Raw genomic sequence first — 56614 nt, forward strand, 5'->3', positions numbered from 1 at the left:
GGAGAACATCAAGTCCGGTCAGCTGCCCGGCAACCAGAAATGGAAGCTGGAGAAGCGCCCGGACGGACTGACCCGCCCTCCACTCGTGCGCGGTCCTCGCTCGTACGGAACCGCTTCGGCTCCGCTAGCCGTTCCAGTCCGAGATCGTCCAGCCCATGGCCTTGCTGTTGTCGTCGCACTGCCAGGTGATGGCGCTCTTGTCGTTCTGCATGTCGACGAGGCACTCACCGGAACCGACGGCGACGATGCGGGTCAGTCCGTCCGGGCGCTTCTCCAGCTTCCATTTCTGGTTGCCGGGCAGCTGACCGGACTTGATGTTCTCCGGCGGCGCGTTGTAGATCTGCGCGATGTTCGTGTTGGCCTTCTGGTCCAGGACCTTGCCCGGGGCGTTGGCCGGCTCCAGGGAGTAGGTGTCGGACTCCGGGTAGTGGTGCAGGATCCAGTCCTGGTTCTTCCCGAACTTGTCCGTGAGGGCGGGGTTCTGCCCGACGTAGGTCTCGTCCCGCGTCTTGCCCTCCTTGACCTCCAGGTACCAGCCGCCGCCCTCGGCGCTGCGGATGGTGTGGGTCTTGGGGCCCTTGGGCTTGTCGTCCTGACCGCCGCCACCGCCACCACCGCCGCCCGGCTTGTCGTCCTGACCCGTCTCCGGCGGCGGTTCCTCCTTCTTCTCCTCCTTGGAGGCGCTCGGCGACGGGGTCGGCGCCTCCTTCATGCCGTCGCCCTGCGGGAGCTGCTGCTGCTTGCCCTGCTTCTCCCTGGCCGCCGTGGCCATGGTCGGCTTGTGCTGGAACCACACCACGGCGAACGCCACGAGCAGCGCGACGAGGATCGAGAGCACCGCCATCGCCCAGCGCGGGATCACCGACGGCTGGACGTAGGTGCCGCGCAGCTCCACCGGCTCGGGCACCCCGGCCCGGACCACGGAGACGGTGAAGGGGTGCTTGGTGGTGCCGCCGACCCAGCTGATCGCGCCGGGCTTGAGGTTCAGGTCCGCGAAGCCGGCGCGCCCGGGGGCGACCTGGACCGAGCCGGGCTCGGCCTCGACCTCCAGCTCCTCGCCGTTCTCCCGGCCCGAGAAGGAGGCCGTCAGCTGCTGGTTGCCGAGGTTGTCGACGGCCACCGACGCCTTGGCGCGCATGCGGCCGCGGACGATCAGCGGAAGCAGTTCGGTACGGAGCTCGGCGAACGGGCCCACGGTGACCTGGCCCTCGACGACGTCCGCCGCCTGCGGGGTCTCGCGGGGCCTGACCTGGACGCCGAAGGCGGTCGGGCCCGCCTGCGCGTCGGGCGTGCGCGGCGGCGCGAACTGCACCTCCGCGGTGCCCTCCGCGCCCGGGTACAGGCGCAGCACGTCGGGTTGTACGCGGGCCCAGCCCGCGGCCGCGCCGACGACCTGGAGGCGGTACTCCTCCACGGTGTCGCCGGTGTTGCGCACACGCAGCCGGACGCTCGCGCTGGAGCCCGGCTCGACGGTGGTCGCGGTCGGTTCGAGTGCGGTCCACATGTCGCTCATCGCCCCTTCACGCCGGGGTTGGTGACGCTTCCACCGACGAGTGCCTGCAGTGTCCTGCTGTCCGCGACGCCCGTGGCCGGCAGGCCGACGGACGCCTGATAGTCCTTGATGTGCGCAGCCGTGTTGCTGCTGTATCTCGCCGTGGTGGGCGGCGTGCGGCCGTTCTCGAAGTAGGAGACGCCGTGTTCGGCGTACGCGCGGTCGCGGGCCAGGTCGTCGTCGCTGATGCCGGCCTGCGAGGCCCACCAGAACGCCGCCTGGAGCTGCACGACCTCCCACGTGTCGGCGCCGGAGCGGACGTCGTCGGGGCGGATGCCCTGCGCCCACAGCGAGGTGAGCGTGGCGCGGCCGAGCTCTCCCTCGTCGTCCGTCGCGAAGATCTGCGCGGTGTTGTGGCCGGAGGTCTGGCCGGAGCGGATCACGGCCCTCTGGTAACAGATCAGCTTGTCCTCGGTCTTGGCGTCGATGACGCCGGGGGTGTAGTCGCCGGTGAGTGTGCACGGGTTCTTGGAGCCGAGGGCGGCGAGGCGGAGCTGGGCGTACTGGACGACGACGTCCGACGCGTAGCCGCGCTTCCACGGCGGTCCGGTGCGGGCGTCGTCACCGCCGCCCGGCTCGTCCTTCGTGGCGTCACCGCCGTCGTCGCCCCCGCCGTCGCGGGAGGTGCCGCCGCCTCCGGTGCCGCTTCTCTCCTCGCCGCCGCCGGCGCCCGTGCCGCCGTCGCCGCCGAGGTCGCCGCCGCCCGCCTTGTCCTTCGGGGGCGGCGGGGCGTCGGCGAGCTCGTCCTTGTCGCCGCCCTGCGGGGCCGGGTCGGGCGCGGCGGCCGCCATGTCCTCGCGCGCCGAGCCGTTGAGCTTGGGCGCGAAGGAGAACCAGAACACGACGAACGCGACGGCGAGGGCCGCGAGCACGCTGCCGAGGGTGAGCAGCCAGCGCGGCAGGACCGGGCGCTGGTCGAAGCTGCCCGGCAGTTCATGGGCGTTCTCGTCGCCGGAGCGGCGCACGGAGACGGTGAGCGGGTGCGGCTGCGCCTGCCCGGTCCACCGCACCTGCTGCGGGCGCACGGTGAGCCGTGCGAACACGGCGCGCCCCGGGGCCACCTGGATGCTGGTGGGGTCGGCGTCGAAGACCAGCCGGTCGGCGTCGTCGCGGGCGGTCAGCGTCGCGGTGAGCGGGGTGTTGCCGAGGTTGTCCACGGCGACCGAGGCCCGGCCGCGGAAGCGTCCGACGATGGTGGGCGGCAGCAGTTCGGCCCGGATCTGCGTGAAGGGCGTGACGGTGACCTGCCCCTCGACGACGTCGCGGGACTCGGGCTGTTCACGGGGCTCGACGCGGATGCCGAACGGCGTGGGGCCCGCCGGGACGTCCGGCGAGCGGGGCGGCGCGAAGGAGACCTCGGCGGTGCCCTCGCTGCCGGGGTAGAGCCGCAGGACGTCCGGCTCGACGCGGGACCAGCCCGCCGGGGCGCCGACCAGGGAAAGGCGGTACTCCTCGACCGTGTCGCCGGTGTTGCGCACACGGAGCCGCACGGTGGCACTGCCACCAGGATCAACGGTCACCGCGGCCGGGTCCAGGGAGTTCCACCACGTCATACGGGCACGGTAGGGGGTGCGCCCCCTGGTCTCCTTGTACGAAAGGGCGGCCTTGAGGGCAGCCCACGTTGCCCTCTCGGACCGCTCCCCAAACCTCCGCCGACGCTCAGCCGTGGGCCGGGAGCAGGGGTCTGGGCGCCCCGGGCCGCGCCTCCCACTGGGCGAGCAGCGCGGCGATGCCCGTGGCCTCCATGGCCCCGCGCCGGGCCATGACGCGGTGCGCGATCCGCAGGGCGCCTCTGGCCCGTTCCAGGTCGCCGAGGGCCAGCAGCGCCCGGCCGCGCGCGGCCATCGCGAGGGCGTGGCAGAACGCGTCGCCGAGCTCGCCCTCGACGGCCAGCGCGGCGTCCGCGCAGTCCAGGGCCTCGCCGGGCCGCTCCTGCGCCAGTTCGCAGTAGGCGAGCCTGGCCCAGCACAGCGCCTCCCAGCGGGGATTGCTGGAGCGCCCGTGCAGCCGTTGCGCCTCGCGCAGCAGATCCGCGGCCCCCGCCGCGCGGCCGTCCCTCAGGAGGGCGCAGCCCGCCTGGTAGAGGACGTGCGCGAGGGTGGACGTGCCCCCGGACCGGCGTGCCTGACGCACCGCGCGGGCCAGCGCGGCGTCCGCCTCCGTGCGCCGGCCGAGCGTGACGTACACGCGCGCCATGTGGGACAGGATGCGGATCCGGTCGCCGTGCCCGCCGAGCGCCCCGAACCGGTCGTAGGCCAGGCTCAATTGCTCCAGGGCCTCCTCGTGGCGGCCGGTGCCCATGAGGACGATGCCCAGTTCGTGGCTGCCCTCGGCGGCGATCAGCGGGTCACCGGCCGACTCGGCAAGGCGCAGGCTCTCGCGCAGCGCGCGCTCGGCCCTGCCGTAGGTCTCGGTGCCGAAGTGCGGGGTGCCGAGCAGGCGCAGCGCGCGGGCCGCGGCCTGGTCGTCGCCGTGCCGCCGGGCGGTCCGCAGGGCCAGTTCGGCCAGTGGCTCCAGGTCACGGTGGCGGGCGGTGCCGACCAGGAGGTGGGACCAGGCGGTGAGCAGGTCGACGACGGGGCGCAGCCCGGGCGGGCCGCCGCCGGGCGCGTCGGCCGCGTCCGTCGCGTCGGCGGTGTCCGGCAGGTGCTCCAGCGCCTTCTCCGCGGCCGCGTAGAGCCGGGAGTGCGCGACGACCAGCCAGTCGCGCGCGGCGGCCTCGTCCGGCAGGGCCTTGCCCGCGGAGGCGGGCCGGTGCAGCAGCTGGGGCAGCACGCTGTTCGGCTTCGTGCGGCGGATCGCGGTGATGACGGTGGCCAGCACGTAGTCGAGGAAGCGGAGGCGGGCGTCGGCGCGCTCGCGAGGGCTCTCCTCGCGCTCGCACTGGCGGCGCGCGAAGAGCCGCACCAGGTCGTGGAAGCGGTAGCGGTCCTCGCCGTGCGGCTCCATGAGACCCGCGTCGACCAGGCGCTCCACCGCGTACTCCGCCTCCTCCTCGCTCACGTCGAGGAGGGCGCCCGCGGCGCCCCGGCAGAACGAGGGCATGTAGCAGAGCGAGACCATCCGGAAGGCGTGGGCGAGGTCCGGTTCGAGGGCCTCGTAGCCGAGCCGGAAGGTCGCCTCGACGCCCAGGTCGTCCATCCGCAGCTCGTCCAGCCTGCGGTGCTCGTCGCGCAGCCGGGCCGCGAGGTCGGCGACGGAACGGCCGGGGCGCGCGGCCAGGCGGGCGGCGGCGATACGGACCGCGAGGGGCAGCCCGCCGCAGATGGCGACCAGTTCGCGGGCGGCGTCCGGTTCGGCGGCGACGCGCTCGGGTCCGGCCATGGCGGACAGCAGCCCCAGCGCCTGCGGCTCGTCCATCATCTCGACGTCGATCAGGCGCGCGCCGGGCAGCGCGATGGTCCGCGAGCGGCTGGTCACCAGGACCGCGCAGCCGGGCGCGCCGGGCAGCAGCGGCCGCACCTGGGCGGTGTCGCGCGCGTTGTCCAGGAGCACGAGCACGCGGCGCCCGGACAGGAGCGAGCGGTACAGGGCCGTCTGCTGGTCCAGGCCGTCGGGCACGGCGCTCTCGGGTACGCCGAGCGCGCGCAGGAACCCGGTGAGCGCGCTGCCGCTGTCCACGCCCGGCGCCGGGTCGGCGCCGCGCAGGTCCACGTACAGCTGTCCGTCGGGGAACTCTTCTCGTAAGGCGTGTGCGGCGTGCACGGCGAGCGCGGTCTTGCCGACGCCGCCGAGGCCGGTGAGCGTGGCGACGGCCATGGTGTCGCCGGACGAGGCGGCGTGCAGCGCCTCGGTCAGGAGCGCGACCTCCGCCTCGCGCCCGGCGAAGTCGGGCACGTCGGGCAGGAGTTGGGCGGGCGTGAGAAAGGGCGCGGGCCTGCGGGGTGCGGGCCCGGCGCGGCCCGGGGCCATGTCCATGGCGTACGGCGTCGGAGTCGCCCCGTCACCCGGCTCGCGCCGTACGGGGGTGTCCGGGCGTACGGGCATGAGCGGCCGTACGGATATCTCCGCGCCTACGGACGTCTCCGGACCCACGGGTGTCTCCGGGCGCGCCGGGGCGGCCTGCGGCGCCGCGAGGGTGCGGCGGCGCTGCTCGGCGACGCGCGGCTCGGGCGGGGCGGGGGCCGGGGTCCGCGCCGCCGCCGCGCCCGGCAGCGGAGCGCCCCTGAGCAACCCCTCGTACAGGACGGTGAGTTCCTTGCCGGGGTCGACGCCGAGTTCGGTGGCGAGGGTGCGGCGCGTGGCCTCGTACACGGCGAGGGCGTCCGCCTGGCGGCCGCCGCGGTGCAGGGCGAGCATCAGCAGGGCCTGGGCGCGTTCGCGCAGCGGGTGCTCGGCGGCGAAGACGCGCAGCGGCGCGGTGCTCTCGCCGTGGCAGCCCAGGTCGAGGGCGCAGGCGAAGAGTTCCTCCTGCGCGGTGACGGACAGCTCGGTGAGCCGGTCGCGCTGGCGTCCGGCGTACGGTCCGGGCAGACCGGCCAGCGGGGCGCCGTCGGACAGCGCGAGCGCCGCCGCCAACTCCGCGTGGGCGCGGGCGTGTTGACCGGTCTCACGCAGCCGTCGCGCCTCGGTGACGCGGTCCTCCAGCTCGCAGGCGTCCAGGGCGCCGCGCGGCGTCCGCAGGGCGTAGCCGTCGCCGGCCGACACCAGGAGGCGGGCGGGTTCGCGGGCGCGCCGGTCGGGTTCGAGGAGGGCGCGCAGCCGCGAGACGTACGTCCGCAGGGCGCCCACCGCGCGCGGCGGCGGCTCCTCGCCCCACAGCGCGTCCACCAGCTCCGACGCGGAGACCGGGTGGCCGCCGCGCAGCAGCAGTACGGCGAGGGTGGCGCGCTGCTGCGGGGGTCCGAGCGTGAGGGGCCGTCCGTCGCGCCAGGCGCGCATCGGCCCCAGGACCTGGAACCGCAGGGCACCGCCCGGCTCGCCCGGCCCGGCTCCCCTGCCGCCGTGCCGCTCCGGATCGCCGCCTGCGTCGCCCCGCATGGTCAGCCCGCGCCTCCTTGCCCCATCACTCACCCCGACCTGCCCGTTTGTACGGACCACGAAGGTCCGTACGCACCAAACGTTACGTCAGCACCAGCGGCACCGGCCGCACACGGGGAACATGCACCGGCATGTTGACCAGGTATTGACGACGTTCCACACCGATAGGCGACATATACGCCACCGAACGTTCACATTCAGCCGGATGGGACGGCGTGCTCCACTCCCGTGGCCGAAGGGGCAGTCGGCTCTGCCCTCCGTCAAGCCCGTACGCCTCTGGGGCACCGCCACCGCGGCGGTGAGGATGGTCCGGGGACCAACAGGTCAAGCGGCCCACCGGGGGGAGTTTCCGTCAAGCCTTCAACCGACCGGCACCTCGACGCCGGACGCGACCTCCCGGCGGCGGCGCGTCCGGAGCGGGCGACGGGCTCCCCCTCCCCGGGCCTCCTCCCCTGTGGCCCCGCCCCCTCCACCGCCCGTGCCGTCACGGACGTGGACCCCGCACAACGCACCTGACCTGCCTGGTCCGGACCCGCCCGCGCCACCGCCGGTGGCCGAACGGGCAGCTCCCTCTGCCCTCCACTGCGTCCGCCCGTCTCTACTCGCCGGTTCGTCCATGGGACATCGTCGGGTGGGTACGACGGCGCGCGGTCCCGCCGGCGCGCGGCCCCACGGCCTGTCCTCCCGAGGAGAACCAAGAAAATGCCTAACTACCTGTCCCCCGGCGTCTACATCGAGGAAGTCGCCAGCGGTTCACGCCCGATCGAGGGCGTCGGAACCTCCGTGGCGGCCTTCGTCGGTCTGGCGCCGCACGGACCGCTCAACGAGCCCACGCTGGTGACCAACTGGTCCCAGTACGTGGCCGCGTTCGGCGAGTTCACGGACGGGTACTACCTGGCGCACTCCGTGTACGGCTTCTTCAACAACGGCGGCTCCGCCGCCTACGTCGTCCGGGTCGGCGGCACCGACGGCAGCGAGCCGGCCGCGCCCGCCGCCGAGGCGCCCAAGCAGCTGACCGCCGGCGAGCCGGTGGCGCTCGGCGGCTACAAGGTCGCCGCCATCACCGCGGGCAGCACGAACGGCGGGGCGCTCACCGTCGAGGTGCAGGACGGCGAGGGCGAGGGCGCCGCCGACCGCTTCAAGCTGATCGTCAAGGACGGCGAGAAGGTCGTCGAGAGCTTCGACGTCAGCTCGAAGAAGACGGCCCGCAACTACGTCGTCACCCAGGTCAAGCAGCGCTCCAAGGCGATCGTCCTGGAGGAGGCCGCCGCCGGCGGCACGGTGGCCAAGCCCGACGCGCAGTCCGTGACGCTCGCGCCGCCCGCGCCCGCCGCCCCGGCCGTGCCCGCCTCGAACGGCGCCGTGGCCCACGTCGAGACCGCCCAGTTCATCGGCGACTCCGCCGACCGCACCGGCTTCGGCGGCCTGGAGGCCCTCGACGAGGTCAACATGGTCGCGGTGCCCGACCTGATGGGCGCCTACCAGCAGGGCCTCATCGACGCGGAGCAGGTCAAGGCGGTCCAGCTCGGCCTCATCTCGCACTGCGAGCTGATGGGCGACCGGATGGCGATCATCGACCCGCCGCCGTCGCTCAACGCCCGCCAGGTGCGCCAGTGGCGCCAGGAGCTCGCGGGCTACGACTCGCGCTACGCCGCGCTCTACTACCCCTGGATCAAGTCCTTCGACCCGGCCACCGGCCAGGCCGTGACCGTCCCGCCGTCCGGCCACATGGCCGGCATCTGGGCGCGCAACGACGCCGAGCGCGGTGTGCACAAGGCGCCCGCCAACGAGATCGTGCGCGGCGCCGTCGACCTGGACCTCCAGATCACGCGCGGCGAGCAGGACCTGCTCAACCCGATCGGCGTGAACTGCATCCGCGCCTTCCCCGGCCGGGGCATCCGGGTCTGGGGCGCGCGGACGATGGCGTCCGACCCGGCCTGGCGCTACCTGAACGTGCGCCGCTACTTCAACTACCTCGAAGAGTCGATCCTCATCGGCACCCAGTGGGTCGTCTTCGAGCCGAACGACCACGCCCTGTGGGCACGCATCCGGCGCAACGTCTCGGCGTTCCTGGTCAACGAGTGGCGCTCGGGCGCCCTGTTCGGCCAGCGCCCCGAGGACGCGTTCTACGTCAAGTGCGACGAGGAGACCAACCCGCCGGAGTCGGTCGACGTCGGCCGGGTCGTCTGCGAGATCGGCATCGCGCCGGTCAAGCCGGCCGAGTTCGTGGTGTTCCGTCTCGCGCAGTTCTCCGGCGGGGGCGGCGAGCTGGAGGAGTAGCCGAGAGGCGGGGGCCGGCCCCAGGGCCGGCCCCGACCGCCCGAACCCGCACGCAATCGCAGTAACAAGCAGCAGCAGTACAGGAGAGAACTCCCTTGTCCCTTCAGCCCGGTGATGCGCTCACTACACACAACTTCGGCCTCCAGATCGACGGCGTGATGGTCGAGTACCTGCAGGAGGTCAGCGGCCTGTCCATGGAGCAGGACGTCATCGAGTACCAGCAGGTCTCGGCGGACGGCAAGCCCGTCGTGAAGAAGATGCCCGGCGTGAAGAAGGCCGGCGAGTGCACGGTCACGCGCGGCATGACGCAGAGCCCCGTCTTCAGCGAGTGGATCAACAAGTCCATTCAGGGCGACATGGGTTCGGCGCGCAAGAACGCCACGATCATGATGATGGACTACCAGAACAACCCGGTGAAGCGGTACAACCTCCGCAACGCCTGGTGCAGCAAGGTGGAGACCAGCGGGGTCAAGGCGGGCGACGCCGCCGCGCTGACCGAGCAGGTCACCATCGTCTTCGAAGAGCTGGTCATCGAGTAATGCGGCGCGAAGGCCCGGCGGGGGCGAGTGCCGCGGGTACGCCCGGCACGGCGGCGGCGCGCGAACCGCTGCGCACGGAGTTCGAGTTCGAGCTGCCTCGTGGGTACGTCGACGAGTCCGGCACCGTGCACCGCAACGGCGCGATGCGGCTGGCGACGGCCCGCGACGAACTGGTGCCGCTGCGGGACGTGCGGGTCCGCGAGAACCCCGCCTATCTGTCGGTCGTGCTGCTGGGCCGGGTCATCACCCGGCTCGGCACGCTCGGCACCGTCCACGACGGCACGGTGGAGAACATGTTCGCCTCCGACCTGGCCTTCCTCCAGGACTTCTACCGGCAGATCAACGCCGAGGGGCACACGCGGGCGGCCGTCGCCTGCCCGCACTGCGAGGAGTCCTTCGAGGTGGAGCTGGCCGGGAGCCGCCTGGGGGAATCGTGACGTACGCCGCCGACCGCATCGAGGAGGAAGTCGCGTACCTCGCCTACCACTTCCACTGGGGCATGGACGACATCCTCGACCTCGAACACGCGGACCGGCGCGCGTACGTGTCCCGGACCGCCACGTTGGTGGAGCAGGCGGAGGCGGCGAGGCAGTGAGGCGCCGGGGCGTTGGGTCCGTGGATCCGGGGGTCGGCGGATCGGCAGGTCGGTGTGCAGCTGAGTCGAGGTAAGTGATGGGTCTGTTCAGGTGGCGGCGGGGGCCGCGGGAGGACGCTGCCGCGCCGAGCGCGGCGGAGTCGGCGCGGGCCGACGCGGGCGCCGGTGCCGGAAGCGGCACCGACGCCGGCGACGGGACCGCCGCCCCCGGGCGGGGCGGTGACGGCGGCTGGGCCGCCGCGCCGCCGGTCCAGCGCGTCCTCGCGGCACCGCGCACGGTCGCCGAACGCGGCTTCGGCTCGACGCTCGCCACGCACCAGAACCCGTCCTTCGGCGGTGAGCTGGGCCACGCGGTGCGTTCCTCGGCCCCCGGCGGCCTGCTGCGCGACGTCCTCACCCCGGTCGCCGGCCGCCCCGGCAGCCTCGACCTGCCCTCGCTGCGGCTGCCCGTGCGGGGCGTGGCGGAGACCACCGGCGCGGACGCGGAGGGCGACGCCGCCCTGCCGCGACCGCGGTTCGGGCAGTCCGCTCGGGGTGCGTCGGCTCCGGGCGCGGACGTCCAGCGGTCGGGCTCGCGCGCTCCTCGGAGCGGCGGGTCGCCTCGCGGTGCCTCGGGTGCGCGGACCACCTCCGGTCCGGTGGGCGGCGAGCCGGGCGCGTCGACCGCGGCGCCGGGGACGGGTGTCCAGCGGGCGCCCGCGTCCCAGGGGGGCGCCAAGGATTCCCCCGCGACGGAGGCGGCGCGGGACTCGGGCGTGCGACGCCCCGCGCCGGGTACGGCGGCGTCCGCGCCCAGTCCATCGAGTACGCCGAGTACACCCAGTTCATCGAGTACATCCAGTCCATCAAGTGCGCCGAGTGCACCTGGTGGGTCTCGTGCGTCGAAATCCGCTGACAGTGCGTCACCCTTGGTGCCCGCGACCGGTGTTCAGCGCTCGGCCGCTTCCAGCGGTGGTACGCGGCCCACGGTGGGCCGGGAGGTCGAGGCCCCCGGGCAGCCCGGCGACGGTGCGGACCGGCCCGCTCGTGGCACGTCGACTCCGCCTTCCGTGCCCGGTGTTCGGCGTGCGGCCGCTTCCCGTGGCGGTACGAGCCCTGCCGCACCGGGCCCGGAGGCGTCCCGCCCCGCGCAGGGCGCCGCTCTCCCTCCGACGGCCGGGGTGCAGCGCTCGACCGCGGCCAGTGGTGGCACGCGGCCCACCGCGGGCCGAGGCGGTGACGTCGGCACGACGCCGGACACCGGAGCGGACAGCCCCTCCCCCCGCACGTCGACTCCGCCCGATGCACCGGCCGTTCAGCGCTCCTCCGCCGCTCCGAGCAGCGGTACGCGCCCCGCGTCGAAGCCCGTGGGCGACGCGAGCGACACGGGCAGGACGCCGAGCCGCACGTCGGGCCCGGACGCGCCCCGCCCCTCGCGCGGTGCGTCGACTCCGCCTGCCCGGAGCGGTGTTCCGCGCTCCGCCGCGCCCAGCGGTACGACGCCCTCTCCGGCGGCCGCCACGGGCGCCGGGCCCGGCGCCCCCGCCGACCGGCCCGTCCAGCGTGCGACCAGGTCCGGCGGACAGCCGCCCCGTACGCGTACACAGCCGGACTCCTCCACGCAGTCGGCCGCGGAGCCCACCGCCCCCCTCACCGGCGCCCGCAAGGCCCCCACGACGCACCAGGGCACGCCCGCCGACACCGGCACCACGAGCCCCGGCGCCGACACCCCGTCCGCGCCCGGCCCTGCGGGAACCCCGGCCCGGCAACGGCCGACGGGCACGCCCGGCCGGCCGGCCGCGCCGAACGCCACCACGGGAAACCCCACGTCCGGCGCCACCGCGCCCGGCGCCACCGGCACCCCGCCCGTGCAGCGCAAGGCCACCGCCCCCGCCGAGAGCGCCGGTACGCCGCCGCCCGGTACCCGGACCGCCCCGGCTCCCGCCCCCGCCCCCGCCCCCGCACCCACGACGGCCGCCGCGCCCGCCAAGGCCCCCGTGCCCACCGGCACCCCCGACCGCACCGCGCCCCTGACCGGCTCTCGCGGCGCGGTGTCGTCCGACTGCGTCGTGCCCGTCGTGCAGCGGTCGCGGGCCGGGCGCTCCCCGCTCGTGTCCGCGAAGCCCGCCGTCGTGCCGGAGCGGCAGCTCTTCCCCGTGGGGACCAGGCGTCCGGCGCCGTCCCCCGCCGCGGCCGACGGCGCCGCGCCCGCCCCGGCCCCGACCTCAGGACCGGGCACGCCGAGCCCTCGTACCGGCTCGCTGCCCGCCCCGGACGCCCCCTCCGGCGTCCGGACCACCGACGTCCCTGGTCCGGTGCCCCCCACCGGACCAGGGGCTGCCGACCCCGCCGCTGTGCGGGCGGGCTCCCCCGTCCAGCCCGTACAGCGGCGGCCTCTCGTACGCCGGGTCCGGCGCGCGCCGGACGGCGCCGCCACGCCGACCGGCAGGCCCCGCACCGGACTCGGCGAGCCCCTCAGCCAGGCGCCCACGCCCCCGGCGGCCCCCGCGCCGCAGGGCACCCCGCGCTCGACGCCGATCGGCGCGCCGGTCACGCCCCTCCAGCGGGCCGTACCCGGCGAGCCCCAGGCACCCGCCACGGCGAAGGCGCCCACCGTGCCTCCGGCACCTCCGACGCCCGAGCTCGCCCTCCGGCCGGAGCCCGAGCCGCAGCCCGAGCCCGCCCGCGCGCAGGAAGCCCGGCCGCGGGCGAAGGCGGCCGCGCCCCAGGCGAAGGCGCAGGGACCGGCCCGGCCGCTGCCCGTCGTCCCGGTCAACCGCCGTCTCGCACCCGGCGGTTATCACCCCGAGCCCGCCTCCGGCACGGCCGCCGCGAGCCCCCGCCCCCTGACGCCGTCCCGAGGCCTCGCGGCCCGGACCCAGGCGGCCAACGACGCGGGAGCGCCCCGGACGACCGGCGCGGGCGCACCCGCCCGAGCGGCGGCAGCGGCAGCGGCGACGCCCGCTGCCCTGCCCGCACCGGCGCCCACACCCGTCCCGCTCCAGCGGTCCTCCGCCGCCGCCCGGCCCCCGCGCGGCGGCGGCCCGTCCGCGGGGTCCGCCGCCCCCGTCGTCGTACCTCTCTCCCCGCCCGGCCCCCGGGCGTCCCACCGCATGCCGACACCCGCGCCGATACCCGCGGCCGTGCCGCCCGCCGCTCCGCTGCGCACCGTGCGCCGCGCCCGGCCCCCGGCACCGGCGCAGACCGCCGCCCCGGCTCCGGCCGCGCCGCCGCCCGCCGTCCAGCGGCAGACGGCCGCCGCACCGCCCGCGGCGGCTCCGGCCGCACCCGCCCCGGCGGCCCCGGCCCGCACCACGGTCGCCAGGACCCCCGCACCGGCCGAGGCGCCCGCCCCGGCCGCCGACGCGCCGGCCGCCAGATCCGCCCCCGCCTCCGAGTCCAGCCCCTCCGAGCTCGACGAGCTCGCCCGCCGGCTGCTCGCCCCGCTCTCCCGGCTGCTGCGCGCGGAACTGCGCAGCGACCGCGAGCGCATCGGCAGGCTCCGCGACCACGGCCGCTGACCCCCGCCCACCGCCACCACTGGAACGAACCCGGAAGAGAACCCATGCCCTCGACCCTGGACCCAGGCTCGACCGTCTTCTTCAAGCTCACCATCGACGGCCAGGACCTCGGTCTGTTCAACGGCTGCGACGGGCTCTCCTCCGAGGTGGAGGTGGAGCAACGGCAGGAAGGCGGCAACAACGGATTCGTCTGGCAGCTGCCCACCCGCGTGACCTTCTCCACCATCCGTCTCACCCGGCCGCTGACCGCCGACACCTCCCGCGTGGCCGCGTGGATCTCGTCCATCGCGACCGGGATCCAGCGGCCCACCGCGCAGATCGCCGCGCTGCGCGCGGACGGGTCGATCGTCGCGCAGTGGGGGCTCGTCGAGGTGCTGCCCGTGCGCTGGCAGGGGCCGAGCCTGAGCCCGGACAGCCCCTCCGTGGCGACCGAGACGCTGGAGATCGCGCACCACGGCTTCACCGACGCCGGAGGTGCCTGAGATGGCCGCGCCGACCGGAGGCAAGGCGGGCGCCAGCCTGGTGCGCGCCGCGCTCGCCATCCACCAGCCGCCCACCGACCTCGGCGGCTCGATGGGCGGGCGGATCGGAGAGGTGGAGTTCCAGTTCAACCCGACGCAGCTGCAGATGGCGCGGTCGGCCGAGTGGCGCACCCAGCCGGCGGTCGCCTACACGCGCGGCGCCCCGCCGAAGTTCACCGGGTCCGTGCCCGCCACGCTCCAGCTGGAGGTCTTCCTCGACTCCTCCGGCACCCCCAACTCGGGCAAGGTGCAGAAGCAGGTGGAACTGCTCCTGTCCTGCTGCGAGGTGACACCGCAGAGCGTCACCACCAAGCGGCCCTCGCCGCCCTGGGTGCGGTTCTCCTGGGGGTCGTTCAACACCGTGCAGTTCGTGGCGTACGTGACGAGCGTCAGCGCCACGTACACGCTCTTCAATCCGACCGGCGAGCCGATCCGTGCCACCTGCGCGCTCTCGCTCACCGAGGTCGCGATGCCCACCAAGGGCCAGAACCCGACGTCCGGCGCGCTCTCGGCGCGCCGGGTGCACCGCACCGTCGCCGGTGACTCGCTGGCCTCGCTGGCGTGGCGCGAGTACGGCGACGCCACCCGCTGGCGGCTGATCGCCGAGGCCAACGACATCGACGACCCGATGCGGCTGAGACCCGGCACCGAACTGCTGCTGCCCGCCGCCGACGAGACCCGCCCCGCGCACGTGGAGTCCTGATGAGTGAGAAGACGTACACGAGCGTCCTGCACGCCGAGATCGGCGGTTCCCGCCTGCCCGACAAGCTGGCCGTGCTGCTCGTCGAGGGCTGGGTGGACTCCAGCGTGAACGTGCCGTCCGCGTTCCAGCTGACCTTCGTCGACAGCGGCGGCGACATCCTGGAGAAGTTCCCGCAGATCAAGGTGGGCGCCAAGGCGGTGCTCAGCCCGTTCACCGACGGCGTGCGCGGCAAGCCCATGCTGACGGGCGAGGTGACCGCCCTGGAGGTGGACGCGGACGGCGGCGGCAAGCAGCTGGTCGTGCGCGGTTACGACCCCGGGCACCGGCTGATGCGCAACCGCCGCGTGCAGGGCTACCCGAACATGACGGCCTCCGACATCGTGCGCCGCATCGCCGGTCTCAACAGCCTCAAACTCGGCAAGATCGACTCCACTCCCACGGTCTACGAGCTGGCCACGCAGCCGAACATCACCGACTGGGACTTCCTGTCCCGGCTCGCCCAGGAGAACGACACCCACCTGTCGTTCGACGAGAAGGGCAAGCTCTGCTTCGCCAAGCTCGCCCCGGCCGCCGGCGCGCCGTCCGACACGACGCCCGCCGCGCAGAGTCCCTACGTCCTGGAGTTCGGGCACAACGCGCTGCACAGCCGGGTCTCGGTGACCTCCGCCGGGCAGGTCGACTCGGCCGGGGCGCGCGGCTGGGACATGCGGGCCAAGCGGGCGCTGTCCGCGAAGTCGCCCGCCGTGACCAGCAAGGACATCGTCGCGGACATCACGCCCGCGCAGCTCTCGAAGCCGTTCGGCAAGGCCGAGCTGACCAGCACGCAGACGCCGTACACCACGCAGGCCCAGGTCACGCATGCCGCGCGGTCGCTGGCGGACGACGTGTCGGGCTCCTTCGCGGAGATCGAGGTCGCGGTCACCGGCAACCCGGACCTGCGGCCGGGGCAGCCGGTGGCGCTGAAGGGGGCGGGCTTCCCGTTCGAGGGCAAGTACACGGCGACCGGCGTGCGGCACCTCTTCGAGTCGGGGCGGCAGTTCACGACCTGGCTGACGGTCTCGGGGCGGCAGTTCCGCTCGCTGTACGGGCTCGCCTCGGGCGGCTCGGACGCCGCGCCGCCGATGCCGGGCGTCGCCATGGCGCTGGTGAGCAACGCCAAGGACCCGCTCAAGATGCACCGCGTCAAGCTGCGCTTCCCGTGGCTCTCGGACACCTACGAGAGCGACTGGTGCCGCATCGCGCAGCTCGGCGGGGTGCGCGGCGGCGGCCTGATGATGCCCGAGGTGGGCGACGAGGTGCTCGTCGCCTTCGACCGGGGGTCCCTGGAGCACCCGTACGTGCTGGCCGGGCTGTACAACGGCAGGGACAAGCCGACGCCCAACACGGACGGGCTGCAGCCGATCGACCCGACCAGCGGGCGCGTCAACTGGCGTTCGGTGTCCTCGCGCAGCGGCCACACCATGGAGCTCGTCGACGCCAAGTCCCGCATGAAGAGCGGCATCCGGCTGCAGACGGGCAACGGCCGGCTGACCGTCCACATGGACGAGACGAAGACCAGCGTGACCATCCGCAGCGACGGCACCGTGTCCATCTCCGGCAGCCGCAACGTCAGCATCAGGGCGGGCGGCAACCTGTCGCTGACCGCGGGCGGTTCGCTCACCATGAGCGCCGGCGGGATGGTCGACATCAAGGCGGGCGCGAAGTTCGGGGTGAACGCGGGCGGCATGGCGGACATCAACGCGACCGGCGCCGTCAGCGTCAAGGCGGCCGGTGCCGTCGGGCTGACCGCGGCGGGCGCGGTCACCCTCAACGCGGCCGGCGCGCTCACCGCCACGGCGGTCGGCCCGGCGGCCGTCAGCTCGGCGGCCACGGTCACGCTGACGGCACCGGCCGTGCTGCGCAACGGCCTGCCCTTCTAGGCGGCCTGAGGGAGTTGAGCGACATGCGTCTCAAGGGGAGCACCGGACATGAGTGAACAGTTCGTCGGCGCGGGCTGGACGTTTCCGCTGCGCATCGACGCGGGCGGCGGCATCGCGCTGGCGCGGCGCGAGCGCGAGATCGACGAGTCGATCCGGCTCGTGCTCGCCACCGCGCCGGGCGAGCGGCCGATGCGGCCCGAGTTCGGCTGCGCCGTCCACGACCTGGTGTTCGCGCCGGTCAACGAGGCGACGGCGGGCCGGATCCGGTACGAGGTGCGCTCCTCGCTGGACCGCTGGGAGCCGCGCATCGAGGTCCTGGACGTCGAGGTCACCCCGGCGCCCGACGACCCGTCCGTCCTGTTCATCGACGTGAGCTACACCGTGCGCGGCACCAACAACCCGCGCAGTCTCGTCTTTCCCTTCTACGTGATCCCGTCCACGGAATCAGAGAGCGGAGTCTGAAGTCCGATGGCCCTGCCCGCACCCCACCTCGACGACCGGCGCTTCCAGCAGTTCGTCGACGACGCCAAGCGCCACATCCAGCAGCGCTGCCCGGAGTGGACCGATCACAACGTCTCCGACCCGGGCGTCACCCTCGTCGAGGCGGTCGCGCACATGGCTGACCAGGTCGTCTACCGCCTCAACCGCGTGCCGGAGAAGAACCATCTGGCCTTCCTCGACCTGCTCGGCGTCACGCTCTTCCCGCCGTCATCGGCCCGCGCGGACGTCACGTTCTGGCTCTCCGCGCCGCAGCCCGAGCCGGTCGTCCTGCCCGCGGGCACGGAGGTGGCGACCAGCCGCACGGAGACCGAGGAGGCGGTGGCCTTCGCGACCGAGGCGGACCTGACGGTGGTGCCCTGCGAGCTGGCGGCCGTGCTGCGGCAGGAGTCCGGCGGCACTCCGCAGGACTGCGGGCAGGACATCTTCGGCGGCAACGACGTGTCGGTGTTCGGGGCGTCCCCGCGGCCCGGCGACACCCTCCTGTTCGGGCTGAGCGCCGCGGTGCCGCGGTGCGCCGCCGTCCTCCAGCTCGACAGCCGCGTCGACGGCGTGGGCGTCGACCCGCGTCAGCCGCCGCTGGTGTGGGAGGCGTGGACCGCGGACGGCTGGACCATGTGCGAGGTGGCGGAGGACACCACCGGTGGCCTCAACCGGCCCGGCGAGGTCATCCTGCACATCCCGGCCGGGCACCTCGTCTCGCGCATCGGGCGGCAGGACGCGGGCTGGGTGCGCTGCCGGGTGGTGGAGGCGGCGCCGGGCCAGCCGTTCTACAGTTCCTCGCCGACCGTGCGGTCCTCGTCCGCGTTCACCATCGGCGGCACGACGACCGTCTCGCACGCCGACGTCGTGCGCGACGAACTCCTCGGCGACTCCTCGGGCGTGCCCGGTCAGCGGGTCCGTCTGGCGCACGCGCCGGTGGTCGCGGACCGGCCGCCGCTGATCCTGGAGATCGCGGAGAACCCCGAGGGTCTCGACGACTCCGAGGGCTCCGGTGACGGCGAGGGCTCGGGTGACGGCCGGGGCGGGTCGGGCTGGGTGCGCTGGGAGGTCGTGGACAACTTCGCGTCCTCCGGACCGCACGACCGTCATGTGACGCTCGACGCGGCGACCGGCGAGCTCGCCTTCGGGCCCGCCGTGCGCGAACCGGACGGCTCCCTGCGGCAGTTCGGCGCGGTGCCCGCCAAGGGCGCGGCCATCCGCGCGACCCGCTACCGCACCGGCGGCGGCCGCACCGGCAATGTGGCCCGGGGCGCCATCCAGGTCCTGCGCAGCTCCATTCCCTACGTCGCCCGTGTGGAGAACCGCGAGGCGGCGCGCGGCGGGGTGGACGGCGAGACGGTGCAGGAGGCCAAGGTCCGCGCGCCGATCGCGCTGCGTGCGCAGGAGCGGGCGGTCACCGCGCGCGACTACGAGGAGCTGGCCAGGCGGGCGGCGCCGGAGACGGCCCGCATCCACTGCCTGGCCGCGGACGCCGCGGAGGCGGGCGAGAACGCGGTGCGGGTCCTGGTCGTGCCGCAGGCGGTGCCCGACCGGGGCGGCCGGCTGCGCTTCGAGCAGCTCGTCCCGGGCGAGGAACTGCTCTCCCGCGTCACCGACTTCCTCGACGAGCGCCGCCCGATCGGCACCCGGCTCGCGGTCGGCCCGCCCTTCTACCAGGGCGTCACGGTCGTCGCCACGCTCCACTCCTTCCGTGCCGCGCAGGCGGAGCGCGTACGGGCCGAGGCCCTGGACGCCCTCTACGCCTACCTGGACCCGCTGACCGGCGGGGCGCACGGCGAGGGCTGGCCGTTCGGGCGTCCGCTGCGGGCCGGCGAGATCTTCGCGGCGCTGCAACGGGTGCCGGGCGTGGAACTGGTCGACGAGGTGCTCCTGCACCCGGCCGACCCGCTGACGGCCCGGCGCGGCGACGCCACGGACCGCATCGAACTCGGCCCGTCCGCGCTGCTGTTCCCCTTCGACCACCGCGTCCGCGTCATCGAGGCACGATGACGGAGCCGACCGCACGGAGCGCCGTGCAGACGACGAAGACCCTCAAGTCACCGATGTCACCGATGTCCTTCTCGAAGGCCGCGTCGTCGGCGCCGATGCCCACGTCCCGGGGCTCGCTGCCGGCACTGGCGTCCGCCCATCCGCTCGGCGATTCGCTGCCCGGCGTCTTCGCGGACGACGACTTCGTGCAGCGCTTCGTCTCCGGCCTGGACGTCGTGCTCGCGCCCGTCTTCACCGTCCTGGACTGCCTGGAGGCGTACTTCACGCCCGCCCTCGCGCCCGAGGACTTCGTCGACTGGCTGACGGACTGGGTCGGCACGGAGCTCGACGGCACCGAGCCGGTGGTGGTGCGCCGCCACGCGGTGGGCTCCGCCGTCGCCCTGCACCGCGTCCGCGGCACCCTGCGCGGACTGTCCGCCGCCGTCGAACTCGCCTTCGGCGTACGCCCGGAGATCACCGAGAGCGGCGGCGCGGCCTGGTCCGCCCGTCCGCTCGGCGCCTTCCCCGGAAACCCGCGTCCCGCGCTGCACGTCGCGCTGCGCGTGCGCGACCCGGCGTCGGTGGACCAGCACCGTCTGCGGTCCGTCGTCGCCGCCGCCCGTCCCGCCCACCTCCCCTTCACGGCCGAGGTGACCACCACGCCTTCCCCTGAAGGAACCTAGAGATGCCTGAGCAGCCCGACACCCACGACAGCCGCGGCGCCCACGACCAGCCGCGCTCCTCGTCCGCCACTCCCCCGTGCCCCGAGTGCGGCACCCCGACCCGTCAGCACGGCCAGTCCTTCTGCGACTCGTGCGGCGCCTTCATGCGCTGGGACACCCCGGCGGGACCGACGCACGGGGCGGAGGGCGGGTCGAACTCCGCGCCCGGCACGGGTGGTCCGAGCCCTGCGGCTCCCGGCGCCGACGCCGCGCCCGAGCCCGGCGGGGCGGGGGCCGGAGCTGGTGCCCCGTACGGCGCGCCGGTCCCGCCGCGCCCCCAGGCCGCGGCCACCCCCGACCTGCCGGGCGCCGCCCAGCAGGGTCCGGTGCCCGGTGCCACGGACACCACCGTGCCGCTGCCCTCGGGTCCGCCCGCGCAGCCGGCCGGTGCCGACTCCCCGGCCCGGCCCGCCTCCTCGCCCTCGTCCTCCTCCGACACCGCGATCCGTTCGCTGCTGGTGCCGGTGCCGGACGCCGAGCCCGTCGCGCCGCCCGGGGCACCCGGCAGCGTCCTGCCGGGCAGGCCGGAGGCCGCGCGGCCCCGCGTCCGGCAGGCCGCCGCCCCCGCCGACCCCGAGTACGGCGTGCCGTGCCCGAGCTGCGGATCGCCCAACGCGCCCCGCCGCCACTTCTGCCGCAGCTGCGCGAACCCGCTCAAGGACGCCGTCGCCCAGAACGCCGAGGGCCCCTACGCCGGTCAGCGGCCCCGGCTGCACCGCGACCGCACCCGGTGGATCGCCCGCGCCGTGGGCATCGCGGTGGTCGCGGGCCTGATCGTCGGCGGGATCTTCGGCGGTCCCCCGGCCGCGCGGGCCGTGCAGGACCACTTCGCCAAGCGGGTGCCCGTGCACCCCACGAAGTTCAGCGCCTCGCACGCCGCGCCGAAGCAGCCCGCCAAGCTCGCCTTCGACGGCTACTCCAACACCTGGTGGGGGACGGGCTACGCGGGCGACTCGGCCGGGCAGTGGCTGCAGGCCGACTTCGGCCAGCCCACCGACCTGCTCAACCTGCTGATCACGCCCGGCACCTCGGGGCGCAGCGCGCAGGCCGCCGAGCAGGCCCGGCCCATGGAGTTCGACCTGGTGGTCAACGACTCCGCGGGCAAGGAGCACATCATGAAGCGCCGGATCAACGACGGCGGTGTGCAGAAGGTCGACGTGCGCGTGCGCGACGCGGTCAGCGCCCGGCTGATCGTGCGCTCGGCGTACGGCGCGGGCAAGGACCGCCAGGTGGCCATCGCAGAGCTGGAGTACTTCGGCCGGTCGACCCAGTAGGGCCGGACCGCCGCACCGGGGGAGGCAACGTCACGCACGCCGCGTGACGTTGCCTCCCCCGCTCCATGAGGGGAGTGGCCGCCGGGCACCGGAGGGGTGAGCCCGGCGGCCACGATCCGGGGCCGTCCGTCGAGCCGGGACGGCGCGGTCAGGAGAGCTGCGACTGCACCTGCGAGGAGATCAGCTCCAGGTGGTCGAGGTCGGTCAGGTCCAGGAACTGCAGGTAGACGCGGCTCGCGCCGATCTCCTCATACCTCCCGATCTTGTCGACGACCTCGGCCGGGGATCCGGCGAGGCCATTGGCCTTGAGCTCGTCCACGTCACGGCCGATCGCCGCCGCGCGCCGGGCGACCTCCGCGTCGTCCTTGCCGACGCAGATGACCAGCGCGCTGGAGTACACCAGGTCGCCGCCCTTGCGTCCGGCCTCCTCGGCGGCGGCACGGACCCGGCCGAACTGCCGCTCGCTGTCCTCGATCGAGGCGAACGGGATGTTGAACTCATCGGCGAACTGCGCGGCCAGGCGCGGGGTGCGCTTGGCGCCGTGGCCGCCGATGAGCACCGGGACCTTGGCCTGCGCGGGCTTGGGCAGGGCCGGCGAGTCGGTGAGCCGGTAGTGCGTGCCGTCGTGGCTGAAGGTCTTGCCGACCTCCGTCGACCACAGGCCCGTGACGATCTCCAGCTGCTCTTCCAGGCGGGCGAACTTCTCCTTGGGGAAGGGGATGCCGTATGCCTTGTGCTCGTCCTCGAACCAGCCCGCGCCCAGGCCCAGTTCGACCCGGCCGCCCGACATCTGGTCGACCTGCGCCACCTGGATGGCCAGCACGCCCGGCAGCCGGAAGGTGCCGGCGGTCATGAGCGTGCCCAGCCTGATCCGCTGGGTCTCGCGCGCCAGACCGGCCAGCGTGATCCACGCGTCCGTGGGACCGGGCAGTCCGTCGGCGGAACCCATCCGGAGGTAGTGGTCCGACCGGAAGAAGGCGTCGAAGCCGAGGTCCTCGGTGGCCTTGGCGACGGTGAGCAGGGTGTCGTAGGTGGCCCCTTGCTGGGGCTCCGTGAAGATTCGAAGATCCATGTCGCCATCCTGCACGCTCGAACGCCCGTCAACCCCACCGGTCCCGCCGATCCCCCGCCACCCCGGTCGGGTGAAAATCCGTCAACACGGCGACCGGCGCCGTCCCGGCCCAGTGACCCCGCACGTCGGGTGATCGTTGGCCGGGGCGGAGCCGGACCGCCCGGCACCCGCGCCGGCGGCCCATGCCGGTGCGCCGCCTGCATCAACTGCTCTCCCCCACGGGGAGGGCGAGGGCCGAGGAGGCCGTCATGTCCCAGGAAGCCGTGCCCGAGCAGGAGGCCGCGCACGATTCGCCCGTGCCTGCCCAGCAGGGTGCACCCAAGGGCCTGCTGCAGCAGATGGAGGAGTTGATGGCAGCGCTCAACGCGGATCTGACCCAACTGGACGCCGATCTTCAGCAGTCCGCGTCCCCCGGAGGCGCGCCCTCGTCGACCGGCGCGTCGACCGCCCCGTCCACCGGCGTCGCCTCGACCGGCGCCACATCCACGGGCACGCGTCCGCAGAGCGGCGACGAGACCGGCCGCCTCTGACGGCGGACGCGCTCCCCCAAGGCCTCCCCGACCCTGCCGTCCGGCGGGGTCGGCACGGCGCCGCCTCATGACGGCCCCGCCGCCGAGTCGGGCTCGGGCAGGCTCTGCTCCCGCACCGCGAGCCTGCGCAGCATCTCGATCACCCGGTCACGCGACTCGTCGGCGGCGTCGATCGCTTCCATGCACTGCCAGTAGACCCCCTCGTCCGCTGCCTCCATGGCGACGCCGACCAGCGCGATGGCGACCTCGCCGAGGAGTCTGCCGAGGCCCAGCAGGACCTCCTGGGCGTCGCCGGTCTCCGTCAGCCGCGCGGCCCTTATGCTCTCGGTCCCCAACCGCGGGGCGTCCAGCAGCCCGCAGGCTCTGCCGCCCACTTCGCTCAGGCCCAGCGCCTCGCCGCGTAACTCCGGAGGGCCGCTCACCGCGAGACGGCTGCCGATCGCCTGGGCGAGCGCCTGCGACTGCCATACCTCCGTGACGATGTCCGCCGGGTCCTGACTCCGCGCCAGCGCGCGGCGGTTCGCCTCGATGAGCCGCTTCGCGTTCATGCCCGGCCCTCTCCATCCCGCGCGCCCTCGCCGCACGCTCGCCCGAACTCCGTTGTCCACTACCCAGAGTGATACCCCTGCGGGCGAAAAGCCAGGGGAGGGCGGAAATCTGTGGACAAGCAATCGAGTTTGGACAAGCCATCCACTCCGGAGAGTGACGAAAGTACCGGAATGGGGGACTCCGTCGGCCGGAAAAGTAGGCATGGAGGCGTGGAGGAAGACCGAAAAGCTGCCGCCGAAGCGAGCACCGACGAGCGGGCCGCGGGCAGCACTCGGTGGATCCACCGGCTTCCCGCCGGGCCTCTCCAGACACGCAAGTCCCCTCCGACCACGTCCAGTGCGACCGGCCGCGTCGAGTCCGACCGGCCGTGTCAGGCGCTTACGGCCAGGTAAGCCCTACCCACGGCTTCGGGCCGCGCCGACCACGCCCATCGCACCCCACCGCCTCGAGCTGCGTCGACGACGTCAGTCTCACCCCGCGGCCTCGGGCCGCGCCGACCGGGCCGGTCCCGCCCCCTCGCTTCAGGCCACTCGGCCCATCGGCACCGGCCGACCGCCTCAGGCCCAACCGTCCCCTCGGCCCCAACCGCCGCCTCAGCCCCAGTCGCCCTCTCAGGCCCCTCCCGCCCGAGACCGCGCTTCCCCGTCCGGCCCGTTAGACCCATGAGGCCCATGAGGCCCATGAGCCCCCGCTTCCCCGTCCCGCCCGTCAGGCCCATCCGGCCCGTCAGATCCCCCCGGCACCGGAAACCGCTGCTCATTCCTGTCGATCTTCGCCGCGAGCGCGGCCAGCGCGTCGATGCCCAGGACCTCGCAGAACTGCAGCAGATACGCGAGGACGTCCGCCACCTCGTCCGCGACCCGAGGGGCCCTCGCGGGGTCCTTCATCACCCGCGCCGACTCCTCGGGGGTCAACCACTGGAAGATCTCGACCAGTTCGGACGCCTCCACGCTGAGCGCGGCGGCCAGGTTCTTCGGGGTGTGGTACTGCTCCCAGTCGCGGGCCGCCGCGAACTCGGCCAGCCTGCGCTGCAGTTTCGCCACGTCAAGTCGTTCCGTCACGGCTCCAGGTCTACCACCGAGACGCCCGCGGCGTCGGCCGCCCAGGACGCGTCCCGCACCGTCCCGACCAGGCGGATGTGCCCCCGCGCGCACATGCGTACCGCGAGCTCGCCGAGGGCCCGCGCCTGGCGGGCGTCGAGGCGGCGGTCGAGGTCGTCGGCGAGGACGGTGAGGGTCTGGTACGCCTCCGGCACCTCGGCGACCGGGTCGACGGCGAGCACGCCGGGTCCGGTGAGCAGGACGAGCGCAAGGGCCAGATACCTCAACTCGCCGTCCCCGAGCCGCCCCAGCGGGGTGCGCATGCCGCCGCCGCGGTCGACGCAGGCGTACAGCGTGCCGTCCCGCGCCTCCTGGGCGAGCACGTCGACGACCGGCCCCGCGCACCCTTCGCGCAGCGCGGAGACGAGCAGTGCGTGGCGTCCCGCGCACTCCGCCCGCGTACGCCACAGGACCTCGGCGAGGTTGTCGCAGCCGCCCAGGAGACGGCCGGGGCCGATCCGCCCGGCCGGGACCGGGGCGCGCATCCGGCCGGGCCGCGGGTCGCAGGCGAACGCCGAACGCAGCGCGACCACGACCTGTTCCGCCGCCGCGAGCACCAGGCGCTGCCCGTCGGTCTTGCCCGCCACGCGCAGCGGCACGAGCGCCGTGCCGAGCCGGTCGTCGGGCATCGGGGCCCGGGTGACCGGCGCCGTGCCCGCGGTGTGCCAGGCCGCCTGGACCACGCGCCGGCCGGGGTCGCGCAGCGCCGTCTCCAGGAGGACGAGCGGGCCGCAGGCGAGCCGTTCGCCGACGATGCGCAGTTCGGGCTCGGCCTGCACCGCGAGGTCGAGCCGGACGGGCCCGGCGGGTCCGTCGACCGTGCAGCCGATGCGGAAGCCGCGCCGCCGCTGATGGTCGGCGCGGGCGCGCTCGGGCACGCAGGCCGACGGGTCGGGGAAGACGTCGGGCAGTTCCGCTCCCGCGCTGAGCCGCGCCAGGGCCTCGTAGGCACGCAGCGCACTGGACTTGCCGCTGCCGCTGGGCCCCGTGACCAGGGTCAGCGGGCCGAGCGGGAGGACCGTGCCCCGGTGTCCCGCGAAGGCGGACAGGCTCAGTTCGGTGACCTGCGGGCGGTCCGGGACCGCCGGCGGCTCCGCGACCGTCACCGGGGATTGCACCGTCATGATCGGAAGGTATGCGGCCCCCGCACAGGGGAACCGTTCCGCCCAACGGACCTTCCTACGATCGGGGGATTCCCCCCGAAGCGGCCTCTTCGCGACCGCCGGGCGGCTAGAGCGACCCGGCCGCCGGAGCCGCGGTCGCCCCCTCTACGGCTGGGCGACCGCCTCGACCAGGCCCTGGACCTCCGTGCCGGGCGGCGCCAGCAGGAAGACGTTCTTGTCGACCCGGTGCATGCCGCAGCCCAGGCCGAGGACCACGCCGCTGCTGAAGTCCAGGACGCGCTTGGCGACTTCGGTCTCCGCACCGGTCAGGTCGAGCAGGACCGGGATCTGCGCCATGACGGTCTCGGCGACCTCACGGGCGTCCGCGAAGACGTTGACCCGCATCACCACGAAGCGGCGGCGCGTCTCGGTCTCCGCGTCGGGCAGCGCGCGGTGGCCGGGCCACGAGGGCCATTCGTTGCGGCTGCGCAGCGGTACGACCTGGGCGAGCCCCTCCCACTGTTCATCGGTGACGTCGTGGCGCTGACTGCTGCTCACTGGCCCACCCCGTCCTGGCTCGTCCTTGTTGTCTGCACCGGGCAATTCTTACGCCAAGTCACCCGTTCAGCCCAACAGCGACACGGGCGGCGCCCTCGTCACCGGCCCTCGGCGAGCGCTCGGCCGACGCCCCGGAGGACCGCGTGCGTGGGGTTCGCCACCTTCTTCACCACGCGGCGGGCGCGGGTCAGGGCGTGAGGAGTTTCACCAGGCCGTCGGCCAGACCGCCGCGCCAGCAGGCGTAGTCGTGGCCACCGTTGTACTCGGTGAGGGCGACCGTGTGGCCGTGCGCGGCCAGCGTCTCGCGCATGCGGCGGCTGTGGTCGACCATCGCGCCCTCGTGGAGTCCGACGTCGAGGTGGACCCGCAGACGGGGGTGGTCCGGGTGCTCGGCGAAGCGCTCGACGAGCCAGGGCGTCCCGTCGTCGGCCGTCAAGTCGGGCACGCCGGGCGGCAGTCCGGGCCGCCACCACAGCGAGGCGGACTGCGCGAGCACCGCGCCGAACCGCTCGGGCCTGCGCAGGGCCGCGTACAGCGCGGTGAGTCCGCCGAGGCTCTGCCCGGCGACGACGGTGCGGGCCGGGTCGGCGGTCAGGGGCCAGTGCCCGGCGGCCCAGGGCAGTACCTCGTCGGCGAGGAACCCGATGAACGCGTCGCGGGCGGTGAGGTCCTGCCAGCGGGTGCGCAGATCGACCGCGTCGGGGGCGAGGACGACGGGCGGGGGTACGGCCCCGTCGGCGACGAGGGCGTCCAAGGTGTCCTGGAAGGCGAGCGCACCGAACCACATGTCGCCGTCGCACAGGACGACCACCGGGCTGTCGGGCCGCGGGCCGCCCGGGGGCAGGTAGGCCCACAGTCCGCGCTCGGCGCCGAGCGCGCCCGCGGGCAGGCGGTGCCGCTCCGTCCGGCCGCGCGGAATGCCCGCGCGCCGCTCGGCCCAGGGCTGCGCGGGCGCGCCGGGAAGGGTGAGGAGGGAACCCTCCGGAAGACCCCAACGGGCCTCCAGGCGCGCCGGGTTGAGGGGATCGGGGGCCGCGTACGAGGACAGGGCGCGCAGCCGGAGCTGCTGGGCCTCGGGGGACGAAGGGACGTCGCCGGGCGAGAGGTCGGCGGCGATGCGGTACGAGCCGCGGTGGTCGGCGCGCAGCCGGTAGGTGCGGTGCCAGACGTCGGTGCCGGGCAGCGGCGCGAGGAGGGAGTCGGCGAGGCGGTCGCGGTCGGCGAGGCCGGGGGCCAGCAGCAGGACCTGCCGGGTCGCCCGGTCGCCGCGCCACAGGAAGGTGACGGCACGGAACCCGGGCTCGCCGTCGATCTCCTCGATCAGCGGGGTGCCGCCGCGCCGGTCGACGTCCTGCCAGAACGCGTCGAGGAGGGCGGGGAGTTCGGCCTCGGCCGCGGTGGACACACGGGCGGCGAGGGCCTGGAGCGCGGGGCTCGCGCCCGGCACGGGCAGGAAGTCGGCGCCCCGCCCGGCCTCGCGGGACGGGCCGGCCTCCGGCGAGCGCCCGCCACGTACGCCATGCCCATCCCATACGCCATGCCCCTCGCGTACGCCATGTTCGTCGCGTACGTCACGACCGTCCCGCGCGCCGCGTCCGTCCAGTGCGCCACGCCTCCCGGCGGTCCGCGCATCCCGCGCATCCCGTGCGCGCCGCACGGCCGCGCCTCCTCCGGCTCCCGGTCCGGTGCGCATGCGTCACCACCCCTTCCGTTCAGGATCCCCGAGGCACCAACGTCAACTTAGCTTAGCCTAAGCTAAGTAAGAATCGCGGACGGGTGAGCGGGGCCCAGGAAGAGCGTCAGATCCCGGTCCTCCAGGGCGGGCAGCGCGATCTGGTGCCAGCCCGCACGGTGGTAGAGGCGCACGGCGTCGGTGGCGCGCGGTGACGTCAGGAGCCAGCAGCGGCCATCCGCCGCGTCCCGGGTCGCGGCGGCGAGCAGCGCCCGGCCGAGTCCCAGGCCGTGCGAGCCGGGGCGCACGGCGAGTTCGTCGACCTGGAGGGCCCCGCAGAGCCATTCCTCGGCGCGCCGGGCGCCGAGGGCCTCGGTGACGGCGGGGTAGGAACGGACGTCGGGCAGCGGGGTGTCCGCGGGCCAGGCGGTGGCGAAGCCGAGGACGCGCGGTTCCGCCTGTGACGGGCCGCCGAGCGCGACCGCTCCCGTGAACCCGGGCCGCGCGGCGTCGTCCGCGAGCCGCGTCAGGTAGCGGTCGGCCGCGGCCGGGTCCTCGTGCCAGGGCGGCAGCGCGAACGCCTCCGCGTAGACGGTCCGTACGCCCTGCGCATGGGCGCGAAGTCCGTCTCCGGTCACCCGGCGGACCACCGGCACTCCGCTCACGCGGCGACCGGCCGGCCGAAGGAGCCGACCGGGTGCAGCGCCGCGTACTCCAGGGGCGCGGACGGGTCGATGGAGACGTTCAGGGGTGCGGGCTCGGCGCCCGCGCGCACCAGCAGGTCGCCGACCGCCGCGATCATCGCGCCGTTGTCGGTGCACAGCCGCAGCGGCGGGACGCGCAGCGCGATGCCCGCCGCCCGGCAGCGCTCCTCGGCGAGGCTGCGCACGCGGGAGTTGGCCGCGACGCCGCCGACCACGACCAGCGTGCCGACGCCGTGCTCGCGGCAGGCGGCGACCGCCTTGCGGGTGAGCACGTCGGCGACGGCCTCCTGGAGCGAGGCGGCCCCGTCGGCGACCGGGAGCGCCCGCCCCCGGTGCCCCTCGGCCCAGCGCGCGGCGGCCGTCTTCAGGCCGGAGAAGGAGAAGTCGTACGCGGCGTCGCGGGCTCCGGTGAGCGGGCGCGGGAAGGCGACGGCGGCCGGGTCGCCGTCGCGCGCGGCCCGGTCGATCGCGGGTCCGCCCGGGTAGGGCAGCCCGAAGACGCGCGCGACCTTGTCGAAGCACTCCCCCGCCGCGTCGTCGAGGGTGTCGCCGAGGTGGACGATCGGGTCGCGCGCGAGATCGCGCACGAGGAGCAGCGAGGTGTGGCCGCCGGAGACGATCAGGACCATGCACGGGTCGGGCAGCGGGCCGTGCTCCAGGGTGTCGGCGGCGACGTGCCCGGCGAGGTGGTGGACGCCGTGCAGGGGCACGTCCAGCGCGTACGCGAGGCTCTTCGCCCCGGCGAGGCCGACCTGGAGCGCGCCGGAGAGGCCGGGTCCCGTCGTCACGGCGACCGCGCCGATGTCGGACATGCGCAGGCCCGCCTCGTCCAGGGCGCGGCGGACGACCGGGGTGAGCGCGTGGACGTGGGCGCGGGCGGCGATCTCCGGGACGACGCCGCCGTAGCGGGCGTGCTCGTCCATGCTGGAGGCGACCGCGTGGCCGAGCAGGCGCCCGTCCCTGACCAGGCCCGCGCCCGTCTCGTCACAGGACGACTCGATGCCGAGCACCACCACAGAGCCCATCGCGCGTTGGCCTTTCCGTACCGGGGAGCGTGCGGGACACCCCGCACGGCTTATTGCAAGTAATGCGCAATAAGGGTACGCCGCCCGGTCACCAGTAGAGTGCGGCTGCGCAGCCCTTCCCGAACCCCGAGGTCAGGTACCAGAAGTGACCCCCGCATCCCCCGCAGGCATACCGGCCGTCTCCGTCGTCGGGATCGGGGCCGACGGCTGGGACGGGCTCCCGGCCCCCTCGCGCGCGGCGCTCGCCGACGCCGAGGTGCTCATCGGCGGCCCCCGTCAGCTGGACCTGCTGCCGCTCGGCGACTGTCCGGGCGAGCGCGTGGCCTGGCCCAAGCCGCTGCGGCCCGCCGTGCCCGGCCTGCTCGCCGCCCACGCGGGGCGCCGTATCGCCGTCCTCGCCAGCGGCGACCCCATGTTCCACGGCATCGGGCGCGCCCTGAGCGAGGAGCTCGGCGCCGCCGCGCTGCACGTGCTGCCGCACCCGTCGTCCGTCTCCCTCGCGTGCGCGCGCCTGGGCTGGCCCGTCGAGGACACCGAGGTCGTCACCGCCGTCGGCCGCCCCGTCGCCCGGCTCGCCGCCGCCCTGCACGACGGCCGCCGCGTCCTCGTGCTCAGCGCGAACGCGGCCACGCCGGGCGAGATCGCCGCCCTGCTGCGCGAGCGCGGCTTCGGACCGAGCCGGATGCGTGTCCTCGAACAGCTCGGCGGCAAGGGCGAGTCGGCGCACGAGGGCGTCGCCGACACCTGGTCGCACCTGCCCGGCGACCCGCTGAACGTCGTCGCCGTCGAGTGCCGCCGGGCCCCCGGCGCGCCGCGCCTCGGCACCGTGCCGGGGCTGCCGGACACGGCGTACGAGAGCGACGGGCAGCTCACCAAGCGCTACGTCCGCGCCGCCACGCTCGCCGCGCTCGCCCCCGGACCCGGCGAACTGCTCTGGGACGTGGGCGGCGGCTCCGGGTCGATCGCCGTGGAGTGGCTGCGGGCGCACCCGGCGTGCCGGGCCGTCACCGTCGAGAAGAACCCCGTACGGGCCGAGCGGATCACCCGCAACGCCGAGCGCCTCGGCGTGCCCGCGCTGCGCGTGGTCACCGGCGCGGCCCCGGCCGCGCTCGCCGGACTGCCCACGCCCGACGCCGTGTTCATCGGCGGCGGCCTCACCGCACCCGGCCTCCTGGAGGCCTGCTGGGCCGCGCTGCCGGACGGCGGGCGCCTGGTCGCCAACACCGTGACGCTGGAGTCCGAGGCGCTGCTCACCGACTGGTACCGGCGCCACGGCGGCGAGCTGGTGCGGCTCGCCGTCGCGCAGGCCGTCCCCGTCGGGGGCTTCACCGGCTGGCGCCAGGCCATGCCGGTCACCCAGTGGTCCGTCACCAAGTCTGGAGATCAAGAACGATGACCGTGTACTTCATCGGTGCGGGGCCCGGCGCGGCCGACCTGATCACGGTGCGCGGCGCGCGGACGCTCGCCGCCTGCCAGGTCTGCCTGTACGCGGGCAGCCTGGTGCCGCGCGAGCTGCTCGCCGAATGCCCGGACGGGGCACGGCTCGTGGACACCGCGCAGCTCAACCTGGACGAGATCACCGCCGAGCTGGTCCGCGCGCACGAGCAGGGGCTCGACGTGGCGCGGCTGCACTCGGGCGACCCGTCCGTGTTCAGCGCGGTGGCCGAGCAGATGCGGCGGCTCGACGCGGCGGGCATTCCGTACGAAGTGGTGCCGGGCGTACCGGCGTTCGCGGCGGCGGCCGCCGCGCTCAAGCGGGAACTCACCGTTCCGACCGTCGGGCAGACCGTGATCCTCACGCGGGTCGCGCAGCGGGCCACGGCGATGCCGGAGGGCGAGGATCTCGCCACGCTGGGGCGCAGTGGGGCGTTGCTCGTGCTGCACCTCGCCGCGGGGTATGTCGACCGCGTGGTCGAGGAGCTGCTGCCGCACTACGGCGCGGACTGCCCGGCCGCCGTCGTCGCACTCGCCAGCCGGCCCGACGAGGTGATCCTGCGGGGCACGCTGGAGGACATCGCCGGGCAGGTGAAGGCGGCGGGGATCGTGCGGACCGCCGTGATCATGGTGGGGCGGACGCTGGGCGCGGAGCAGTTCCGGGACAGTCATCTGTACTCGGCGGAGCGGGATCGGCACGTCTGCTGAGTTCTTCGGGTGCGGGTCGTCCCGGGCTGGTCGCGCAGTTCCCCGTGCCCCTTCGGGGCGCTCCTCAGGCGGGGAAATCGCTCCGGCCCACCACCGTTCCCGCTCTGTCGATGCAGATGACGTCCACCGCGACCGGGGCACCCCGCAGCACCGCCAGTGCCTCGTCCCTCGCCCTCTTCGCCACCAGATCGCCCAGCGGGACGCCCGCCGCCTCGCAGAGCCTCAGGGCCTCCAGGCCCGTGTTGGCGGCGGCGATCCGGGCGGCCAGGTCGTCGGACGCCCCGCCCGTGCGGGCCAGTTCGGCGAGGAAGCCCTTGTCGACCTGGGAGCGCGCCGAGTGCAGGTCCAGGTGGCCCGCCGCGAGCTTCGACAGCTTGGCGAAGCCGCCGCAGACGGTGAGGCGGTCCACGGGGTGGCGGCGCACGTACTTGAGGACCGCGCCCGCGAAGTCGCCCATGTCGAGCAGGGCGTCCTCGGGCAGTCCGTACGCGGCGACGACCGTCTTCTCCGACGTCGATCCCGTGCACCCGGCGAGGTGCGTGCGCCCGGCCGCCCGCGCCACGTCCACGCCGCGCCGGATCGAGTCGATCCACGCCGAGCAGGAGTAGGGCACGACGATCCCGGTCGTGCCGAGGATCGACAGGCCGCCGAGGATGCCGAGGCGCGGGTTCCAGGTGGAGCGGGCGATCTCCTCGCCGTGGTCGACGGAGACGGTGATCTCGACGTCCGGCGCGGTCCCTGCCCGCCCGGCCACCAGCGTCACGTGGTCGCGCATCAGCTGCCGCGGCACGGGGTTGATCGCGGGCTCGCCGACGTCCAGGGGCAGGCCGGGACGGGTGACGGTGCCCACGCCGGGGCCCGCCCTGAAGACGATGCCCGAGCCGGGCGGCAGCCGCCGCACCGTGGACCGCACCAGCGCCCCGTGCGTGACGTCCGGGTCGTCGCCCGCGTCCTTCACGACGCCCGCCGTCGCGTGGCCCTCGCCCAGTTCCTCCACGGCCAGCGCGAACGCCGGCGTCTGCCCCTTGGGCAGCGTGATGGTCACCGGGTCGGGGAAGTCGCCGGTGAGCAGCGCCGTGTAAGCGGCCGTGGTGGCGGCGGTCGCACAGGCGCCGGTCGTCCAGCCGGGCCGCAGACCGGTGTGCTTGAGTTGGGCGCTGCGCCCGCCCTTGGCCTTAGCTGCCTCACTCATGAAGGAAACCGAACTCCGTGCACGTACTGATTCTGGGGGGAACGACCGAGGGCCGCCGTCTGGCGGAGCTCCTCGTGGCCGAGGCGGGGCCGCGGGTGACCAGTTCCCTTGCGGGGCGGGTCGCGGCGCCCCGGCTGCCGCCGGGCGAGGTCCGCGTCGGCGGCTTCGGCGGGGCCGAGGGGCTGGCGGCGTGGCTGCGGGAGCACCGCGTGGACGCGCTCATCGACGCCACCCACCCTTTCGCCGGGACGATCTCGTTCAACGCGGCGAAGGCCGCCGCGCTCGCCCATGTTCCCCTGCTCGCCCTGCGCCGGCCCGGCTGGGTCGCGGAAGAGGGTGACCACTGGCACCCGGTCGGCTCCCTGGAGGAGGCGGCGCGGGCCCTTCCCGCGCTCGGCGGGCGGGTCTTCCTGACCACCGGGCGGATGGGGCTCGCCGCTTTCGCCGGGCCCGACCTGGCTGATCTCTGGTTTCTCGTACGCTCCGTCGACGCGCCCGAGCCGCCGTGCCCCGCGCGCATGGAGGTGCTCCTCGACCGGGGGCCGTTCACGCTCGACGGGGAGCGGGAACTGCTGCGCCGCCACCGCGTCGACGTCGTGGTCACGAAGGACAGCGGGGGTTCGGCCACCGCGCCGAAGTTGGCCGCTGCGCGTGAGGCGGGCATTCCGGTCGTCGTCGTGGAACGCCCGCCGGTTCCGGAGGGGGTGCCGGTGGCATCTGCTCCGGAGGACGCCGTGGCTTGGCTGAGGCGGGCCCCGTAAGGGGCGTGGGGAACTGCGCGACAAGCCACGACGAACCCGCGGAAGACACTCGCCCGCAGAGCCCCTACTCCGCCTCCGGATAACGCCGCGGCGTCCAGACCACCCGCTCCTCGCCCCCGCGCCGCCGCGACACCCTCGTCTGCGACGACCCGACGATCAGCAGCGTCCGCATGTCGACCTCCGCCGGGTCGAGGTCGCCGAGGCGCACCACCCGCACGCTCTCCGCGGGGCCGCCGACGTCGCGGCCGAGTACCACCGGCGTATCCGGCGCCCGGTGCTCCAGGAGGAGTTCCCGCGCCTTGCCCACCTGCCAGGTGCGGCTGCGCGAGCCGGGGTTGTAGATGGCGATGACCAGGTCCGCCGCGGCCGCCGCGGCCAGCCGCTCGGCGATGACCTCCCACGGCTTGAGGCGGTCCGAGAGCGAGAGGGTCACGTAGTCGTGGCCGAGCGGCGCGCCGACGCGGGCGGCGGCCGCGTTGGCGGCGGTCACCCCGGGCAGCACCCGCACCGGGACGTCCGCGTACGCGTCCTGCGATGCGGCCTCCAGGACGGCCGTGGCCATCGCGAAGACTCCCGGGTCACCTCCGGAGACGACGGCGACGCGCCGGCCCCGCTGCGCCAGCTCCAGGGCGAACTCGGCGCGTTCGGACTCGACGCGGTTGTCGGAGCCGTGCCGCCGCTGTCCGGGGCGGTGCGGCACGCGGTCGACGTAGGTGGTGTAGCCGACCAGGTCGTCGGCGGCGGCGAGGGCGCCGCGCGTCTCGGGGGTCAGCCACAGCGGGCCCGCGGGACCGGTGCCGACCACGACGACCTCGCCGACCTCGCCGGGTGCTTCCGCGGCGGGCTCCGGCGCGGGGCCGCCCGTCAGCGGCGCCACCCGGCTCGGCAGCACGGCCACGGAGAAGTACGGCACCGACTCCGGGTCCACGTCGGCCAGCCGTCCGGTGCGCTCGCCCTTCATCGTGGCGCGCTCGACGTAACGGGCCTCCTCCAGACGGCCCGCGCGGTCCAGGGCGCCGCGCACCTTCCCGAACGTACGGCCGAGCTTCATGACGACCGCGGAGTCCGTGGCCGCGAGGCGCGCGGCCAGCTCCTCCTCGGGGAGCGTGCCCGGCAGGATCGTGAGGACCTCCTCGGCCTCCACCAGCGGCTCGCCGAGACGGGCCGCCGCCGCGCTCACCGACGTCACGCCGGGCACGACCTCGGTCGGGTAGCGGTGCGCGAGCCGCTTGTGCATGTGCTGGTAGGAGCCGTAGAAGAGCGGGTCGCCCTCGGCGAGGACGGCGACCGTGCGGCCCGCGTCGAGGTGGACGGCCAGGCGCGCCGCGGCCTCCTCGTAGAAGTCGTCGAGGGCGCCCCGGTAGCCGCCGGGGTGGTCGGTGGTCTCCGTGGTGACGGGGTAGACCAGCGCCTCCTCGATGTGGTCGGCGCGGATGTGCGCGGCCGCGATCGAGCGGGCGATGGAGCGGCCGTGCCGCGCCGAGTGGTAGGCGACGACGTCGGCGGCGGCGATCGCCTCGACGGCGCGCACGGTCATCAGCGACGGGTCGCCGGGCCCGAGCCCCACGCCGTAGAGCCGCCCCTGCTCCTGCCCCTGCTGCGCGGTGTCCACGTCGCGTCCCTGCTGCTGCTCGGTGTTCACTCCGCCTCGCTCGCGATCGCGTTGATCGCCGCCGCGGCCATCGCGCTGCCGCCGCGACGTCCTCGTACGACGAGGTACTCCAGACCCGAGGAGTGCTCGGCGAGCGCGTCCTTGGACTCGGCGGCGCCGACGAAGCCGACCGGGATGCCGAGCACGGCGGCCGGGCGGGGCGCGCCCTCCTCGATCATCTCCAGGAGGCGGAAGAGCGCGGTGGGCGCGTTGCCGATGGCGACGACCGAGCCTTCGAGGCGGTCGCGCCACAGCTCCAGGGCGGCGGCGCTGCGCGTGGTGCCCATGCGTGCCGCGAGGTCGGGCACGGACGGGTCGGCCAGCGTGCAGATCACGTCGTTGTCGGCGGGCAGCCGCTTGCGCGTGACGCCGCTCGCGACCATGTTCGCGTCGCACAGGATGGGCGCGCCGTCGCGCAGCGCCCTGCGGGCGTCGGCGATCACGCGCGGGCTGTGGGCGAGGTCGCGCACGAGGTCGACCATCCCGCAGGCGTGGATCATCCGGACCGCGACCTGGCTGACGTCGGCGGGCAGACCGCCGAGGTCCGCCTCCGCGCGGATGGTGGCAAAGGACTCGCGGTAGATCGCCGCGCCGTCCTTCTCGTAGTCGAACACTGTGCTCTCGCTCATCTCGTGGCCGTGGGTTTCGTGGTGGTACGTGCCGTGGTGACCGTCTCGGTCAAGGTCCTGCCCGTCACGGGCGTCCACTCCTCGCCGGGGACGCGCACCGTGACCTCGTAGGTGCCGTCCCCGGTGGCGAGGACGTCGACCCAGTCGCCGCGCGGGTGCCCGCAGCGCCGTTCGCAGCCGGACCAGTGGACGGGCAGCCCGCCGCGGCCGGGCACGGCGTCGGCGCGGACGTCGGCGAGGGACTTGGCGCAGCCGGGGCGCCCGGTGCAGGCGCCGACGCCCAGCCAGGGCGAGTCGGCGGTGGTGATGTGCCCGGCGTCGGCCAGTGCGGTGAGGCGCTCGCGGGCCGCCGCCTCGTCCGCGAAGCCGGGGAGCACGAAGCCGCGCCACGGGGTGACGCGCAGTTCGTCGGCGGGCAGCGGCAGGAGGGCGCGCCACTGGGCGGCGGTGACGCGGCCGAGGGGGGCGTTGACGGCGACCGCGCGGCCGATGACGCCGGGGGCCGGCGGGGCGCTGCGGGACACGGCCCACGGATCGGCAGGATCGGCGTCGAAGCCCGCCCGCTCCAGCGCTCCGGACAGGTCCACGTGCTGGTCGCGGGGCAGTTCCCCCACCCGCCAGGCGCCGTTGCCCGCGGCGCGCGCGGCGGCCAGGAAGGCCCCGGCGACGGCGAGGGCGGCGCGCGGCGCGGCCTCGGCGGGCACCCGGAAGGCGCGGCCCCCGAGGCGGACGACCGCCGTCCCGCCCGATTGTGCGATCAAGGTCACATCGCCGCCGAGCCCGACGAGGTCCCCGCGCCCGTCGTCCAGGGCGAACAGGAAGCGGCCGGAGAGCTCGGTCGTCCACTCCTCGGCGCAGAGGAGTCCGTCCAGCTCACGGGCCCACAACTGCACGTCGGCGTGGCCGAGTCCGTCGATCGAGGCGAGCGGCGACGCCACCACGTTCCGCACGCGCTCGTGCCGTTCGGAGGGCAGCAGGCCCGCGTCCGCGAGCAGCGCGGAGAGCGCGCCGCCGCAGCTCTCGCCGAGGCCGCGCAGCTCGATGTTGCCGCGCGAGGTGACGCTGAGGTTCCCGTCGGCGAGGCGCTCCGCCGCGGTGGCCAGCGTCTCGGCCTGACGGGACGTCAAAAGGCCGCCGGGCAGGCGGAGTCGGGCCAGCAGGCCGTCGTCGGCGCGGTGCAGGCGCAGGGCCCCGGGGCAGGCGTCGCCTCGGTCACGTATGGGAGGTTCGCCCTGTTTTGGGGATGTTGCTCGGGTGGGCGGCATGGCGGCGAGCATACCCACGCGGATCCGGCCGGTCGCCTCCCGAGACCGGCCGTTGTGGCAGGTGGCCGCCCGGTCGACCGTGGGCAGGACTTACTATGCAGGCGGCGGGCCGCCAGGTCCGTCGAACGCCAGCGACGGCGTGGGTCCACCAGGACCCGAGGGAGGAAGCCCGGTGAGAATCCGGCGCGGTCCCGCCACTGTGAACCCCACCCGTGTGGGGTGAGCCAGGAACTCCTGCCGTCCACTCGACCACCCGGGGCGCGGACACCCCGAGGAAGGCCTGCGCACGCATGCTTCTGCTGCTGTCGACCTCCGACACCGACCTGCTCAGCGCCCGCGCGGCGGGAGGCCCGGTCGACTACCGGTTCGCCAACCCGTCCCGCCTCGACCTCGCCGAGCTGCCCGCGCTCCTCGACGGCGTCGAGCTCGTGGTCGTACGCCTCCTCGGCGGCGTCCGCGCCTGGCAGGAGGGCCTCGACCAGCTCATCGCCAGCAGGCTGCCCGTCGTCGTGCTCACCGGCGAACAGGCGCCCGACGCCCAGCTGATGGCGTCCTCGACCGTGCCCGTCGGCATCGCCGCCGAGGCGCACGCCTACCTCGCGCACGGCGGCCCCGCGAACCTGGAGCAGCTGGCGCGCTTCCTCTCCGACACCGTGCTGCTCACCGGCCACGGCTTCGAACCGCCGGCCGCCGCGCCGTCCTGGGGCCCGCTGGAGCGCACCGCCCGCACCGTCGAGGGCACGCTCGTGCCGACCGTCGCGGTGCTCTACTACCGCGCCCACCACATGAGCGGCAACACCGCCTTCGTGGACGCGCTGTGCGGCGCGATAGAGGACGCGGGCGCCCGCCCGCTCCCGCTGTACGTGGCCTCGCTGCGCGCCCCCGAGCCCGAGCTGATCGAGGAGCTGCGCGCCGCCGACACCATCGTGACCACCGTCCTCGCGGCCGGCGGCACCAAGCCCGCCGAGGCCTCCGCGGGCGGCGACGACGAGTCCTGGGACGCGGGCGCGCTGACCGGCCTGGACGTGCCGATCCTCCAGGCGCTGTGCCTGACCGGTTCGCGCGCGGCCTGGGAGGAGAACGACGAGGGCGTCTCGCCGCTGGACGCCGCGAGCCAGATCGCCGTGCCGGAGTTCGACGGCCGCCTCATCACCGTCCCCTTCTCCTTCAAGGAGATCGACGAGGACGGGCTTCCCGCGTACGTCGCCGACGCCGAGCGCGCCGCCCGCGTCGCCGGGATCGCCGTGCGCCACGCGCGCCTCAAGCACGTCCCGGCCGCCGACAAGCGCCTGGCGCTGGTGCTCTCCGCCTACCCGACCAAGCACTCCCGCATCGGCAACGCGGTGGGCCTCGACACCCCCGCCTCCGCCGTCGCGCTGCTGCGCCGGCTCATCGAGGAGGGCTACGACTTCGGGCCCGCCGAGGAGATCCCCGGTCTCGTCTCCGGCGACGGCGACGAGCTGATCCGCGCGCTGATCGACGCGGGCGGCCACGACCAGGACTGGCTCACCGAGGAGCAGCTCGCCGCCAACCCGGTCCGCATCCCGGCCGCCGACTACAAGCGCTGGTACGCGACGCTGCCCGCGGAGCTGCGCGAGTCCGTCGAGGAGCACTGGGGCCCGGCGCCCGGCGAGATGTTCCTCGACCGCTCCCGCGTGGGCCAGGGCGGCGACCCGGAGGGCGACATCGTCCTCGCGGCGCTGCGCCGCGGCAACCTCCTCGTCGTCATCCAGCCGCCGCGCGGCTTCGGCGAGAACCCCATCGCGATCTACCACGACCCCGATCTGCCGCCCTCGCACCACTACCTGGCGGCGTACCGCTGGATCGCGGCGGCCGCGTCCGACGGCGGCTTCGGCGCCGACGCGATGGTCCACCTCGGCAAGCACGGCAACCTGGAGTGGCTGCCCGGCAAGAACGCCGGCCTGTCCGCCGCCTGCGGCCCGGACGCCGCGCTCGGCGACCTGCCGCTGATCTACCCCTTCCTGGTCAACGACCCGGGCGAGGGCACCCAGGCCAAGCGCCGCGTGCACGCCACGCTCATCGACCACCTGGTGCCGCCGATGGCGCGCGCCGACTCCTACGGCGACATCGCGCGCCTGGAGCAGCTCCTCGACGAGTACGCCCAGATCAGCTCGATGGACCCGGCGAAGCTCCCGGCGATCCGCGCGCAGATCTGGACACTGATCCAGGCCGCGAAGCTCGACCACGACCTCGGGCTGGAGGAGCGCCCCGAGGACGACGGCTTCGACGACTTCCTGCTGCACGTCGACGGCTGGCTCTGCGAGATCAAGGACGCGCAGATCCGCGACGGCCTGCACGTCCTGGGCCAGGCGCCCACGGACACCGACCGCGTCAACCTCGTCCTGGCGATCCTGCGGGCCCGCCAGATCTGGGGCGGCACGACGGCCCTGCCGGGTCTGCGGGAGGCGCTGGGCCTGGACGAGTCGGCGGCGACGCGCACGAGCGCGGACGAGGCCGAGGAGAAGGCCCGCGCACTGGTGCAGGCGATGGACGACGCGGGCTGGGACCCGGCCGCCGTCGCCTCCGTGACGGGTGACCTGGGTGAACAGGTCGCCGCCGTCCTGGAGTTCGCGGCCCACGAGGTCGTGCCGCGCCTCGCGGCCACCACCGCCGAGCTCGACCACGCGCTGCACGCCCTGCGCGGCGGCTTCGTCCCCGCCGGGCCCAGCGGCTCGCCGCTGCGCGGTCTGGTCAACGTCCTGCCGACCGGCCGGAACTTCTACTCCGTCGACCCGAAGGCCGTCCCCTCCCGCCTCGCGTGGGAGACGGGCCAGGCGCTCGCCGACTCCCTCGTCGAGCGCTACCAGCAGGACAACGAGGGCGCTTACCCCACCTCCGTGGGCCTCTCGCTGTGGGGCACCAGCGCGATGCGCACCGCGGGCGACGACGTCGCCGAGGCCCTCGCCCTGCTCGGCGTCCGCCCCGTCTGGGACGACGCGTCGCGCCGCGTCACCGGCCTGGAGGCCGTGCCGCTCGACGAGCTCGGCCGTCCCCGCATCGACGTGACGCTGCGCATCTCGGGCTTCTTCCGCGACGCGTTCCCGCACACGATCGGCCTGCTCGACGACGCGGTGCGGCTCGCCGCCTCGCTGGACGAGCCGGCCGAGCAGAACCTCGTGCGCGCCCACACCCAGGCCGACCTGGCCGAGCACGGCGACGAGCGCCGGGCCACCACCCGCATCTTCGGCTCGCGCCCCGGCACGTACGGCGCGGGCCTGCTCCAGCTCATCGACTCGCGCGACTGGCGCACCGACGCGGACCTCGCCGAGGTCTACACGGTGTGGGGCGGCTACGCCTACGGCCGCGGTCTGGAGGGCCGCCCGGCGCGCGCCGAGATGGAGACGGCGTACAAGCGCATCGCCGTGGCCGCGAAGAACACGGACACCCGCGAGCACGACATCGCGGACTCGGACGACTACTTCCAGTACCACGGCGGCATGGTGGCGACCGTGCGCGCGCTGCGGGGCACGGCCCCCGAGGCGTACATCGGCGACTCGACCCGCCCCGAGACGGTCCGCACGCGCACGCTGGTGGAGGAGACGAGCCGGGTCTTCCGCGCCCGCGTCGTGAACCCCAAGTGGATCGAGGCGATGCGCCGCCACGGTTACAAGGGCGCCTTCGAACTCGCCGCGACCGTGGACTACTTGTTCGGGTACGACGCCACGACGGGTGTCATCGCCGACTGGATGTACGACAAGCTCACGGAGACGTACGTCCTGGACCCGACCAACCGTCAGTTCCTCCAGGAGAACAACCCCTGGGCGCTGCACGGCATCGCGGAGCGCCTCCTGGAGGCGGAGTCGCGCGGCATGTGGGCCAAGCCGGACCCGGCGGTGCTCGAAGCGCTGCGCCAGGCGTACCTGGAGACCGAGGGCAACCTGGAGGACGAGGGCTGAGCCACCGGCGGAACCGGCCCGACCGGGCGGGCGTCCCTCCAGGCTGTACGTGGGATCAGCAGCTCGGAGCAGACGGAGAAGGACGCCCGCCATGATCACAGGAACCGCCACGCGGCACCTCTATCTCGCCCGGCACGGGGAGGCCACGGCCGACGAGAGCGGCCTGACGGAAGCGGGCCGCCGCCAGGCCGTCCTGCTCGGCGAGCGGCTGCGCGGGGCGCCCCTGTCGGCGGTCCACCACGGTCCGCTGCCCCGGGCCGCGGAGACCGCCCGCCTCATCGGCGAGCGGCTCGACGGCGTCCCCGTGCGGCCCTCGGCGATCGTCGGCGACTACCTCCCCTACCTGCCGCAGGCCGACGAACTCCCGCCGGAGAGCGCCGAGTCGACGCTGCGGCACCTGGCGGGGTTCCCGGCGGCGGAGCGCGAGGGCGGTCCCGCGCTGGCCCAGCAGGCCCTCGCCCGGTTCACCGGACCGGTGTCCGGCGACGAGCCGTGCCACGAACTGGTCGTCACCCACAACTTCCTGATCGGCTGGCTGGTCCGGGACGCGCTCGACGCCCCGCCCTGGCGCTGGCTCGGCCTCAACCACTGCAACGCCGCGCTGACCGTCATCCGCTACGCCCCGGGCCGCCCCGCCTCGATCGTCTTCTACAACGACATGGGGCATCTGCCCCGGGAGCTGCGCTGGACGGGTTTCCCGCCGGAGTTCCGCGCGTGCGAGCCGGACGCGGCGGCGCGGCAGGGGGCGTGAGTCACGCGAGCCGCGGCAGCACGACGTTGTTGATCAAGGGCCCCTCGACGGTGATTCCCTCGCTGATCAGGGAGTCGGTGACGGGGAGCGGCGAGGGGTTGGCCGGGGCGGTCACGGCGGCGGCGAGGGCGAGGGCGCCGAGGACGGCGGTGGCGAGGGCGGGACGGGGACGGAGGCGGCGAGGGCGCATGCGGCGTTCTTCTTTCTCGACGGGGAGGGGCGGATCTCGGAGCTGTCCGGCCGACGGGCCCGCGACAACCCGTTCGTATGATCGTCGGTGACTTCCTGGCCTCACCGGGGTTACACCCCGTGAGCGGGCCGCGACCGGCGGCCCGGACGCACATCGTCCAAGGAGGCCGCAGTGAACGGCAGTCGGGTACAGGCAATGTCCCGTTGGGCGCTGGTCGCGGCGATGGCGGCCGCGCCCGCCGTCCTGTGCTCCGGCACGGCACACGCCGACGAGACCCACACGAACGCGCACAACGCCCCCAGGGTCGGCCTGATCAACACCGGCCAGATCGACGACCCGTTGGAGGACGTGCTGGAGCACACCCTCAACTTCGGCGACGGGTACCGGTGGGACTGACGTCCCCGGCCCCCTCTCCTCGACCCACCTGCGCGCGGACCCCGGCACCGGGGTCCGCGCACGTGCGTCAGGGCGACGCGCCGGTCAGCCCACGGGGCACCGCACCGGTCGGCTCAGGGCGCGAGGCACGCCGCGCCCGGGACCTCCGACGGCACGCCGGGGCTCGCGGGGTCGACGAGCGACGTGACGTCACCGGCCGACTGGGTCAGGCAGTCGACCGTGCCGACGGGATCGGGCACGGCGCTCGCGGGCACGGCGAGCACCCCGAGCAGTGAGACGGTCCCGAGGATGAGGGCGGCGGAGCGGCGCATGTGAACTCTCCTTTGCGTCAACGGATTTCGTTTGCGACTCGACACACAACGCGAGCCGATCCGTGGCTCCCCAGCCCCGCCCCTCGACAATCACCACATCACCCGTACGTGAACGCCGTAACGATCCGCCTGGCCACTTCACGGACGGATTTCCCGGAGCGAATGATCACGAGTGTGAACACCTGACGACGATCAGGCGGCCCGGCGGTCCCGCGGTCAGGTGGCCCTCTCATGGTGATCCAGCAGACGGGTGAGCAACCCCATGAACTGTTCGCGCTCGGCAGGGTCCAGCGGGGCGAGCAGCTCGTCGTGGAGTTCGTCCAGGACCAGGTCGAGGCGGCTCAGCCGACGGCGGCCCCGGGTGTTGATCGTGATGATGTTGCGGCGCTGGTCGGCGGGGTCGGGGGCGCGCTCGACGAGCTGACGCCCGGCGAGTTCGTTGAGCACGCCGACCATGTCGCTGCGGTAGATGCCGGTGCGCCGGCTCAGCTCCGCCTGGCTGCCGGGGCCGTGGTCCTGGAGCGAGGCGAGCACGGCGTAGTGCCACTTGCGGGCGTCGACCCGGGCCAGCCCTTCGTTGATCAGCCGGTCCGACCGCGTGGTCAGCTGCGACAGCTGCCGGCTCGCGCGGCGGCGCAGCCGGTCGGGCACCTGAGGTACGCCGTCGTCGGGCAGGCCGGCGGCTTCGGCTCTGGTCATGGCTCCGATCCCCTCCATTGCGTTAGCGGGACGAACGATATACGTTCCTTCCGCCGACACCGTTAGTGGCACTAACGCTGATCGGCGAACTCCAGGAAGGAAGACCCGCCATTCCCACCACGACACTGCGCGTTCCCACCCCCGACGGTCACGCCGACGCCTACGCCGCCTTCCCCGACGGCGGCGGGCGCCACCCCGCCGTGCTGCTGTACAGCGACGCCTTCGGCGTGCGGCCCGAGCTGGAGTCCCGGGCCCGCGAACTGGCCGGGCACGGCTACTACGTCCTCGTCCCGCACCTCTACTACCGCCACGGCACGGCACCGCTGATCGAGCTCCCCGAGCACATCGGGGCGGAGATCCGCCCCGCGGTCGTCGAGCGGCTGATGCCGTTCCTCGGGGAGCTCACCACGGCACGGTTCCTGAGCGACGCCGGGGCGTACCTCGCGTTCCTGGCGTCCCGGCCCGAGGTGAGCGAAGGGCCGGTCGGCGTGCTGGGCTACTGCATCGGCGGCGCCCTGGCGATGCGCACCGCGGCGGCCCATCCCGACCGGGTGGCCGCGGTCGCCGGTTTCCACCCCGGCTTCCTGGTCACCGAGGAACCCGACAGCCCGCACCTCGCCTTCCCCGCGCTGACCGCCGAGGTCCACCTGGGCCTCTCCACGAACGACATGACGCCCGAGGCCCTCGCCGAGGTGACCCGGTCCCTGGAGGCAGCGGGCGTCACCCACACGTGCGAGATCTACCCGGACACCGTCCACGGCTTCACGATGTCCGACACCGACGCGTTCAGCCCCTCGGGAACGCAGCGCCACTGGGACCGTCTGCTCGCCCTCTTGACCCGCAGACTGAGCACCGCCTGAGGGTTCGTCAACTCAGCCCAGAGGGGCGGCTACTCCCCGACCCGGACTCGCTCGCTCTCCCCCTCCGAGAGGAACGCGGCGAGCGCCCGGCCCTCCTCCGCGACCTCGGCGCGCTCGGCACGGGAGAGGCGGCGCAGCGGGGCCACCGTCACGGTGCCCTCCTGCACGGTCCACTTCGCCGCGACCCGGCCGTCGACCAGGACGGCCCGCTCCCCGGCGACGGAGAGCCCCTTGTGGGCGTCGTCGATGATCCGGCTCCGGTCGTGATAGCCGAGGATCGCGTTGTCGAAGGCCGGCAGGAAGCGGACCGGCGCGGGGGTGTCGGGGTCCGGGCGCGGCGCGTCGGGCAGGTCGAGCAGTTCGCGGCCCCGCTCGTCGCGGAAGGCGACCAGTTCCCCGCGGACGGCGGCGACGGCGGCGGGGAGCCCGGCGAGTCCGCTCCAGGCCCGCAGGTCGGCGGTGGCGGCGGGGCCGTAGGCGGCCAGGTAGCGGCGGACCAGCGCCCGGCCGACCGGGTCGGCGCCGTCCTCGGCCGGCGGGTCGCTCTCGCGCCCCAGCCAGGCGGCGAGCGGCAGATTGCGTACGCCGGCCTTGGTTCGCCACAGGCCGCGCGGCGGCAGCTGCACCATCGGCACGAGCCCGGCGACGAGCATCTCCCCCAGGGCGCGCGGCGCCGCGTCGGGCCAGCGGTGGGCGACGGCCCGCGCGAGTTCGGGCATGGAGCGCGGCTCGCCGTCGGCCAGCACCTCCCGCCCCGCCGCGGCGAGTTCGTCGAGGTCCACGCCGTCGAAGTCGCGGCGGTAGACCCCGAGCACGCGCTGCCGCAGCATCGGATCGTGCCGGGCCCGCCACGCGAGTACGTCGTCGGCGGTGACGAGGTGGACCGTCCGGCGCATGAGGTGCGTGCGGACGACCCGCCGCTCGACGAGCAGTGCGTCGAGCGCCCCCGGCTCGAACCCGCGCAGCCGGGTCCACAGCCCGACGAAGGGCTCCTGCGGCTCCTGCGCCTGGAGCCCGCAGAGGTGCGACACGGCGTCGAGGACCGGCAGACCGGCGCGGTCGAGCAGCAGCTGCCGGGCGAGCGCGGCCCGTCCCAGCGCGCGAACGGTGAGCACGGTCATCGGACCACCGCCGGGCACCGACCAGCCGACTGAAGCCCCGAACCGGGCGAAACGACCAACACCATGGAGGACTGCTCCCGCTCTCTCACCGACACCGACGGAGGGCCACGGTCCCAGGCGATGCGGTCAGCTTCTGTCCGCCACTCCCGTCGGGGTCGGCACGTCCTCGGCCGGATCCGCCGCCCGCACCGCCCGAACCGGCCGCGCCGGCAACCCGTCGATGCTCGACGTGTTCTTCTCGCGCATGTAGTCCTCCAGCGCCTGGTCCGACTTGCGCATGCCCCACTGGTCCTGGAGGTCGCGTTCGCGGACCAGGGTCATTTCCGGGACCGTGAATCCGCAGGAGTCGGTGATGCGGGTGAGGGAGACGACCACGATGGAGCGGGGGATCGGGTGCTTGCCGAAGTGGCCGATCAGGGCGTCCCATTCGGGGGCGTCGGGGAAGACGCAGCGGGCGGTGCCGTAGAGGCGGAGGGTCTTGGGGCGGCGGGTGAACGAACAGAACATCAAGGTGATCCGGCCGCTCTCGCGCACGTGCGCGATCGTCTCGGCCCCGGAGCCGATGAGGTCCAGGTAGGCCACCGTCGTGTCGTCGAGGACGGCGAACGTGTCCATGCCGCCCTTGGGGGAGACGTTGACGTGTCCGTCCGCGGACAGCGGCGCCGTGGCCGCGAAGTACATCGGGGCCTGCGCGATGAATTCGCGCAGCGCGGGGGTCAGCCCTTCGTAGAGCTTGCCCATGGGGTCACCTCTCTCGACTGTCTCAAGCCTGTGGGTCTTCCGGTCTCCGGGGGCCCGCCGGGGCCGCGTGCAACGCCCCGTGCAGGTGGACCAGGCCGTCGCCCGGGGTTCCGATCCGTACGTGCTCCACCGCGCAGACCATCAGCTCGTGGTCGCCGAGCGTCAGGCGGTGGTGGCGCGAACCGACGAGCCAGGCGGCGCAGCCGTCGAGCAGCGGCACCCCGTGCGGGCCCTCGTGCCAGCGCGTGGGCGGCGCGAAACGGTCGACGCCCGGCGCCGCGAACCGCTCGGCCACGTCCCGCTGGCCGGCGCCGAGCAGCTGGATCCCGAACCTCTCGCAGTCCTTGATCCTGGCCCACGTCGAGGACGACTCGGCGAGCGCGAAGGAGACCAGCGCCGGTTCCGCGCTCACCGAGGTGAACGACGTGATCGTCACCCCGGCGGGTCCGGCCGGCGTGGCCGCGGTGAGCACCGCGACGCCGGAGGCGTGCCCCCGCAGCGCGGTGCGCAGCTCACGGGCGCCGACGGTGGGCGCCGCGGTGGTCACGAAGCCGTCCCCGGGGGCGTGGTGCCGAGCAGCCGTTCGGGGCGGGGGGCCACGGCCGTGATGGAGCGGGGGGCGTCCGGCGTCGTCGCGGGCCGGGTCTTGATGGTGATCCGGTCGGCCAGTTCGTGGGCCAGCGCCCGCGCGTCGTCGGCCGACTCGCCACGGACCATGAGCAGCCCCGACCTGTCGTACGACCAGGCGATCGGGTCCACCGTGTCGCCGGGGGCGACGGAGAGCTGGAGGGCCACCACGCGCGGATCGGCGCGTACGTCGTCGGCACCGGTGACGGACTCGACGACACCCGGTTCGGCGGTCAGGAAGCGGATGGCGCCGCCTCCCCTGGCCGGTCCCGGCACGACGGGGTCGGTGCGGCCCGCGTACCAGAGGAAGGCGAGCGCGTCGATGTCGGTCCCGTACACCTCGGTGGCCAGGTCGGCGATCCGGTCGCCGCCGCGCCGGTTGTGGGACTCGACCAGACGGGGGCCGTCGGCGGTGACGATCACCTCGCTGTGGGAGGGGCCGTCCGTGACCCCGACGGCGTCCAGCATCCGGCCGACCAGCGAGGCGATCGCGGCCGTGGTGTCCGCGTCGAGGGCCGCGGGCTGGATGTGCCCGACCTCGACGAACGAGTCCAGCTTCTCCTTGGCGGTGTACGCGACGACCGCGTGCTCGCCCGCGAAGCTGAAGGCCTCCACGCTGAACTCGGGGCCGCGCAGATACTGCTCCATCACGAACGTGTGCAGCCCGAACTCCGCTGCCCAGGCGGCGACTTCGGCGACCGCCTCGGGGCCGTGCACGAGCCGTACGCCGAGGCTGCCGGAGCCGTACCGGGGCTTGATCACCGCGGGCCCGAACTCGGCGACGAAGGCGCGGATGTCGGCCTCGTCGTGCCCGAGGCGCGATGCGACCCCTTCGATGCCCCGCTCGGCGAGCAGTTCGCGGAAGGCGAGCTTGTCCTGGAGCACGCGGACGGTGTCGAGACCGGTGCCGGGCAGGCCGAGCGCCGTCGTCGCGGCCGCCGCCGACTCCAGGCCGTCCTCGATCATCGAGATGACCCGGTCCAGCGGCCGGTGCCGGTGCACGGCGGCCAGCAGATCGGCGACCGCCCGCGGGTCGCGGTAGTCCGTGAGGTGGGCCTCGGCCACCAACTCCAGGCCCGCCGTGTCGAGTTCGTGCGGGCCGTACACCCAGACGATGTCGAAGCCTGCCTGCCGTGCCTTCTTCAGGGTGGCGACCTGGCCACCGATGACCGCGATCCGCGGTGTGTTCCCGTGCGTCATGCGCGCAGCTCCCGTCCCGATGCGTTCTCCAGCCAGCGCACGACCTCGACGTTGTCGGCGCCCTCGGGCAGCTCGTCGTGCGCCTTCTCCCAAAGATCTTGGCAGGCGTGCCCGAAGGCGGCGGGGCCGCCCGCCGAGTCGAGCAGCGAGGTGCCGATGCGGATGTCCTTGAGCATCAGCCGCAGCGCGAAGCCCGAGTCGAAGGTGCCGGGCAGCACGTGGTCGGGCAGCTTGGTCTGCGAGGCGTGGTTGCGGCCCGTGGAGGCGTTGATGACCTCCAGCATCGCCGCGGGCTCCAGGCCGAACGCCCGCCCGGCGAGCATGACTTCGGCGACCGCGGCGAGATTGACCGCGGAGAGCAGGTTGTTGAGCGCCTTCAGCGCGTGACCGGCGCCCGCCGGGCCCACCCGGTACACCCTGCCGAGGGCCGCGAGCACCTCCTCCGCCCGCGCCACGTCGTCGGGTTCACCGGCGGCCATCAGCGTCAGCTCGCCCGCGCGCGCGGCGGCCGGGGAGCCGGAGACCGGCGCGTCCACCACGGCCACCCGGTGCGCGGCGGCCGCGCGGCCGAGGGCGAGGGTGTCCTCGGGCGCCGAGGAACCCGTGTCGACGATGAGGGAGCCGGCGGCGAGGTGCGGGAGCAGCGCGTCGGCCACCTGCCGCACGGCCGCGCCGTCGGGGAGCATGGTGACCACGACCGGCGCGGCCAGGTCCGCGACCGACGCCGCCGCGCGCACGCCCGGGTGCTCGCCGGCCGCCGCGGCGACGCCCGCGTCGGTGTCGTACGCGACCACGTCGAAGCCGCGCTCCGCGAGGCGGCGGCACATGCCCCCGCCCATGGACCCCAGTCCCGCAAACCCCACCCGCATGTTCCGTTCCTTTCTCCGTACTTGTGCTCAGATCTCGGTGCTTGTGCTCAGCTCTCGGTGCGTGTCCCGCGGTGCCCGTGGCGTACGCCTCTCATCCCGCGCTCAGGGCGACCAGCCCCCGCACGATGAGGACGAGCGCCGCGACGACCGCGAGGACGAGCACCGCGCCGCGCATCCGGCCGCTGCCGTCCACGCGGCGCCGCACCGGGCCCGACAGCGCGAAGCCGACCACCACGGCGGGCAGCAGCAGCGCCCCGAAGGCCAGTTGCTCGCGCGGCAGGCGGCCGACGACGGTGAGGGAGACGAGCGAGAGCAGCGTCCCTGCGGTGTAGAAGACGCTGAGGGTGCCGCGGACCGTGGGTCCGGGCTCCCGGTGGTAGACGAGCGCGATGAACGGCCCGCCGATGGACGACGTCGTCCCGGTCAGGCCCGCCACCGCGCCGGAGGCGATCAGCGTGCCCCGGTTCCTGGGCAGTCGGGCCGGGTCGAAGGCCAGGAGCGAGACGACGCCCAGCGTGATGCCCGCCGAGAGCAGGTCGAGCGTCGGCACCGACACGACGAGGATCACGTACGAGGCGGCTGCCGTGCCCGCGATCCGCCCGGCCATCGCCCAGGAGACGCCGTACCAGTCGGTGTGGGAGATCTCCCGGACCGCCCCGAGCGCGGCCAGCACCGCGGCGACCACGAGGAGCGAGCCCGGCATGAGGCTCGGCGCGGCGATCTGCACCACCGGCGCCGACACCAGGGCGAGGCCCACGCCCAGGCTGCCCTGGACGAGCGCGCCGACGAACACGGCGACGGACGCGCAGGCGAGCACGGACAGTTCAGGCATCGACGGGCACCGCCGTGCGCATGCGCTCCCCGGCCGCGCGGGCGACCCGCTCGGCCGCGACGCCCGCCACCACGAGGACTCCCGCGGCCACCACCCAGCCGAGCGATCCCGAACCGAGCAGCAGCCCGGTGACCATTACGGGGCCGAGCACCCGCTGGCCGGCCACGCTCAGGTTGAAGACGGACAGATAGCGTCCGCGCTGCTCCTCGGGGGCCAGGGCGATGGACAGGTCCCACACCGCGGAGTTGGCGATCACCTCGGCCAGGGACAGCGTCACCACGGCGGCGGCCAGCCACGCCACCGCGGGCCCTCCCCCGACGGAGCCGGACGCGGCGAAGCACAGGCTGCTCACCGCGAGGACGGCGCCCGTCCACGTCAGCATCCGGGTGGTGCGCCGCTGGCCGGTCGCCAGTTTGCTGACCGGGATCTGCAGCACCACGACGAGCACGGTGTTCAGCGCGAACAGCACCGACACGGTGGCCCGTGGCGCGTCCGTGTGCTCCAGGATCCACACGGGCATCGCGACGAGCAGCATCGTGTCGAAGAAGAACAGCAGGAAGTTGAGCCCGGTCAGCGTCAGATAGCGCGCGTCGGGCAGCACCCGGCTCCTGGCCGGGCGTTCCTCGGCCGCCGCCGGTTCGATTCCCTCCGCCGGTCTTCCACCTGCCGTGGGGGCGGCCGGCTCGGGCACCCGCAGCACGAGCACCGCGCCGCCCAGGAAGGCGAGCCCGATGGCGATCAGCGTGACCCGGTAGGCGGTCTGGGTGTCGCTGGCGAGCGCGACGCCCGCCGCCATCGCGCCGACCCCCAGTCCGCAGTTGCGTACGACGTTGACCACCGCGAGCAGCCGGGTGCGCTCCTGGCGTTCCGGCACGGCCACGGCCACCAGCGCCTGGAGCACCGGCGGCCCCGCCCTGTCGCACGCCACCGCGCACAGCGTCACCACCATGAACTGCCAGAAGTCGGTGACGAGGACGTACGCCGCGCAGCACAGCCCGCGCCCCAGGTACACGGCGGCGAGCACCCGCCGCGCCCCGTACCGGTCGGCGAGGACCCCGCCGAGCAGCGAGATCCCCAGCGCCACGATCCCGGCGAGGGCGAGCCCGGAGGCCACCTGGTTGGCCGAGAGGTCGACCTGCCGGGTGAAGTACGCCATGGAGCTCGCCATGAACAGGCCGATGCCGAGCGACTGGACGAGGGCTGCGGCGGCGAGTCGGCGGCCGCCCGCGGTGAGCTTCATGTCACTCGGTCCCGAAGTCGAAGTCGACCTGGTCCTCTAGCTCCATCTCGCGCACGATGCGCCGCACCCCGGAGAAGTCGCGCACCAGCAGTCCCGCGCCGGCCTGGCGCCGGCAGTCCTCGACGATCTCGTCGGCCTTCTCGAAGCCCGCCGCCTTGAGGATGCCGGGCCACACCGCGAAGTCCTGCTCCACGAAGGCGTGCAGCGCCTTGGGCAGCGAGTCGACGAAGGCGCGGCGCTGTTCGGTGTTCATGTGCACGTACAGGGCCTTGGCGACCTCGACCATGACGGAGGAGTGCGCGGACTCGTCGCGGGCGTGCAGCCGGGGCACCAGGGCGTGCAGCGGCTGGACGGTCTTGTCGCGCGAGAGCAGCTCAAGATAGGCGTTGACGCTGATCTCCGAGACGGTCGTCCACACCAGCTTGAGCAGGTCGCGCTCCCAGCGCTCCGACACCTTCGCGTCGGCCTCCAGGAGGCGGCGATAGGTGACGGTGTGCGGGTAGGAGGGCTCTCCGGTGACCTGGCGGACGTCCCGCGTGCGCTGCATCGCGATCATGTGCATGTACGTGTGCCAGACCTCGTCCACGTGCGTCTGCTGGACGGCGCGCTTGAGCTGGACGCTGTCGGCGCCGGGGAAGGCGCCGTGCATGATCATGGCGAAGGTCGGGTTGGCGACGTGCTCCTCGGCCGCGATGACCCGCTCGTTGTAGACCAGCCAGGCCATGGTGAGGACCTTCTGGCGCTGCTCGGGCGTGGCCGCGAGGTACAGCGGGTGCTCGGCGAACGGCAGCAGGCGCTCCGGGTAGTCCGGCAGCAGCTCGTCGTACTCCTCCGGCTCCGATATCTGGTCCAGGTCGGTGCGGATCGTGGCGCGCCGGGGCCAGGAGTCGGCGATCCGGCGCAGCACGGTCTCGTCGATGCCGTGCTCGTGGCCGTCCTCGTAGCCTTCTGCGAGGCCGCCTTCGATGGTGTGCTCGTGCTCGGCGATGCTCAACGCTGGTCCCCTTCGGATACGTGGTCTGCCGCGGCCGCCTCGACGGCTTCGGCGAGGAGGGCGAGGCCGGGGGCCAGTTCCTCGGCGTCCGCCACGATCGGCGGCATGATCTTGAGGACCTGGCCGCGGGCACCGGACGTCTCGACCAGGAGCCCGCGCGTGAAGGCGGCGTGCGACACCTTGTCCGCGAGCGCGGGGTCGGTGAAGGCGAGGCCGCGGATCAGGCCGCGGCCCACGACGGTGCAGCCGAGGTGGGCGAACGTGGCGGCCAGTTCGGTCAGCCGCTCCTCCAACGCGGCGGCGTTGCGCAGCACGCGCGCGCCGAACTCCGGGTCCGCCCAGCGCTCCAGGCAGGCCGTGGCGGTGACGAAGGCGAGGTTGTTGCCGCGGAAGGTGCCGCTGTGCTCACCGGGGCCCAGCTGGTCGAGCTCGGGGCGGACCAGGACGAGGGCCATCGGCAGGCCGAAGCCGCTGATGGACTTGGACAGGCAGATCAGGTCGGGGACGATGCCCGCCTCTTCGAAGCTGAAGAAGGTGCCGGTGCGCCCGCAGCCCGCCTGGATGTCGTCGACGATCAGCAGGATGCCCCGCTCGCGCGCGACCTCGGCGAGCCTGCGCAGCCACGGCGCGCTCGCCGCCGCGAGGCCGCCCTCGCCCTGCACGGTCTCCACCACGAAGGCGGCGGGCAGGTCGATGCCGCTGCCCGGGTCGTCGAGCATCCGGGTCAGATAGTCGATGGTGTCGACGCCCTCGCCCGCGTACCCCTCGTAGGGCATGCGCGTGACGTGGCCGAGCGGTACACCGGCCGCGCCGCGCTTGAACGAGGTGGCGGACGCGGCGAGCGCGCCGAGCGAGAGGCCGTGGAAGCCGCCGGTGAAGGCGATGATGTCGGTGCGTCCGGTGACCCGGCGGGCCGTCTTGAAGGCCGCCTCGACGGCGTTGGTGCCGGTGGGCCCGGTGAACTGGACCCGGTGGTCGAGCCCGCGCGGCGCGAGCACCACCTCGCGGAAGCGGTGCAGGAACGCGGCCTTGGCGCCGGTGTGCAGGTCGAGGCCGTGGACCGGTCCGTCGGCCTGGAGGTAGTCGATGAGGGCGGCGCGCACCTCGGGCGGGTTGTGCCCGTAGTTCAGCGCGCCCGCGCCCGACAGGAAGTCGACGTACTCGCGGCCGTCCGCGTCCCACATCCGGTGCCCCGAGGCGCGGGTGAAGACGGCGGGGAAGCGGCGGCAGTAGGTGCGTACGGCCGATTCGAGCTCGTCGAAGACGGCCGTGTCCGTTCCGGGGGTCGTCGCGCGCGCGGCGACCGGTTCGGCGGTGGTCATGAGGCACTCCAGGGGTCGATGCCGGTGATCTCGGCCGTCTCACGGGGGGTCAGGGCGGTGCGCGGGGAGAGCGGGAACCAGCCGGCGAGGCTGAGCCGCAGCAGTGCGCGCATGCGGTCGGCTATCAGCTCCGGGGTGTAGCGGTCCGCCACCTCGGCGGCGTCGATCACCGGGGTCGGCGGGAAGTAGCGGCCGCCGGGCACGGGGCGTACGACGGCGTCCCACAGGTTGAGGCTCTGGCCGCCCCAGCGGGCGCGTCCGCTGAACACCGAGTACAGCGGCAGCCCTTCGGGGTGCGGGCGGCTGAGCGCCTGGTTCACGGCCTCGCTGACCATTTCGACGATCAGTCCGCAGCCGCCCGCCGAGCGGGCCCTGCGGGCCTGCGCGAAGAGCGCGAGCGCGCCGTCGAGGGCGTCGCCGTGCCGGGTCAGGCCGCCGCTCTGCGGGGTGTAGCCGAGGTGCGCCAGGGTGGGGGTGCCGGTCGCGGCCACCGCCTCGATGCAGGCGAACTCGCCCTCGCCCGCCACCTCGATCTTGACCGCGTCCGCGCCGGCCGCGACGAACCGGTCGGCGGCGGCGCGCGCCGTGGCGGGGCCGAGCGTCGTCCCGTCCGGCAGGTCGGCGAGCAGGAACGGCCGCCGCTCCGCGGGGAATTCGGCGTCGAGCGCCTTGCGCACCTCGGCCACCAGGCCGGTGAGGGTGGCAAGGCCCCACTCCTGCTCGTCGGCGCCGGTCAGCGTGGTGCCGGCGCGGCCCAGGTGGGTCATGAAGTACGAGTCACCGACCATCACGCACTCGACGGGGGCGCCCTGCAGGTCCGGTGCGCGCAGGGCCTCGGCGAGGCCCTCGACCTCGTAGCCCCGATACGCGTTGATCTTGAGTCCGAGCTGTGCCGGGCTGTCGTACCGGTGCAGGTACGGAGCCAGCGCGGATGCCGCGGCCGGCCTGGCCACGGTGGTGTCAACGGTCACGGCCGCCCTCCCAGTAGATCTTGTTGATACGGCCGATGGCGTCCGCGACGACCTCTTCGGGTGCCGCGGTGAAGCAGAGCCGGGCCCAGCCGTCGCAGTGCGCGCCGAACACCCGGCCCGGCGCGAGCCCCACCCCGGCCTCGGCGCAGCGCCGCACGAACTCCTCGCCGTCGCCGTAGCGGGCCAGGTCGAGGAAGGTGTAGAGGCCGCCCGCGATGCGGGTGTGCGGGATCTCCAGGGCGGCGTCGGCGAGGTGCCAGGCGCGCTCGGCCGCCGCGCGGCGCCGGGCGAGTTCGTCGGCGGGGGTGGCGAGGGCGCGGAACGCGGTGTACTGCGCGGCCGTGGCGACCGAGTACAGCGTGTGCAGCGACCACTTGGTGAGGATCTCCTCCGCGCCGGGCGGCGAGATCAGATGGCCGACGCGGGCGCCGGGCATCGCGTACGTCTTGCTGCAGCTGTGCACCGAGAAGGTGCGCTCGGCGGCGCCGGGGACGGTCGCGGTGTCGAGGAAGCCGTCGTCGCTGAAGTCGTAGTTCTCGTACGCGTTGTCGGCGATGAGCCACAGGTCGTGCCGCTCGGCCAGCGCGGTGAGCGCGCCCAGGGCCCGCTCGTCGAGGCGGAAGCCGGTCGGGTTGTTGGGGTTGTTGAAGTAGATCGCCCGGGTGCGCGGCCCGACGGCCCGCTCGATGCGTGCGACGAAGTCGAAGTCCGGGTCCTCGCTGAGCTCCAGGAAGACCGGCACCTCGCGGGGCGTCCCGCCGGCCGCCCACACCAGGCCGGTCGCGAAGAGCCACTGCGGGGAGAGGATCAGGACCTCGTCCCCCGGGGCCAGGATCGCGTGCAGGGTCACGGCGATGGCGTGCGTGGCGCCGCTGGTCACCAGGATCTGGCCGGGGTCGACGGGGGTGCCCCGGCGCCGGCTCGCCGCGTCGGCGAAGGCCTCGCGCAGGGCGGGCACTCCGGCGGGCGGCGCGTGCTCGTGGGCCGCGATCCCGAACTCGGCGCGCTCCCAGGCGGCAGGGCGCACGCACGGCTCGAAGACGGTCTTGCCCTGCTGGAGCGGCACCGGTTCGGCGTGCGCGCCGGAGCGCAGCAGCCGGTCGACGGCCACCAGCGGGGAGGGCGGTATCTCGCTGAGGGTTCTACCGAAGGACGGCATGAGGTGTGCTCACTCCTGGACTTGGAAGGGGCCCGTGCCGAGCGGGAGTTCGGCGGCGGCGCCGCGGGCGGGCCGGTCGATGCCGAGGTTTCCGCGCAGGGTGGTGCTCTCGTACTCGGTGCGGAACAGGCCCCGGCGCTGCAGCTCGGGCACCACGAGGTCGACGAAGTCGTCCAGGCCCTCGGGCAGGACGGGCGGCATGACGTTGAAGCCGTCGGCGGCCTCCCCGGTGAACCACTCCTCCATGAGGTCGGCGACGTCGTCCGGGGTGCCGATGACGATGCGGTGGCCGCGGCCCCCGGTCAGCGACTGGTACAGCTCCCTGATCGTGAGGCCCTCGCGGCGGGCCTTGTCGTAGACGAGCTGCTGGCGGCTCGTGCTGCCCTGGGTGGGCGGCAGTTCGGGCAGCGGCTCGTCCAGCGGGAAGCCGGAGATGTCGATGTCGCCGAGGAGCTGGGTGAGCAGCCCGAGTCCGACGACGGGGTCGACCAGGTCCTGGAGGACGGCGTACTTGTCCTCGGCCTCGGCGCGGGTGCGGCCGATCACGGGGAAGAGGCCGGGCATGACCTTCATCTGGTCGGCGTCGCGCCCGTAGGCGGCGGCCTGCTGCTTGATGCCGCGGTAGAACCGCTGTCCCTCGTCCAGGGTCTGGGCGGCGGTGAAGACCACCTCGGCCCAGCGGGCGGCGAAGTCCTGGCCGTCGGCGGAGGCGCCCGCCTGGATGAGGACCGGGTAACCCTGCGGCGAGCGGGCCACGTTGAGCGGTCCGCGCACCGAGAAGTGCTCGCCCTTGTGGTCGAGGACGTGCAGCTTGTCGGGGTCGAAGTAGCGCCCGGACTCCTTGTCGTAGCCGAACGCGTCGTCGTCCCAGCTGTCCCACAGCCCGGTGACGACCTCCATGAACTCCCTGGCCCGGTGGTAGCGCGAGGCGTGGTCGGGCTGGGAGTCGCGGTTGAAGTTCCGCGCCTCGGCGTCCGTCACCGAGGTGACGATGTTCCAGGCGGCCCGGCCCGCGCTGAGGTGGTCGATCGAGGCGAACTTCCGCGCGATGTGGAACGGCTCGTTGTACGTCGTCGACGCGGTCGCCGCGAGACCGATGTGCGTGGTGTGCACGGCGAGGGCGGACAGGAGCGTCAGCGGGTCGAACTGGAGGAAGCGGCCCCAGCGGCTCAGGTCGTCGGCGTTGCGGTACGGGGTGCGGATGCCCACCCCGTCGGCGACGAAGAACATGTCGAACTTGCCGCGCTCGGCGGTGTGCAGAAGCTGACGGTAGTGGGCGAAGTCATGGCCGCCGTCCGCGGGGGCCGTGGGGTGCCGCCAGGAGGCCACGTGGTAGCCGGGGGAAAGGAGAAAGGCTCCCAGACGGAGCGTACGGCGTGTCACGCCCATGGCAGGTCTCCGGTGTCC

At 74.3% G+C, this 56614-nt stretch carries 51 protein-coding genes and 1 riboswitch; of the genes, 20 read left to right on the forward strand and 31 right to left on the reverse strand.

Translation table 11 applies throughout. The annotated features are described in order from the left end of the window. Positions 1-124: 124 nt before the first annotated feature. The 3 genes from AB0L89_RS38445 to AB0L89_RS38455 all read right to left on the reverse strand — a co-directional run bounded on the left by AB0L89_RS38445 (position 125) and on the right by AB0L89_RS38455 (position 6532). Complete coding sequence (locus AB0L89_RS38445) at positions 125-1513, reverse strand: hydrogenase expression protein (RefSeq protein WP_365152145.1); 1389 nt, start codon at positions 1511-1513, stop codon at positions 125-127. Continuing rightward, the gene (locus tag AB0L89_RS38450) at positions 1510-3105 is read right to left on the reverse strand and encodes a peptidoglycan-binding protein (RefSeq protein WP_365152147.1); all 1596 of its coding nucleotides are present in this window, start codon (positions 3103-3105) and stop codon (positions 1510-1512) included. Before AB0L89_RS38450 ends, AB0L89_RS38445 begins: the two co-directional genes overlap by 4 nt. A gap of 106 nt (positions 3106-3211) precedes the next feature. Further along, entirely contained in the window at positions 3212-6532 is a 3321-nt protein-coding gene (locus AB0L89_RS38455; protein ID WP_365152149.1) for a BTAD domain-containing putative transcriptional regulator, read from the reverse strand. A 702-nt stretch (positions 6533-7234) separates the two neighbouring features. On the opposite strand from AB0L89_RS38455, the gene AB0L89_RS38460 reads away from it, so the two are divergent. The 4 genes from AB0L89_RS38460 to AB0L89_RS38475 all read left to right on the forward strand — a co-directional run bounded on the left by AB0L89_RS38460 (position 7235) and on the right by AB0L89_RS38475 (position 9946). Continuing rightward, on the forward strand, positions 7235-8812 hold the full coding sequence (locus tag AB0L89_RS38460; protein ID WP_365152151.1) for a phage tail sheath subtilisin-like domain-containing protein: 1578 nt from the start codon (positions 7235-7237) through the stop codon (positions 8810-8812). A 95-nt stretch (positions 8813-8907) separates the two neighbouring features. Next, the gene (locus AB0L89_RS38465; RefSeq protein ID WP_055569989.1) at positions 8908-9351 is read left to right on the forward strand and encodes a phage tail protein; all 444 of its coding nucleotides are present in this window, start codon (positions 8908-8910) and stop codon (positions 9349-9351) included. After that, on the forward strand, positions 9351-9788 hold the full coding sequence (locus AB0L89_RS38470; RefSeq protein ID WP_365152154.1) for a hypothetical protein: 438 nt from the start codon (positions 9351-9353) through the stop codon (positions 9786-9788). Before AB0L89_RS38465 ends, AB0L89_RS38470 begins: the two co-directional genes overlap by 1 nt. After that, entirely contained in the window at positions 9785-9946 is a 162-nt protein-coding gene (locus AB0L89_RS38475) for a DUF6760 family protein (RefSeq protein WP_167357846.1), read from the forward strand. The genes AB0L89_RS38470 and AB0L89_RS38475 overlap by 4 nt, the downstream gene beginning before the upstream one ends. 1294 nt (positions 9947-11240) lie before the next feature. On the opposite strand, the gene AB0L89_RS38480 is transcribed toward AB0L89_RS38475, so the two are convergent. Next, positions 11241-11804: a hypothetical protein gene (locus AB0L89_RS38480; protein ID WP_365152156.1), complete on the reverse strand. Its 564-nt coding sequence runs from the start codon at positions 11802-11804 to the stop codon at positions 11241-11243. Here AB0L89_RS38480 and AB0L89_RS38485 point away from each other — a divergent pair. From AB0L89_RS38485 to AB0L89_RS38520, 8 genes are all read left to right on the forward strand, one after another. Continuing rightward, the gene (locus tag AB0L89_RS38485; RefSeq protein WP_365152158.1) at positions 11794-13446 is read left to right on the forward strand and encodes a hypothetical protein; all 1653 of its coding nucleotides are present in this window, start codon (positions 11794-11796) and stop codon (positions 13444-13446) included. The two genes, AB0L89_RS38480 and AB0L89_RS38485, sit on opposite strands and share 11 nt — an antisense overlap. A gap of 44 nt (positions 13447-13490) precedes the next feature. After that, positions 13491-13928, forward strand: a complete 438-nt coding sequence (locus AB0L89_RS38490) for a phage tail protein (RefSeq protein ID WP_365152160.1) — start codon at positions 13491-13493, stop codon at positions 13926-13928. 1 nt (position 13929) lies between these two features. Continuing rightward, positions 13930-14670 (forward strand): LysM peptidoglycan-binding domain-containing protein, encoded by a 741-nt coding sequence (locus AB0L89_RS38495; RefSeq protein ID WP_365152162.1) that lies wholly within the window; start codon positions 13930-13932, stop codon positions 14668-14670. Beyond that, the gene (locus tag AB0L89_RS38500; RefSeq protein WP_365152164.1) at positions 14670-16589 is read left to right on the forward strand and encodes a VgrG-related protein; all 1920 of its coding nucleotides are present in this window, start codon (positions 14670-14672) and stop codon (positions 16587-16589) included. Before AB0L89_RS38495 ends, AB0L89_RS38500 begins: the two co-directional genes overlap by 1 nt. 48 nt (positions 16590-16637) lie before the next feature. Then, positions 16638-17051 carry a GPW/gp25 family protein gene (locus tag AB0L89_RS38505; RefSeq protein WP_365152166.1) on the forward strand — a complete coding sequence of 138 codons (414 nt, stop codon included), beginning with the start codon at positions 16638-16640 and terminating at the stop codon, positions 17049-17051. Positions 17052-17057: 6 nt separating this feature from the next. Continuing rightward, positions 17058-19079, forward strand: a complete 2022-nt coding sequence (locus AB0L89_RS38510; RefSeq protein ID WP_365152168.1) for a putative baseplate assembly protein — start codon at positions 17058-17060, stop codon at positions 19077-19079. Between the two features lie 95 nt (positions 19080-19174). After that, positions 19175-19741 carry a phage tail protein gene (locus AB0L89_RS38515; protein WP_365152271.1) on the forward strand — a complete coding sequence of 189 codons (567 nt, stop codon included), beginning with the start codon at positions 19175-19177 and terminating at the stop codon, positions 19739-19741. A gap of 2 nt (positions 19742-19743) precedes the next feature. Beyond that, positions 19744-21054, forward strand: a complete 1311-nt coding sequence (locus tag AB0L89_RS38520; RefSeq protein WP_365152170.1) for a zinc ribbon domain-containing protein — start codon at positions 19744-19746, stop codon at positions 21052-21054. Positions 21055-21202: 148 nt separating this feature from the next. Here AB0L89_RS38520 and AB0L89_RS38525 read toward each other — a convergent pair whose 3' ends face one another. Further along, the gene (locus AB0L89_RS38525) at positions 21203-22126 is read right to left on the reverse strand and encodes an LLM class F420-dependent oxidoreductase (RefSeq protein ID WP_365152172.1); all 924 of its coding nucleotides are present in this window, start codon (positions 22124-22126) and stop codon (positions 21203-21205) included. A 248-nt stretch (positions 22127-22374) separates the two neighbouring features. On the opposite strand from AB0L89_RS38525, the gene AB0L89_RS38530 reads away from it, so the two are divergent. After that, on the forward strand, positions 22375-22656 hold the full coding sequence (locus AB0L89_RS38530) for a hypothetical protein (protein ID WP_365152276.1): 282 nt from the start codon (positions 22375-22377) through the stop codon (positions 22654-22656). 65 nt (positions 22657-22721) lie between these two features. On the opposite strand, the gene AB0L89_RS38535 is transcribed toward AB0L89_RS38530, so the two are convergent. The 7 genes from AB0L89_RS38535 to tsaD all read right to left on the reverse strand — a co-directional run bounded on the left by AB0L89_RS38535 (position 22722) and on the right by tsaD (position 29367). Next, entirely contained in the window at positions 22722-23204 is a 483-nt protein-coding gene (locus tag AB0L89_RS38535) for a DUF6099 family protein (RefSeq protein ID WP_365152174.1), read from the reverse strand. A gap of 612 nt (positions 23205-23816) precedes the next feature. Beyond that, positions 23817-24266 (reverse strand): MazG-like family protein, encoded by a 450-nt coding sequence (locus AB0L89_RS38540; RefSeq protein ID WP_365152176.1) that lies wholly within the window; start codon positions 24264-24266, stop codon positions 23817-23819. After that, a complete protein-coding gene (locus AB0L89_RS38545; RefSeq protein WP_365152178.1) occupies positions 24263-25429 on the reverse strand; it encodes an ATP-binding protein in 1167 nt (388 codons plus the stop codon). Before AB0L89_RS38545 ends, AB0L89_RS38540 begins: the two co-directional genes overlap by 4 nt. Before the next feature lie 144 nt (positions 25430-25573). Further along, positions 25574-25966 carry a cell division protein SepF gene (locus AB0L89_RS38550; RefSeq protein WP_055700564.1) on the reverse strand — a complete coding sequence of 131 codons (393 nt, stop codon included), beginning with the start codon at positions 25964-25966 and terminating at the stop codon, positions 25574-25576. A gap of 187 nt (positions 25967-26153) precedes the next feature. After that, positions 26154-27413, reverse strand: a complete 1260-nt coding sequence (fes, locus tag AB0L89_RS38555; protein WP_365152181.1) for an enterochelin esterase — start codon at positions 27411-27413, stop codon at positions 26154-26156. A gap of 308 nt (positions 27414-27721) precedes the next feature. Beyond that, positions 27722-28303: a GNAT family N-acetyltransferase gene (locus AB0L89_RS38560; protein WP_365152183.1), complete on the reverse strand. Its 582-nt coding sequence runs from the start codon at positions 28301-28303 to the stop codon at positions 27722-27724. Then, positions 28300-29367 carry a tRNA (adenosine(37)-N6)-threonylcarbamoyltransferase complex transferase subunit TsaD gene (gene tsaD, locus AB0L89_RS38565; RefSeq protein ID WP_365152185.1) on the reverse strand — a complete coding sequence of 356 codons (1068 nt, stop codon included), beginning with the start codon at positions 29365-29367 and terminating at the stop codon, positions 28300-28302. The genes AB0L89_RS38560 and tsaD overlap by 4 nt, the downstream gene beginning before the upstream one ends. A gap of 145 nt (positions 29368-29512) precedes the next feature. On the opposite strand from tsaD, the gene cbiE reads away from it, so the two are divergent. Together cbiE and cobM are read left to right on the forward strand one after the other, a co-directional pair. Further along, entirely contained in the window at positions 29513-30763 is a 1251-nt protein-coding gene (cbiE, locus tag AB0L89_RS38570) for a precorrin-6y C5,15-methyltransferase (decarboxylating) subunit CbiE (RefSeq protein WP_365152187.1), read from the forward strand. Beyond that, positions 30760-31509 carry a precorrin-4 C(11)-methyltransferase gene (gene cobM / locus AB0L89_RS38575; RefSeq protein ID WP_365152189.1) on the forward strand — a complete coding sequence of 250 codons (750 nt, stop codon included), beginning with the start codon at positions 30760-30762 and terminating at the stop codon, positions 31507-31509. Before cbiE ends, cobM begins: the two co-directional genes overlap by 4 nt. A gap of 64 nt (positions 31510-31573) precedes the next feature. On the opposite strand, the gene AB0L89_RS38580 is transcribed toward cobM, so the two are convergent. Further along, on the reverse strand, positions 31574-32701 hold the full coding sequence (locus AB0L89_RS38580) for a cobalt-precorrin-5B (C(1))-methyltransferase (protein WP_365152191.1): 1128 nt from the start codon (positions 32699-32701) through the stop codon (positions 31574-31576). Positions 32702-32718: 17 nt separating this feature from the next. Here AB0L89_RS38580 and AB0L89_RS38585 point away from each other — a divergent pair, with 17 nt between their 5' ends. Then, positions 32719-33462 carry a cobalt-precorrin-6A reductase gene (locus tag AB0L89_RS38585; protein WP_365152193.1) on the forward strand — a complete coding sequence of 248 codons (744 nt, stop codon included), beginning with the start codon at positions 32719-32721 and terminating at the stop codon, positions 33460-33462. Between the two features lie 64 nt (positions 33463-33526). On the opposite strand, the gene AB0L89_RS38590 is transcribed toward AB0L89_RS38585, so the two are convergent. Genes AB0L89_RS38590 through AB0L89_RS38600 form a run of 3 tightly spaced genes read right to left on the reverse strand, consistent with a single transcriptional unit; the run spans position 33527 to position 37019 of the window. Beyond that, a complete protein-coding gene (locus AB0L89_RS38590) occupies positions 33527-35104 on the reverse strand; it encodes a precorrin-2 C(20)-methyltransferase (protein WP_365152195.1) in 1578 nt (525 codons plus the stop codon). Then, positions 35101-35742 carry a precorrin-8X methylmutase gene (locus AB0L89_RS38595; RefSeq protein WP_365152197.1) on the reverse strand — a complete coding sequence of 214 codons (642 nt, stop codon included), beginning with the start codon at positions 35740-35742 and terminating at the stop codon, positions 35101-35103. The genes AB0L89_RS38590 and AB0L89_RS38595 overlap by 4 nt, the downstream gene beginning before the upstream one ends. Next, positions 35739-37019 (reverse strand): cobalamin biosynthesis protein CobG, encoded by a 1281-nt coding sequence (locus AB0L89_RS38600; RefSeq protein ID WP_365152199.1) that lies wholly within the window; start codon positions 37017-37019, stop codon positions 35739-35741. The genes AB0L89_RS38595 and AB0L89_RS38600 overlap by 4 nt, the downstream gene beginning before the upstream one ends. Before the next feature lie 108 nt (positions 37020-37127). Continuing rightward, positions 37128-37262: riboswitch (cobalamin riboswitch) on the forward strand. A gap of 35 nt (positions 37263-37297) precedes the next feature. Here AB0L89_RS38600 and cobN point away from each other — a divergent pair. After that, on the forward strand, positions 37298-40924 hold the full coding sequence (cobN, locus tag AB0L89_RS38605) for a cobaltochelatase subunit CobN (RefSeq protein WP_365152201.1): 3627 nt from the start codon (positions 37298-37300) through the stop codon (positions 40922-40924). 94 nt (positions 40925-41018) lie between these two features. After that, a complete protein-coding gene (locus AB0L89_RS38610; protein ID WP_365152272.1) occupies positions 41019-41675 on the forward strand; it encodes a histidine phosphatase family protein in 657 nt (218 codons plus the stop codon). A gap of 1 nt (position 41676) precedes the next feature. Here the strand turns inward: AB0L89_RS38610 and AB0L89_RS38615 are convergent, their stop codons facing one another. Next, positions 41677-41865, reverse strand: coding sequence for a hypothetical protein (locus AB0L89_RS38615; protein ID WP_365152203.1), 189 nt, complete (start codon positions 41863-41865; stop codon positions 41677-41679). 195 nt (positions 41866-42060) lie between these two features. Here AB0L89_RS38615 and AB0L89_RS38620 point away from each other — a divergent pair, with 195 nt between their 5' ends. Beyond that, positions 42061-42261 carry a hypothetical protein gene (locus AB0L89_RS38620; RefSeq protein ID WP_365152205.1) on the forward strand — a complete coding sequence of 67 codons (201 nt, stop codon included), beginning with the start codon at positions 42061-42063 and terminating at the stop codon, positions 42259-42261. A gap of 113 nt (positions 42262-42374) precedes the next feature. Here the strand turns inward: AB0L89_RS38620 and AB0L89_RS38625 are convergent, their stop codons facing one another. Next, the gene (locus AB0L89_RS38625; protein WP_365152207.1) at positions 42375-42572 is read right to left on the reverse strand and encodes a hypothetical protein; all 198 of its coding nucleotides are present in this window, start codon (positions 42570-42572) and stop codon (positions 42375-42377) included. Between the two features lie 216 nt (positions 42573-42788). Continuing rightward, complete coding sequence (locus AB0L89_RS38630; RefSeq protein ID WP_365152209.1) at positions 42789-43271, reverse strand: MarR family transcriptional regulator; 483 nt, start codon at positions 43269-43271, stop codon at positions 42789-42791. Positions 43272-43381: 110 nt separating this feature from the next. On the opposite strand from AB0L89_RS38630, the gene AB0L89_RS38635 reads away from it, so the two are divergent. Then, positions 43382-44131 (forward strand): dienelactone hydrolase family protein, encoded by a 750-nt coding sequence (locus AB0L89_RS38635; RefSeq protein ID WP_365152274.1) that lies wholly within the window; start codon positions 43382-43384, stop codon positions 44129-44131. Between the two features lie 29 nt (positions 44132-44160). Here AB0L89_RS38635 and AB0L89_RS38640 read toward each other — a convergent pair whose 3' ends face one another. The 12 genes from AB0L89_RS38640 to AB0L89_RS38695 all read right to left on the reverse strand — a co-directional run bounded on the left by AB0L89_RS38640 (position 44161) and on the right by AB0L89_RS38695 (position 56596). Then, on the reverse strand, positions 44161-45252 hold the full coding sequence (locus AB0L89_RS38640) for a winged helix DNA-binding domain-containing protein (protein ID WP_365152211.1): 1092 nt from the start codon (positions 45250-45252) through the stop codon (positions 44161-44163). A gap of 126 nt (positions 45253-45378) precedes the next feature. Beyond that, positions 45379-45993, reverse strand: coding sequence for a pyridoxamine 5'-phosphate oxidase family protein (locus tag AB0L89_RS38645; protein ID WP_365152213.1), 615 nt, complete (start codon positions 45991-45993; stop codon positions 45379-45381). 22 nt (positions 45994-46015) lie between these two features. After that, positions 46016-46540 (reverse strand): flavin reductase family protein, encoded by a 525-nt coding sequence (locus AB0L89_RS38650; RefSeq protein WP_365152215.1) that lies wholly within the window; start codon positions 46538-46540, stop codon positions 46016-46018. Then, positions 46537-47820, reverse strand: a complete 1284-nt coding sequence (locus tag AB0L89_RS38655; protein WP_365152217.1) for an ATP-grasp domain-containing protein — start codon at positions 47818-47820, stop codon at positions 46537-46539. Before AB0L89_RS38655 ends, AB0L89_RS38650 begins: the two co-directional genes overlap by 4 nt. Further along, the gene (locus tag AB0L89_RS38660) at positions 47817-48689 is read right to left on the reverse strand and encodes an NAD(P)-dependent oxidoreductase (RefSeq protein WP_365152219.1); all 873 of its coding nucleotides are present in this window, start codon (positions 48687-48689) and stop codon (positions 47817-47819) included. Before AB0L89_RS38660 ends, AB0L89_RS38655 begins: the two co-directional genes overlap by 4 nt. A gap of 91 nt (positions 48690-48780) precedes the next feature. Further along, a complete protein-coding gene (locus AB0L89_RS38665) occupies positions 48781-49521 on the reverse strand; it encodes a TSUP family transporter (protein ID WP_365152221.1) in 741 nt (246 codons plus the stop codon). Then, positions 49514-50761 carry an MFS transporter gene (locus AB0L89_RS38670; RefSeq protein ID WP_365152223.1) on the reverse strand — a complete coding sequence of 416 codons (1248 nt, stop codon included), beginning with the start codon at positions 50759-50761 and terminating at the stop codon, positions 49514-49516. The genes AB0L89_RS38665 and AB0L89_RS38670 overlap by 8 nt, the downstream gene beginning before the upstream one ends. Position 50762: 1 nt before the next feature. After that, positions 50763-51755 (reverse strand): diiron oxygenase, encoded by a 993-nt coding sequence (locus AB0L89_RS38675; protein WP_365152225.1) that lies wholly within the window; start codon positions 51753-51755, stop codon positions 50763-50765. Beyond that, positions 51752-53077 carry a diaminobutyrate--2-oxoglutarate transaminase gene (ectB, locus tag AB0L89_RS38680; RefSeq protein ID WP_365152227.1) on the reverse strand — a complete coding sequence of 442 codons (1326 nt, stop codon included), beginning with the start codon at positions 53075-53077 and terminating at the stop codon, positions 51752-51754. Before ectB ends, AB0L89_RS38675 begins: the two co-directional genes overlap by 4 nt. Continuing rightward, entirely contained in the window at positions 53074-54048 is a 975-nt protein-coding gene (locus AB0L89_RS38685; RefSeq protein WP_365152229.1) for a 3-methyl-2-oxobutanoate hydroxymethyltransferase, read from the reverse strand. Before AB0L89_RS38685 ends, ectB begins: the two co-directional genes overlap by 4 nt. After that, positions 54038-55207, reverse strand: coding sequence for a pyridoxal phosphate-dependent aminotransferase (locus AB0L89_RS38690; RefSeq protein WP_365152231.1), 1170 nt, complete (start codon positions 55205-55207; stop codon positions 54038-54040). Before AB0L89_RS38690 ends, AB0L89_RS38685 begins: the two co-directional genes overlap by 11 nt. Positions 55208-55216: 9 nt before the next feature. Continuing rightward, complete coding sequence (locus AB0L89_RS38695; protein ID WP_365152233.1) at positions 55217-56596, reverse strand: LLM class flavin-dependent oxidoreductase; 1380 nt, start codon at positions 56594-56596, stop codon at positions 55217-55219. Positions 56597-56614: the final 18 nt, after the last annotated feature.

It is taken from the genome of Streptomyces sp. NPDC052114, from assembly GCF_040680155.1.
Taxonomy (GTDB): domain Bacteria; phylum Actinomycetota; class Actinomycetes; order Streptomycetales; family Streptomycetaceae; genus Streptomyces.

Bases quoted from the DNA above. Each gene is read 5' to 3' on its own strand.
- AB0L89_RS38660 (WP_365152219.1), bottom strand. From the start codon at position 48,689: ATGCGGGTGGGGTTTGCGGGACTGGGGTCCATGGGCGGGGGCATGTGC.
- AB0L89_RS38515 (WP_365152271.1), top strand. From the start codon at position 19,175: ATGCCCACGTCCCGGGGCTCGCTGCCGGCACTGGCGTCCGCCCATCCG.
- AB0L89_RS38530 (WP_365152276.1), top strand. From the start codon at position 22,375: ATGTCCCAGGAAGCCGTGCCCGAGCAGGAGGCCGCGCACGATTCGCCC.
- tsaD (WP_365152185.1), bottom strand. From the start codon at position 29,367: ATGGGCTCTGTGGTGGTGCTCGGCATCGAGTCGTCCTGTGACGAGACG.
- AB0L89_RS38490 (WP_365152160.1), top strand. From the start codon at position 13,491: ATGCCCTCGACCCTGGACCCAGGCTCGACCGTCTTCTTCAAGCTCACC.
- AB0L89_RS38495 (WP_365152162.1), top strand. From the start codon at position 13,930: ATGGCCGCGCCGACCGGAGGCAAGGCGGGCGCCAGCCTGGTGCGCGCC.
- AB0L89_RS38470 (WP_365152154.1), top strand. From the start codon at position 9,351: ATGCGGCGCGAAGGCCCGGCGGGGGCGAGTGCCGCGGGTACGCCCGGC.
- AB0L89_RS38615 (WP_365152203.1), bottom strand. From the start codon at position 41,865: ATGCGCCCTCGCCGCCTCCGTCCCCGTCCCGCCCTCGCCACCGCCGTC.
- AB0L89_RS38690 (WP_365152231.1), bottom strand. From the start codon at position 55,207: ATGCCGTCCTTCGGTAGAACCCTCAGCGAGATACCGCCCTCCCCGCTG.
- AB0L89_RS38645 (WP_365152213.1), bottom strand. From the start codon at position 45,993: ATGGGCAAGCTCTACGAAGGGCTGACCCCCGCGCTGCGCGAATTCATC.
- AB0L89_RS38665 (WP_365152221.1), bottom strand. From the start codon at position 49,521: ATGCCTGAACTGTCCGTGCTCGCCTGCGCGTCCGTCGCCGTGTTCGTC.
- AB0L89_RS38535 (WP_365152174.1), bottom strand. From the start codon at position 23,204: ATGAACGCGAAGCGGCTCATCGAGGCGAACCGCCGCGCGCTGGCGCGG.
- AB0L89_RS38670 (WP_365152223.1), bottom strand. From the start codon at position 50,761: ATGAAGCTCACCGCGGGCGGCCGCCGACTCGCCGCCGCAGCCCTCGTC.
- AB0L89_RS38595 (WP_365152197.1), bottom strand. From the start codon at position 35,742: ATGAGCGAGAGCACAGTGTTCGACTACGAGAAGGACGGCGCGGCGATC.
- AB0L89_RS38455 (WP_365152149.1), bottom strand. From the start codon at position 6,532: ATGCGGGGCGACGCAGGCGGCGATCCGGAGCGGCACGGCGGCAGGGGA.
- ectB (WP_365152227.1), bottom strand. From the start codon at position 53,077: ATGACCACCGCCGAACCGGTCGCCGCGCGCGCGACGACCCCCGGAACG.
- cobM (WP_365152189.1), top strand. From the start codon at position 30,760: ATGACCGTGTACTTCATCGGTGCGGGGCCCGGCGCGGCCGACCTGATC.
- AB0L89_RS38505 (WP_365152166.1), top strand. From the start codon at position 16,638: ATGAGTGAACAGTTCGTCGGCGCGGGCTGGACGTTTCCGCTGCGCATC.
- AB0L89_RS38695 (WP_365152233.1), bottom strand. From the start codon at position 56,596: ATGGGCGTGACACGCCGTACGCTCCGTCTGGGAGCCTTTCTCCTTTCC.
- AB0L89_RS38445 (WP_365152145.1), bottom strand. From the start codon at position 1,513: ATGAGCGACATGTGGACCGCACTCGAACCGACCGCGACCACCGTCGAG.
- AB0L89_RS38630 (WP_365152209.1), bottom strand. From the start codon at position 43,271: ATGACCAGAGCCGAAGCCGCCGGCCTGCCCGACGACGGCGTACCTCAG.
- cobN (WP_365152201.1), top strand. From the start codon at position 37,298: ATGCTTCTGCTGCTGTCGACCTCCGACACCGACCTGCTCAGCGCCCGC.
- AB0L89_RS38600 (WP_365152199.1), bottom strand. From the start codon at position 37,019: ATGCTCGCCGCCATGCCGCCCACCCGAGCAACATCCCCAAAACAGGGC.
- AB0L89_RS38620 (WP_365152205.1), top strand. From the start codon at position 42,061: ATGTCCCGTTGGGCGCTGGTCGCGGCGATGGCGGCCGCGCCCGCCGTC.
- AB0L89_RS38625 (WP_365152207.1), bottom strand. From the start codon at position 42,572: ATGCGCCGCTCCGCCGCCCTCATCCTCGGGACCGTCTCACTGCTCGGG.
- AB0L89_RS38640 (WP_365152211.1), bottom strand. From the start codon at position 45,252: ATGACCGTGCTCACCGTTCGCGCGCTGGGACGGGCCGCGCTCGCCCGG.
- AB0L89_RS38580 (WP_365152191.1), bottom strand. From the start codon at position 32,701: ATGAGTGAGGCAGCTAAGGCCAAGGGCGGGCGCAGCGCCCAACTCAAG.
- AB0L89_RS38450 (WP_365152147.1), bottom strand. From the start codon at position 3,105: ATGACGTGGTGGAACTCCCTGGACCCGGCCGCGGTGACCGTTGATCCT.
- AB0L89_RS38545 (WP_365152178.1), bottom strand. From the start codon at position 25,429: ATGACGGTGCAATCCCCGGTGACGGTCGCGGAGCCGCCGGCGGTCCCG.
- AB0L89_RS38510 (WP_365152168.1), top strand. From the start codon at position 17,058: ATGGCCCTGCCCGCACCCCACCTCGACGACCGGCGCTTCCAGCAGTTC.
- AB0L89_RS38525 (WP_365152172.1), bottom strand. From the start codon at position 22,126: ATGGATCTTCGAATCTTCACGGAGCCCCAGCAAGGGGCCACCTACGAC.
- AB0L89_RS38460 (WP_365152151.1), top strand. From the start codon at position 7,235: ATGCCTAACTACCTGTCCCCCGGCGTCTACATCGAGGAAGTCGCCAGC.
- AB0L89_RS38500 (WP_365152164.1), top strand. From the start codon at position 14,670: ATGAGTGAGAAGACGTACACGAGCGTCCTGCACGCCGAGATCGGCGGT.
- AB0L89_RS38655 (WP_365152217.1), bottom strand. From the start codon at position 47,820: ATGACGCACGGGAACACACCGCGGATCGCGGTCATCGGTGGCCAGGTC.
- AB0L89_RS38520 (WP_365152170.1), top strand. From the start codon at position 19,744: ATGCCTGAGCAGCCCGACACCCACGACAGCCGCGGCGCCCACGACCAG.